The sequence below is a fragment of the Viridibacillus sp. FSL R5-0888 genome, from assembly GCF_038009105.1.
Taxonomy (GTDB): domain Bacteria; phylum Bacillota; class Bacilli; order Bacillales_A; family Planococcaceae; genus Viridibacillus; species Viridibacillus arenosi.
This window is the reverse complement of the sequence record NZ_JBBPAU010000001.1, coordinates 1672476-1730146: the sequence shown is the minus strand read 5'-3', so window position 1 is coordinate 1730146 and position 57671 is coordinate 1672476. Positions and strand designations below refer to the sequence as shown.

Here is a 57671-nt window from a genome sequence, read left to right as displayed (position 1 = left end):
TTTTTAGTTCTGCATAGTCTTCTGGTAATTCTGTTTCAAACTTTTTACTCAAGTTATGTCAAACTCCTTTAAAATTATAATTGAGATGATTCAAGCTTTCTTCGACAATTGGTCTGTGGAATATCAATTCTTCTCTATCTTACCATTATATACGAAATCGACGGCTAGCTCTTACTTATTAGAACTTTAATTTTAAAAATAGTTATTTTATCACTAAATAAGAATACAATCACGTACTAAGTGAGTCAAATTCGGTTATGAATTGATCAGATTAAATTCCTATACTATTTGAATCGGTTAAATCATTACTCGAGTAAGTTAAATGCTCCCCTCAGTAGGTTAAATCATTCTCTGAGTGCGTCAAATAAAGAGCTGAATAGATCAAATCAGAAAAATCTTAATTATAGATTCGAGATTTTCTGGAATAAAATAGTCACTATCAAGAAATTACTGCTTTTCTTGATAGTAGCTATTTAGTCATCATGTCACTATTACAAACATTCCATCACACAATTTCCAAAACCACGAACGTCTTTTAAGTAATCATATCCAACTGGTGAACCGAAGTTATTAAAAGCACGTACCGCAACTATCTCATGCTCTGGAATGACTAACAAAGTAACATTTGTATAGCCGAGAATTTGATAAGCATCATTAGATACGACTTCACCTATTTCTGTTCGACCACAAGAGGCTCCTTGGACAAACCAAAAGAAACCGTTCCTTGGATAGTCCAAAGGTAGAGTATTTGGGCTTTGAACAGAAGTACAGTACTCAAATATCTCTTGAGGTATTAATTGTTTACCGTCTACTTTTCCTTTAGATAAATGTAGTGCTCCCCATCTAACTAAATCTCTAACAGAAGCATACATATTCATTTGACTGCCATCTACATTGTCACTTGTATACCAATGTGGATCGTTTTCTTTTCGAATCACTTCAACATGTCTAGAATCCAGTTCACCATACCAACCAATCTCTGTCAGACCACAAGGAACTAACACTTCAGTTTCAACAATATTAGCAATCGTTCTACCTGAAACCTTCTTAATGATTTCAGACAATAAATCTACACCAATATTTCGATAAGCCCAACTTGTCCCTGCTTGAAACTCTTTTTCAAGTTCTCCATTTACTAGTCTTAACCCATGCGTATGAGTGATTAAATGGCGAATGCTTACACCCTTTAATATACCACTATCTATTTCAGGGAATATCGGTGCAATCTGTTGCTCAGGTGATTTAATTACCCCCTCCTGGATTAAGTAAGCTGCGGAAAAACCGATAAATGTCTTTCGAACTGAAGCTAGATGAAAGAATGTATCCTTTTGCATAGTTCTTGCTCCAAAGGTTTCACTTTGAAAACCAGTGTAAGATTCTGCAACAACTTGGCCTTCTTTCATAACTATTAAGGCAGCACCCGAAGCATCTACTTGTTGAAAAGTATTCAAAACGTTTTCCCAAACTGGTGTAAATTGATTCATTCAATTCCCCTCACTTTTTGATAGTAACACACTCTCTTTAAGTACAACTTAGAACTATTTAATCAAAGCTTCAAACAATACAATTCCTCACCATCAACAATGCGCCCCGTATTCTTAAAGCCTAATTTCTCATATATTTTCTTCCCGCGCTTATTGTTGGGTTCAGTTGATAAGTAGATTTCGTTGCATCCTTCTAGTTTCTTCATCTCTTCTATTACAAGTAAAATTGCTTTAGGACCATAGCCGCTTCCTTGAAACTTTCGATCAATCATTATTCTGCATAATTCAAAAAAGTTCTGCTCTTCAGAGAAACCATACATAGTAAAACCAATTAATTGGTCTTCCACTTCAATTGCCTTTGTAATCCATGTTTTCTCGAATAGCGCTTGCACAATTGATAATGCATTTGATGCGACGAATTCTTCGCATATTGTTGGCATACTCTCTTTATTTGTTGTTAAATAAATAACTTTCAGCCAATTTGATTTATCTATTTCTATTAGTTTCATATTTCCCCCGCCTTTATTTGTAATTTGAATTATTTATAATCTATTCTATAGGATTGTAGATGTATTAATTCTTCAAATAACACCATTAATTTCAACATACACCTATTTTTAACTCCACTTTCTAATTATTATATAAATATGTAGTCTCGCAAAGTCAATCTATATTAAATGCTGCTATTGTGACAAAAATGTAAGTTATAGGAACTATTTGTTTGAAAAATCGATGGAGTAGCCTTAGATTTCAACGTATTGTTAAAGTACAAACTAACTCTTGAAAGGAGTTTTAACATGGCAGCAATTTTAAAAGGAAATTCGATACATAAAGTTTTTGGAGCAAAAAATAATATATATACTGCTCTACAACATGTAGATGTAACGATTAATAAAGGGGAATTCGTTGGCATTATGGGACCATCTGGAGCTGGTAAAACTACATTACTGAATATCCTTTCAACAATTGATAAACCAACGTCAGGCAGTATTGTCATTGGGGGTGAATCAGTAGACTCAATGAAGGAGAAGGATTTAGCTAAATTCCGCAGAAAGCATTTGGGCTTTATCTTTCAAGACTATAATTTGCTTGATTCCTTAACAATACAAGAAAATATTCTACTACCACTCTCACTAGCCAATTGGCCAGCTCAGAAGATGGAAGTTAAAGTTCTAGAAATTGCTAACATTCTTGGAATTGAAACAATCTTAAACTCTTACCCTTACCAAGTTTCTGGAGGACAAAAGCAACGTGCTGCTGTTGCAAGAGCAATTATTACAAATCCAAGTTTAGTGTTAGCAGACGAGCCAACTGGGGCATTAGATTCTAAATCATCGACAGATCTTCTAAATACATTCAATGTATTGAACAAGGACTACGGTTCGACTATCTTAATGGTCACACATGATGCTTTCGCGGCTAGTTATTGTAACCGAGTATTATTTATGAAAGATGGACGCCTTTTCACAGAAATTGTACGGGGAGACAAAGACAGAAAAGAATTCCTTAACCTATTATTAAACACGCTTTCTACTATAGGGGGTGGAACCTATGAACATGTTTAATATTGTAAGGAAAAATATCAAACACAATTTCTATCAGTACTTTCTTTATATTGCATCAATGACACTCAGTATTACGATTTACTTTACTTTTTCATCACTACAGTACAATAAACAAATTAGCCAAGCTCTAACGGATACAGAAAAACTCGCATCAGCTTTTGGTGCTTCTTCTATTCTTTTACTACTATTTGTATCCATCTTCATCTGGTATTCGAATAACTTCTTTGTTAAAAGACGTAAAAAAGATATTGGTTTATATTCGTTACTAGGCGTCGAGAAAAAACAAATTGGCAGAATGCTATTCTATGAGAACTTTATTATGGGCATACTTGCACTCTTAATAGGGCTTGGAATCGGGGAATTATTCTCTGTTTTCTTCAGTATGATATTGGTGAAATTAATGGGCTTTTCTATTGCTATTACATTTACTTTTAATTCAAGAGCAATCATACAGACTTTACTTGTATTCAGTGTAATAATTTTTCTTACATCATTACAAGGTTACTTTATTATTTATCGTTTTAAATTAATCGAGCTATTCCAAGCCACTAAAAAAGGCGAGAAAATAAATAAACCTTCTTTGTTGTTAGCACTTCTTGCCATTGCAATGATTGGAGGTAGCTACTGGTTATTACAACTGTCTCCAGAATCGAGAAATTGGGATCAGAACTTTAACCGTACTATCATTATTATAATTATCTCCATGCTTGTTGGTTCGTTTTTGTTATTCCACTCCTTAAGTGCCTTTATCTTTGTATTATTACAGAAGAATAAGTCATTCTATTTTAAGTGGTCTAATCTTTTAACTTTTACGCAATTAACAAATCGATTAAAGAGCAACGCCTTTATGTTCACTATTATTTCTATACTGAACGCAGTAACACTTATCGCTTTTGGATTTGGTTATAGTATTTATTACAATACTCTGGATCAGGTGAAAAGTTTTGTTCCATATAGTTATCAATATGAAAGTACTTCTTCTGAAGTAGATGCAAAAATTCGTGAATTAATTGCCACGGACAATGATCATTCCCTTATCTTTGAACATGACTGGGAGTACACAATGGTAAAAGGCGATGCTTCAGAGCTTAAGAAAGTTCCTGGGGGGTACTTATACTTTGACGAATCATTTGCTGTTATATCCAATACAACTTTCAATCAGCTAGCTGATAAATTAGATTTAGATACAATTGCACCTTTAAAGAAAACAGAAGGTCTAACAATTATCAACAATTTCATTGGATCACAAGACCAGCAATCAAATATAAACAAATCGGTTTCGTTGCATTCAGCAAGTGTGGATTCGAAAATAAAGATTGTTGGTAATAAATCATTTTCATTATTGAATGACCCTGTTCAACCTTTCTTAATAGTTGTAAATGACAAAAAATACAATCAACTTAGAGGTGAGAATACTCCTACTACAGTGCATGCTTTGAAAGTAACCAACGAAGCTAAATCTTCTGCACTAACAAAGAAAATCATGAAAGAACTTCCTAGTGAAGTACATTTCTATAGTTTTTCAGATAGCTATCAAGAAGCCCAATCTGTTTATGGATTACTGATCTTTATAAGCGGATTTTTGGGATTAGTCTTCCTTGCGGCTTCAGGAAGTATTATTTATTTCAAAATGCTAACAGAAGTAACTGATGATAAAGTCAGATATACAACATTAAAGAAACTAGGCGTTCAAAAGATCGAAGTGATGCGAATTATCGCTAAACAATATTCTGTTGTCTTTCTCCTACCTTTAATCGTAGGCATAACTCATAGCTGTATGATATTAACTGCTATCTCAAATTTAATGGATATCAACTTCATCATTCCCGTAATCATTTGTATCGTATCTTATACAATGCTTTATCTTTCTTACTATGTATTAACTGTTATTTCATGTAACAAAATAGTAAATGTATAAAAAGGACACTAATAGAGTTTCAATCTCTTAGACTGTAGACAAAATGCGAAGAAATTCGTGTTTATCAACAGTCTTTTTTCTATCGGATTTATTAAATACTAATATAGATAATAAGACCGTTGATTTCCGCTACGGTGGACGCTTTCCGCGGGCGAGCGTCAAGTCGCTTCGTCGCTACGCTCCAATCAACTACACCTGTAATAAAAACGCATCTTTAGTGATCTTGGAAAATGATACAGTAAAAGATTGAGGACGTGGTGTATATCCTTAAATTTCCCTCCTTAAAAACGCACCGATACATGCGATCCTCACTTTTGCTTCCATGAATTATTGTAAACTCATCAATAAGACTCGGCAAAGTGGATAATTAGCATAGATGTTATTATTTAAAGAAAATCTTAAAAAACAAAATGAGAGGCAGGTATAAATAGGTGACTGCCTCTCATTTTGAATTATGTTAATGCATAGTAATCATGTAGTTTTGGAAAATGTATAGTAACAATTGTAAAGTGGTTCTTTTCTGAAGTGATAGTGATTGAATGTCCTAACTTATTTGCCAATCTCTTAGCTAGATAAAGACCCATGCCCGTTGAGCCACCGTGACTTCTTCCATTCATCCCCGTGAAGCCTTTATCAAATACTCGCTGGATGTCGGCCTGTTCTACCCCTATCCCATTGTCTTTTATGATTAATCTTCTTTCTATTTCATCTTCTTCTGAAGAAATGTTCACTTCCCCTTGAGGCGAAGTATACTTCAAAGCATTAGATAGAATTTGTGCCACAATATAAGCTAGCCATTTTTGGTCAGTTAGTATTTCTTTAGACTCTACTTCTAATATAAGTTTTATCTTTTTTTGAATAAATATCTTGGCATTTTGTTTAATAATTGAGCGAATAACTACGTCTAAATCAACAGGAACAATAAAATAATCTTGATTGAAATCATCTGCTCGAACGAAATAGAGTGCCTGTTCAACGTATCCCTCAATCTTATCTACTTCTTCTTCTATACTATTCAAAACCGGATTTTCCTTCTCATTCTCAATAATTAAACGACTAACCGATATAGGTGTTTTAATTTCATGGAACCATGATGTCATATAATCTATTGTTTCTTTTTTATCATTTATAATATTCGTGACTTTTTGCTGATGCTGTTGAATTACTTGCTTTAATACTTCTTGAAACATCTGCTGTTCCAATGTTTTAGGCGTCAGTAACTCTTCCTGGATTAAAAAACCATCTCTACAACTACTTTTCAATGCAATAAAGTGTTTTTTGATAAAATAGTATTCTATAAAAATGTACAAGAAAAACAAACAAGTTGAGACAAGATACAGGTAGAGTAGATTATTTATTGGGATTGAAAGTCTTGGGTTGATATAGATCACTACTGTAATAAACGACATGATCATAATATAGGTTAAGATTAGTCGCCTCTGAAAGAACAAATGCTTCCAAATACTCATATTAGCATATACCCTTGCCCTTTCTTCGTTTGGATATAATCTTCCACACCCATATCTGTTAGTTTACGACGTAATCGATTTATATTAACCGTCAATGTATTATCATCAATAAAACTCTCATCTTCCCATAATGCACGCATTAGCTCATCCCGACTAATAATTTCATTCTTATTTTCAAAAAGAACAGTCAATATTTTAAATTCATTTTTAGTGAGCTCACTTTCTTGCTCGCCAAACTTAACTGTTGAATTCTTTAAGTTTAAAGTCAAATCATTATGTTTGAGAACATCTAAACTAGGTGAAAGATATGTATACGTTCTACGCACTATCGCATTAATCTTCGTCACGAGTATATCCATTGAGAATGGCTTCTGGATAAAATCATCCCCGCCCATATTTATGGCCATCATAACATCCATCTTCTCATTACGAGACGACACAAATACAATGGGCACATTAGAGTACTTCCTAATTTTCTCGCACCAATAAAATCCATCATAATAAGGTAAATTAATATCTAACAACACTAAATGAGGTTTTACTGACAAGAATTCTTCTTCTACTTTTTGAAAATCCTTTATCGAAAATACATCATATCCCCATTTGATTAAGTTTTCTTCAATCATTTGAGCAATCTTTTGTTCATCTTCGACAATCATAATGTTAAATTTGTCATCCATCTTTCATTACTCCTACCAATTAATTGATTTTTATCCACTCTATGCAATTATTATAACCATTCCTATAGAAGATTTGAACCACGTTAAAGTTGATTAAGTATTATCTTCCAAGCTCATTGTTCTAACAACCATCCTTTTCTTGTTCTGAGATAAACGAGTCTCTACAAGAATTTCATTTAATTAATAAATTAATTGTTTCAAGTGTATTCTTGGTCATGAATAACAACTCGGAGCATATGTTAATATACTGTCCATAATGGGTTATCCACTTTAACCGTATGTAATGAAAGATATATTTTCTTTCCACTACAATTAAAAAGGATATATTGTTATAAAAGTGTATAATTAGACAATTGGAGAATATCAAAATTTCTAAGGAGGAGTTGAGGGTGAAACGCTTTTCACGTTATTTCATTTCGTTAATAATTATAGGTGTGATGATTTACCTTGGACTTAGTTATAAATTACATTTAGAAAAGGAAGCTTCCACAACATATATTATTCTTCCCTTGATAAGGTTTTCTTTCGCATTCCCTATTATTATAGGCATATTACTTCGTTTACCTAAATTAATTATTGAAATTAAAGAAAAGAAACAATGGACTTTTGATTGGATTAAGATTGTAGTAATTGCTTTACCAGCATTATTTATAGCTGTGTCCCCATTCTTGACTTACACATTTATAGGCCAGTATTTTTACTTTGCAAATGAATTAATTGTTTCACAAAGTACCTTATTGATAACAATTGGTGGAATTATTTTCGGCTACGTATTATTAGATAGTTTAATAAAAGATCGTGAAAATGAAATAGTCATTGATCCATAGATACCTAACAGACCGTTCTTTAAGATGGCCATTGAAAGTCCATAAAAATTAATAAATTAGCCCATTCTATTTTTGGGGGAATGGGCTATCTGTTCTTCAGTATAATAGATGCACTATTACTTTTTAAAAATGTGATTTTAACTAGGTTAATCTTGATTCATAAAATTCAGCCTTATGATTATATATTAGGTATAATCAATTCTATATCTTCCTGAATTGCTTTATTGGTCAAACCACCCACTGATATTTTTTTTACTGTGCCCTCGGAGTCGATGAATATCGATGTTGGTATAGCATCTATATTATAACTTTTAAAAACAACTATTGAGTGATCTATCAATATCGGAAAACTAATGTTTTTAGTGAACTTTTTAACTTCAAAAGTTGTTTGTGCATTATTAATTGCAAGGATTTCCACTCCCTTAGATTTATATTTAATATAGTTTTCTTCTAAATCAGGCATTTCTTCTTTACATGGATCACAATAAGTTGCCCAAAAATTTAGTACAACTCCTTTACCTTTATAGTCTGATAATTTATGCTTCTCCCCATTTAAATCCTCAAGAATAAAATCAGGTGCAACATCTCCTATTTTCACCATTTCATATGTTTCTTTTATGAAGTTACTATAGACGGTGTAAGTAATGGCACTAAAGATAATTACTAAAAATAAAGTTCGCACAATCATTCTTTTTTTCATCTATTGTCCTCCTTTAAATCCAATGATATCCTCAAAAGGGTATTGAAATTCTGTTTAAAATGTTCATTGAATCAAAAGATAAGACTACTCCAACAATCATCAAAACAATACTGCCCATTTCAAAATCATAGGTCTGAAAAAATGGATTGAAATGTTGCCTATGACTCAAAAAAGTCACCATTCCATAATTAATACATATGTAGTGATAAATACATATTTATATAAAAATCAAATTAATGAGATGATTGCAACTTTTTCTATACCTATAAACTCACTGTCTAAATTCTACGATAAACTCATCTCTTCACAATCATTGGTAGCGAAGAAAGATCAGTTTTTAAGAAGTTATCAAAATTAATAATAGATTCTAATCTGCTATTTACGAGATGGGCGTCCATCTTTAATAAATGTTCAAAGGTTTTAAAGTAATTCAAGCCATTGGATAAGTCTTCGGAATAAGCTAAAGCGAATTCCTTCATATTTTCCATCTGCATCATTTTCTGACCAATCATTTTTTTTGTTACACGTTCAATTTCAAATGGGTTCAAACCGCTCCTTCTTACCTCTTGAAGTTTTTCATATAGCTTTTCTTTTACCGGAAGTATATTCACCGTTGAACCACTGACAACAGTAAAGTCATAATTTGGACCATTGTAATTAGAATAACCCCATTGATTATTGATTAAGTTCTCCCTATACAAATCCATTGTTAATGTAGATCCCAACCCAAAAAGGGCCTCAGTAATTGCGAGTTTTGCTAAATGATTTTCATAATAATTCCCATCTTGTTTTTCATGCCTTAAACCAATCGAAAATAAATCATGGGAGCAATTTTTCATAATTGATATATTTTTATAGGATTGATTTTTAGCATTGGGATAAAATAGTTCAAATTCATGTCTTTTCTTTTCAGCATAATTTTCATCACGGACTACTGTATGATAGATACTTTCACACAGTTCAATTGGATGAACATCACCTACAACCACCAATTTCATATTGTTAGGTCTATAATAAATGTCATGAGCCTGCACCAATAATCCTTTGTCTATCCTGTTAATACTTTCTATCGTACCGGCCACATCTGTACAAATTGGCAGATCAGGATACATTTGCATTAATAGGTTTCTGTAAACTACCCAGTTTGGTTTATCTTGATACATTAATATTTCTTCTCTAATCACTTTTTTTTCATTTTCAATTTCAATTGTTGTAAATTCTTGACTTAAAATGGAGGCAAGCAATTTGGAAATAAGTTCTGCCATATTACCAGAACTAGAAACTAGAAAATCCGTATTATTATAGCCAGTTTTGGCAGAAATAGATGCCCCGTTTTCAGAAAAGACTTTTTTCATGTCATGCATATTTCTCTGATTGAAAATTAAATGTTCCATAAAGTGAGCTGTCCCATACGGCAATTCCTTCTTTTCCTTTGTAGTAGTACTGATAAAAGCTGTATCATTAGCACCAAAATCCACATTTAACACAGCAAATGTTTGCGACATTCCTTTGAGAGGAATCATATGTACTTCCATCCCATTACTAAAGGTTTCACAAAAAACGGAGTGGCCTAATTTTTCATTTTGAAGACATTCCATTTATATTTTCGCCACCTTTTTAACCGATTTGAATACCGTATCTAACGTTATCTTTTTTGCAATATCGACGATATCACGTTTCGAAATATTTTCCAGCACAGAAAAAACCTTCTCTTCATCATCTTGAAAACCCAATAAATCCCCTGTTAAGCTAATATCTATTAAGATAGCTGGAGTTTCTAAGCCAGTTTTCACATAATGTTTCACTGCATTTATACCGGTTTGAATTTCTTCTTCGCTCACTTGCCCATCTTGAATTTTGTTTAGTTCATTTAAGATAATCTCAGTCACTGTTTCATAATTTTCTTCTTGTAAAGCAACATGAACTAATAATATTCCCTTTAAATCATCTATTTCAGAACTTAGATAATAGGCCATTCCTCTATTATGTCTGATTTCAGTTTGTAATTTTGATTCGGGTAAATTTCCGAATATAGTATTGAAGACAAGTAAAGGAATATATTCCAATGATGAGAAGTTGATACCTGTTTTAAATCCTATCAACAATCTTCCTTGATTGGCATGTAAATCTTGCTCGATATACTTAATCTCTTGATGAACTGGAGAAAGCATGTCGCCATGTGGACAAAGATTATTTTCTTCTTCCTGTTGAAAATAACTACAAGCATCATTTTGTATCTTATCTTCATCAATGTTTGGACCAATTACATGAATGTATTTTTTAGAGGATGATATGAATTCTTGATAATGTTGTAACAATATTTCTTCGTTTAATTCCTCCAGAGTGTCCAAATCACCATAAATCGGAATACTGAATGGTTCCCCTTCCGTCATAGTAGCCAAGCAAATTTCTTGGGCGGCATATTCCACATTTTCATTCATTTCTTTAATGCGATAATAGTGACTGGTAAATTCTTTTTCTATCCGCTCATACTCAAATCCTTTTTCCAGTGGACTATTAATGATTTCTGATAATAGTTTTAAAGATTTTGAAATCATATCCGAATCAAGTTGATTATTTTGCATAATCGACATTTCAAATTCTAAGACATGATAATCCCCTTTTCTCGATACGTTGCTTTTTAAAATTGCCCCATACAAATGATCTAACTTCGTCTGTATATTGACGGGTATTAATAATTCTGAAAAGATAGCAATAGAACATGCCATTTCTTTTCTTAATGGATATAAAAAGGTTAATCTAATACTTGTATTCATGTATTTATCATTAGTATGAACAAAAAAATTGATGCCAGAATTTCGCTGAATATCAAATGATAATGCTTCAGTTTCAAGCTCATATAACCGAGCATGATTGGTATCCAGACCTAATATTTGACTACTATTTTGACTTTTTGTTTTCCAATCAATTTGAATTGGCTTCCCATCTTGAATATTTACAGATGGATGCCATTCTACAACTTGTTCATCGTGCCTATACCACAATCTCCATAATTCAGGCTTTTTCATCAGTTCTGATGTGAAAATGGAGAAAGCTTTGTTAACTGCTTCATCTATCTTGTTGGGTTCTACTGCAAAAGGCTTATGAAAGATAATTTGCTTTTTTCCATCTTCGGACAGAGTCGTAAGCAGAATACATATTTTTTTCTTTGCCCTTTCAAGAATCCTAAAGATACCGCTTCTCACTTTTATTTCTGAAGACAAAAAGTTCGTCCGTATATCTGTATTATCTTCATTAAATCCTGCTTGTCCATCCAGAAACAATAGGAAGGAGTCATTTTCTTTTAAAATATAAAATAATTTGATAGCTATTAGATTTGATTCTGCGACTAATAGCTTTACTCCCGCTTCTTCCCTAATTTTTTCCCAAGAATCCAGTTTCCCTTCTGATTCAAAGGATTCTTGGTCTACGACAACATAAAATTTCCGATTCTTATTTTGAAATTTAAATCTTAAAGCTTTGATGATTTGGTCAACATTATGCCGATAATCACCAAAATGCCAGGAGAGAAAAGCGCCTCCTTCATTGAGTGTTTCCATCATGTATTCTTCGCCGATGATTTCATCGTAGTTGTCGATTTCAAAATTTGGATTTACCCTTTCTCGATTAATCATTCTGTTATGAGCCAAATACTTCATCCATATTTTCTCGTATGATTCATTTATTTTAAGAGGAGATAGTTCCATAACCATATTCATTAACGGAAAAAACTGGTCCGTTGTTAGGCCATGCTCCTTATAGTAGCTTCTTAGCATTTCTTCTTCCGATATAAATTCCTCGTATTGTTTTGAAAAATTATTCAATCATTTTTCCTCGCTTTCATAAATAGAAATCTTAAAAAATTACTGCCATCTAAATCGACTATACATTTAGCTAAACAAATTATTAATAACAGTAAAATTAGATACCTCGGCGCTAAATACTCATTATTTAAAATTTAGTAAAACTGGGGAAATACAAGTCTGTCTCTAAATACTCGTCAAAATACGGTTCAACGATATAAAAAGATAGGTTTTTATCCATTCATTTCAACTGCCCTTTTTATTTCTTTATTCAATTGTGTTTGTTTCAATTGAAAACTATTCCTGATGACAAAATAACTATATAAAATACCGGTTATGGCGAAAACATTCAATAAGCTGATTGTCCAGTAGAATAAACTCTCTTCCTGGTAATGGTTTGTTAAAAACCATCCGATTACAACGATAAAAAAGAAATATAAAAAGTTTAAAAAGAACGCCTGAAATCCTTTGCCAATTTGTTCAAGCACCAATAATGATGACATCATGGGTCCCATGATAATATAGGATAAAGCAACAATCTTTAAATAATTTGCTGTATGTACGCTCACTTCCCCGTCAGCAATTAAAAAAGAAGCGATTAGGTCTTTACCTAAAAAAATGGCCGTGCCAATGATAATGTAGATTCCTACTATATTGATCATTCCTTTCTTATAGATTTCAAAGGAACGTTCTAAATTATTGCCACCCATATTCTGATTCATAAGAAGACCTAATGTATTACCAGAAGATATCGCGATTAGAAGGACTATTGTTTGTAATCGATATGCAGCTCCAAAACCCGCTACCACCTCATTTCCAAATGGCATTAGGATTTTATTGAAGAAAAATGTACTAATAAAGATTAAAATATACGAAATAGCCACTGGAATACCAATATTCAAGATTTTACGTTTGGCAATTTCCTCTAATTTAAATCTTTTCAATGAAAAAGGTAAAATTTGAAATTTTACAATTTTATATTTTAATAGGAAAAATAGACTGATGATTATTGAGATACTACTTACAATAAAATTAGCAAGGACAATACTATAAACGCCAAGAAGGTAATATTCTACAAAAATATAAACTAATAAGATATTGGACACTGAGGTAAACGTACTTATTCCTGAAGAAATCTTTACAAGGCCATATCCCCTTATACTGGATAACAGTATGGCATTTACTACTGAGAATATTGTAAGAAAGACCATTAACCGAGTATACTTCCTAAATAAATTGATTGATTCATTACGAACGTTAAAATAATCGGCGAACATCGGTGTTAATAAACTAATGAAAATCGCAATAATTAAACTGGTTAAGATTCCATATAGAAGGTAATTATTAATCAACTTAGGTATTTGCTCGGTATTTTCCCTTCCTTTTTCAAATGCAACGGAAGAGGCATTCGAAATTTGAAAACCTTCAATCAATGCAGTCATAAAAAAAGAAAACGGAATATATAAACCAACAATATACAGAGCTTCCTTATGCTCATGCCCCATAAAAAAAGTATTGGCCAGTTGCGTAACAATCGAAACTGAAGAAGCCAATACCATTGGAATAAAGGTTTTATAAATCAACGGAATAATTCGATCATTTAAATAATCTATATTTCTTGGCAAAATTTCTCCTCCTTACCACTTAAAACTGGAAACTAGAGGCATCCCATTAAACTGAAGAACTGCAAATGAAGTACTCAAATCCCGGTTTGCCGATATTATAAGTATCTTCTCTTCTTTTTTCAATTTTCCTGATAACAGTAATTCGGTAAACGTGTACCAGACATCACTACTTTGATAATTCTGAGCAACATTTGTCTTTCGGATAAAAAACAAATCGGATTCCAGGAAATCCATTCGACCAAATAAATTTTGGACAATAACCCACTTCGGTTGATGTTGATGTGACACCAATTCATAGATTTGCTTAATGATATTAGAAAAGTGAATTTTACTACTTTCTATATTTGATTGATATTCAGCTAAGGGATAATTTCCAATTTGAAGAATTTGAATCGATCCGTGTCCTTTAGAAAAATGCATGCCCATTGCAAAATCTGATAAGGGAAGATAGCCTGTCCTGTACCGGTTTTGCTCAATAAATAATTGTTCTCCTAATAGAAGAATTCCTTCTTCTCCTTCATTTAAACAAAGTTCCAGAATTTCTAGACAATCTATAGAAGCTAATGAGCCTAAATGAGAAACACCAAAATAATTTTTTGGTTTCTTATCGGACCATTCTAAAATTCTTGGCAGCGGCTGTATTTCCGGCTGGCGATCTGAAAACGAATTTGAAATTAATAAACACTGATAGTTGTTCACTACTGGTAATAGTTCCGTATGGCATTTGTGTAACATTTCCGACAAGGTCACTTGCTGATTGTCAATTTTGATAGAATAGGACTCGACCGTTTCTATTGGAATGTTATGATAATATGCATCTATTTCCAAATGTGGTTCTAACCTAAAAAAATCAGAAGGCTCTTTTCCATCTAAATAATAATTTTTTCGATCCATATGTAGAATTGCCAAAGATGATAATGATACATTTAAATCACATAGGTTATACATACGAAATCTTTCCATTCATGTAGCTTTGAAAAATATTTAATTTTAATATATTTGAAGTACCTTCCATGTTTTCAAACGCAAATGCATCTCTGAACCATTTGTTTAAATATGGATGTTCAAAAAAGGCTCCTTCACCAAATAAATCTAGCGCATATTGAGTGATCTGCTTCACTAATGAGGTAGCTCTCACTTTTGCAATTGATCCGACATAACCATTCCGCGGATTAATATCCACTTCCAATGCAGCTTGACGAATGAGATTCCTAGTAGTTATTAGCTCATTTTGAAAATTCTCCAGTTTCTGTTGTTGATCTAAGGATAAATTCTTCTTATTGGTAATCATGTAATCATAAGTTGCTTGTGAAACACCCAGTGCCATAGCAGCTACTGTAGGACGCATTTTATTAAAAACAGTAATGGCTCCATGCATTCCTCTTTTTAAAGGGCTTAAATGCCTTCCAATAATCTGTTCTTCATTTATGCGAACATTTTGGAACGTTAATCTACTAAGTTTCGGAGCGCGAAGACCTAATGTATCAAGTGCTTCGGCAGAAAAACCATCTGAGTCCTTTTCAATCAAGCACATTTCAATTCCTATTGGACCGGTTGTGGTACGCGCAAAGACAACTCCGATTTCCGCCCGAGTACCGTTCCCAATGAAATATTTCTCACCGTTTAATAACCTTTGCCCATCGCATGCATTTACTTTCTTCATATTTGTTTCAATATGCATGGCATCCGATCCCTTATTAGGCTCAGTTAAGGCAAAAAAAGTCCAACAAGGTTTGGATAGCAATTTGCTGTAATACTGTTCCTTTTGCTGCCCATCGGCAAAATCTTGAATAATGATTCCAGATAATGAAGGCCCTGGACACCCCACAACGACTCCCGCATCCCCATAGGAAAGCCATTCAGTCCCAATGACTCTCTCAATGCAAGTTAAACCATAAAATTTTGTATTATTAATGATAAATGGATGATCATTATATTCAGAAGGAATCATCATTCGTGATAACAATTGAACACTGGCCAAATCCGTAAATTCATGTAGCCGATCAGGCTGTTCATCTATGATTAGTCCAATATCCCGAAATTCTTGCGAGTACGATTTAATAGCTTCTTCAAAAGCATTTAATTTTTCTATATTCAAAATATTCACTCCGATTCTACAAACAGGTTTTTGATGACAAAAGACAAATAAATTTTTCTGCTCACTGTTTCCGTCAGGACACCATGACCACCAGTTAGGTTAATCAGAGTATTCATACAATCATCTATTTCATTGTGAATAAATACATTGAAAGACTTATTCTCTAATGTGGTATTTCCATTGATATAGTTGTTAATAATTGAATATATTTTAATAATGGCCTCCGAAAACTGCCCTTTCACCATTTGGTATTGAATAATCGGTAATTTTCCTGAATAACGGTTGCTCAAAAGCTTTTTATCATAAGCAAGGCATTCCAATGCAATCCACGTCCGCATGAATAAAGCAAAGTCATTTTTTGTTAAAGGAATATTTTCTATCTGGTTGGACCCCTTCTCAGGTATGTCATCCATTTTAAATAAGCTAATCATTTCATGTTCCATGAAATGATTATTAACCTTATTAAATTTTAGTTCGGTCAATTGATAGAGATTATTACCTCTAAGAATATGCGTATTCGGATTCTCTAGAACAGAGTGAGGAGCAAGAAAATAATTATTGGATGATATAATAATTGGATTTTCAAAGGCTTTGAAAATCCATTCAAAAGCTTCAAAAAGGCTCAAACCACGGGTCTCTTCTAAAAATCGATTTATATAGTTCAATAAATTCTCATTTTTTGATGATAAAAGTGTTGACATTATTTATCTCCTTTTATAATAAATTCTTAATGTTCAATGACAGCAGATCCCACAAAACAACCTAATCCTACACTTACCATTAAAATCTTATCTCCCTTTTTTAATCTATTTTGAGATTGTAAATAATCTAAATTTATAAAGCAATCTGTTGTATACGTATGGCCAATCTCGGGAAGTAAATCCAAAATGATGTTTTCTAAAGGAAAATGGGTAAGTTTTGAAAACTTTCGCCAAGTCATTTTATTCACATTGTAGGGAAGAATATATTGAATTTCATCGAGAACTACATTCGCCTTTGTCAATGTTTCATGTATCGCCTTAATAATAATGGAAACGTATTCTTCGTTAAATAAAGCTGTTTTTTGGGGATTTTCGTAAAACCCTTGATTAAAACGAGTATCCCTATAAACACCGATGGACAGTACTTTATTTGTTTCGTTTTTTTTCTGTAACAGAACTGCCACTGCCGAATCTCCAATAACGGTAGAATTTTCTATATATCTTAATCTAGTAGTCATATTGGATTGGTCTCCCAAGATTAATAGAATCGTATTTACATTTTTTTTCTTTGCAAAATACAAGTCTGCGAGCTCCATTGCATAAAAGGAAGAAGCACATGCCTCTTGAGCAATCCCGAATTTTTTTGTGCTTAATAAATCAAATGGCATTAAGACTTTATTTAACAACCCATAATCATGTGGAACTTGCGCCAGTAACGAATGAGCATACAAGACTAAATCAACTTTTATATCTAAATGAAGGTCTAGTAATGCATAACGAAGGGTCTCTTCCAATCTTTGTCCATTTTCAACAATGGGAACTTGATGGATATTGTGTAATCTTTTCATTAATTTTATTTCTCTTTCATTGCAGCCAGAGTACTCTAATACTTCATCAATCTTTTGCCTTAGGCTTGGGATATATGTGCCAATTTTTGCAATTCCAAAACTCACATTCAACCTCCAAGTATGCTAAATTTCATATAATACAGTTCATTTTCCTTTAAGCTTCCATCTAACAAATAAATAGATGAATCTCCCTGAATCTTGCCCTTTTGTATTAATTTTAATAACTTTGCAAACAAGGACGTGCATAATTGCTTAGAGGAAGCAATAAAGGTGATTTCGGATGGCATTTCTGTATATTTCTCTTCTAGATTGGACGAAATAATATACTGATCATCACTTTGATTTAGATTCATTTTTTTCATCCATTCATGCAGATTAGTATTGGATTCATAACCCCACTCATTCAGTTCAAGACAAGGACCAGTTCCATTTTTTTCAAATAGACAAGCAATTGCTGTATCTTCAATATCTTTAACACCTGGAGCATAATATGATAATGTAGATTGATCGAGCATTAACAAAAGTGCCTTTTTACACTTCTTTGTAAAAAATAACTCTTTGATGATTTTTACTGCTGCAAAAGGAGCATAAGTATCTACTGCTGAAACAGCAAAACCTTTTGCATTTAGATTATATTTTTCAATTAAGTAATTGACAGTTGAAATGGACGGATTGATATCAGGGATACAATAAACTAAAACGACTAAATCTACATCATCGATTTTATTCCCGGTTTTTAATAATTGATCTATTAAGCTAGTTCCCATAAAACTAAATGAATTATTCAACCCCGAATTCAATAGAGATTCATCCACCTTAAGTCCATACATATCTGCTAAATCTGTTTGAAATTGAATTTCCCCAATACTATGAGTATATGACCTCTTTTCCAAGAACCGTTTACATACATACGAATTAATTTTTATCATACTCATTCATTCATGCATTTACTAAAGATTTATCAATATAATCAACAATTGTCTCTACGGATTCAAAATATTCCGGTTCAATGTCTTCGGGATCTATAGATAATCCCTCAATATTGTCTTCCAAAACCATTAAAAGTTCAAAAATCGATGTAGAATCAAGACTTAATGATTCTAATGTTGTTTCAGGTAGTATTTCCTCCATCTCATCAATATCCAACACTTCTCTTAATGCTGCTATAGCCACCTCAAAAGTATTCTTACTCATTATTTATCAATTCCTTTCTATTATTGTATTAAACTAAATGAAATATCTTTTCATTAACTAGTATTTGTTTGCCTATAATATCCTCTGAATTATCACGTCTTCTAACCAGATAGTGTTTCCCACTATGAATCAACACTTCAGCAGGAAAACCATGACTTAAAAACAGACCAGGTGATGCACTTGGACCGTATGCACCTGATTGTAAAATCCCAATAAGATCCCCTCTTTGGACCTTTGAAAGTTCAACATTTTTTCCAACCACATCATTTGGAGTACATAGTGGACCCGTTACATTATAAGTATCAATGTCCGCCTCATCTAAATTCGTTAAATTCTTCATAGGAAAATTTCTTTTAACAAAACTACCTACTCCGACTGCAGCCATATGACAATTTGTTCCACCATCTGTTATAATGAAATTTTCTTCTCTAGATTTTTTTATATAATTGACTTTGGATACAAACATGCCAGATTTAGCAACGAGATATCTTCCTACTTCCATCGCCAGCTTTGTATTCGGAAAAGAGTCTTTAAAATCATTAATAATAGGAGATAGTTGTTCACCTAATTTTTGTATATTAAGATCCTCTTCATTACTAAAATAAGGTACGCCTAATCCTCCACCAATATCGACAAATTGTAATGCTAGACCCGTTTGTTCACTAAACCGTACTGCCAACTTTAAAATGTTAATTGTGTTTTGGCAGATCACATTCTCATCTAAAATTCTTGTCCCCATGTATACTTGAATTCCAATAATATCCACATTTTCATATGACTTTAGCAAGGCTAAATTTTGAAATACTATTTCTTCATCTATTCCGAATTGCCGAGGCTTTCCTCCCATTGCAAGCCTAGAACCTTTAATTGAAAATGTTGGATTCACTCTAATTGCCACACGTGCTCTCTTTTTGCGAATAGAAGCAATTTTATTGATTAATTCTAATTCTTGAAAAGATTCGCATACGATTGCATAAATAGAATGATCGATACAACTTGTAATTTCTTCTTCACTTTTTCCCGGCCCTAAAAAAATAATATTTTCTGGATCTGTATTTGCCATTAGGACCGTTTTTAATTCTGTCAATGAAGAAACTTCAGCTTTTGCTCCCAATGATTTTAGCAAGTTATAGACAGAAATATTAGGGTTCGATTTTAAAGAAAAAAATACTTCAAGATGCTTTGTAATATTGCTTTTCAACTCTAAAAATATATTAGAAATTTCTTGCCCGTCATATATATAAAGAGGTGTACCATATTTTTCTGCTAAATCACTTATAGGTATTCCTTGTATTTCATATACCATTTATCTTGTTTCCTCCCCTCATTCTTGAATTTTATTTAATTGAATCTGTATTCTACGATCCAAATCAAACAGTGAACCCATATTACTTGCCATTAAAACTCCGTACAATCTCCCCTTGAAAAACTTACCTTCTTTACTGAAACCGGAGTTAACAGTCGCAAAATTGTTAATTAAGAAACCTTCTTGTCCATTGGTAGTAATCATAAAGTTTTCAAGTAAAGTAAATATTTCATTAAATGATATTTGACGACTCAACTTTAATTCATAATATTTTGCTAATGCGTGCCCTTGATTTTGTAAAAAATTTTCTTGTATTCTCATTTGGTAGGAGGCCATATTAAATCGTGCATTGATTTCAAGGTTTGGCCAAAGCATATCCTCCTGATCATATATCGCATCGATTCCAACTATTCCGTAATAACCGTCTTGATATAATTGTCTACCTATTTTTTCTCCAGCTTTACGCAGTTCTTCATCCAGCTTTCTTGTGATGTAAGTTGGATAAAGATGTCCACGATGAACTCCATCTTCTACAATGCATTCCTTTGCACCGTAATAAATAACTTTGCCGTTTCTTTCAATTAGTATTTGATAATTAATATCAGCTGTTTTCCTAATCCATTTTTCTAAAACAAAGCTCACTTTTCCATTGTTTTTTTTATTAAGCCCTTTTTCTATCATCTTAATTGCTTTATTAAATTTTTCTTCCGAATCAATAATAATTAATCCTTTTCCTGACACACCCAGAGATTCCTTTAAGACTAATCTTTCTCCACTTATTAGATAATGCTTCAAGTTTTGATATGTCTCTAACAAACTATCTACGGAATCACACTCCCCTCCAGGAATCTGCCTGATATTTACTTTTTGATTCAGAACACGACTATATACTTTAGTGTTTACTTTGCTAAAAACATGACTACTTGGCACTGCAAGAGGAATACCTGTTAATTCTGAGAGCTGTTCTTCGTACTCAGAACATCCATAAGGCATAAAGTAAATGTTATTATTCGTATTTTTCAGTTCTTTTAGATGTTGAATTGTTTTTTGGCAATTTAGAATGTCCTTCGTAATATTTAAGTTTGGATTACTGTTCTCAACATAGATAATACCCGGACACTCTAGTAAACTTTGTAAATACTGCAAGAAGTGAGTACTGACAGGTCGTTTTAGAATTACAATATCTGTTGGGCTGGCAAGTAATACACCTTGTTCTTCCAATCTATTGACCATCAACCTTGCATTACCAATGGAAACCGAAGGAATACCTACCGTTTCTGGCGGTTTCCAATACTGTTCAACTTCAAAGTTATTAATATATATAAATTTTGCTTTTTCGTCGTCTACTAGTGCTTTTTTTAGATGAGCACTTAAATTACAACCTATATTTTCCATCTCACACCTCCATTAAAATTGAAATAGGCTCACAGCAAACGTTGCACCTAAGCCAACTGAAACCATCAAGAAATAATCACCTTTTTTTAACAGGCCATCACTGATTGCACAATCTAAATTTAAAAATGGATCAGAGCAAAAGCAATGTCCATATTTCTCCACATTTTTTAAATATATTTTTTGGATAGGAAACTCTAAGGATTTAGATATCTGTTTCCAAGAAGATACATTCACATTATGCGGTAAGATTAGAGATATTTTTGACAATTCTAAATCAAGATCATTAACCGTTTCTATTATTAATGCTGACAAGGTTGGTACATAATTTTTTTCGAATTGTTTTTGTTCTTCCTGACTAATGCCGATTCCTTCAGCATATTTCCCTAATATTTTAGTTTTTGTTTTAATAAACTTAATATTTTTATTACTATTTCTAGATAAGATGACTGCTGTTGATGCCTCTCCTAAAATAGTGGTATTATTAATTAATTGCATAATTGGATTGAAAACCTTTTCCCCCATTAACAAGAGCACCTTATCATTTTTATCTGTACTATTTAATAAGCTGTCTGCAATTTCTAATGCGACTAGACTTGAAGCGCAATTTTGTTGATTTATTGAAAAATTTATCGTATTATGTATATTGCAAATTTCACTTATTTCTTTAAACATATCCAACGGAAATGGGTGAACATTCTGAATAGTATGACAATAAATAATGTATTTAATTTCCTGTCTAAAACTACTGTTTCGCTCAAATATATTTAATATTGGCGTACTTAATAATTTTGTTAATGAACCTTCTTCTTTCCTGATTTCTTTTAATCCGTGGATTTTTTTAAAAACTTTAATTTGATAATTTTTTAAATTTAAGTAATCCTGTAATTCTGATATGTCTATTACTTTTTCAGGAATATAGTTTTCAATATAATCAATGTATATCAATGTATTGGTCACCCTTTTATTTTAAGTTATAAAAGAAACCCCATCTAGGGAAGGGGAATTTCTTTTATATCCACTTTTAGCATTTACCGCATGCACCGCCGTAACGTACTATATTTTTAAGATTCTTAATTTGCATTGGTTTCGCTTTAATTTTCATTTGTTTTCACCTCCTTTTAACATGTCGAAAACTATTCATTAGTTTTCGACATGTTAACTACCAATCGATTTAGCATTTACATGAACCGCCGTAACGTGCTACATTTTTAAGATTCTTAATTTGCATTGGTTTCGCTTTAATTTTCATTTGTTTTCACCTCCTTTTAATTTGGAGTAAACCGTCATAAGGTTTTCCTTATTTTTTCACCTGTCAATTTAGCATTTACCGCATGCACCGCCGTAACGTGCTACATTTTTAAGGTTCTTGATTTGCATTGGTTTCGCTTTAATTTTCATTTCTTTTCACCTCCTTTTAATTTGGAGTAAACCGTCATAAAGTTTTCCTTATTTTTCTACCAGACAATTTAGCATTTACCGCATGCACCGCCGTAACGTGCTACATTTTTAAGATTCTTAATTTGCATTGGTTTAGCTTTAATTTTCATTTGTTTTCACCTCCTTTTAATGGAGTAAACCGTCATAAAGTTTTCCTTATTTTTTACCAGTCAATTTAGCATTTACCGCATGCACCGCCGTAACGTGCTACATTTTTAAGATTCTTAATTTGCATTGGTTTCGCTTTAATTTTCATTTGTTTTCACCTCCTTTTAATGGAGTAAACCGTCATAAAGTTTTCCTTATTTTTTTACCAGTCAATTTAGCATTTACCGCATGCACCGCCGTAACGTGCTACATTTTTAAGATTCTTAATTTGCATTGGTTTCGCTTTAATTTTCATTTGTTTTCACCTCCTTTTAATTTGGAGTAAACAATCATAAGGTTTTCCTTATTTTTTTACCTGTCAATTTAGCATTTACCGCATGCACCGCCGTAACGTGCTACATTTTTAAGATTCTTAATTTGCATTGGTTTCGCTTTAATTTTCACTAGTTTTCACCTCCTTTAATTTCTCTGCAGTAACAAATGCAATGACATTTTTTGATGTATAACTAATCGAGTGATGTAAAATAATTCCTTCTTCTTTTAAATTGATTTTTGAAGTATAAATATTTGTCTCTCCATTATCATCGATGAAAAATTCAATATTTAAAAAATTAAATTTTTCATAAACAAGATGATTAATGGCTTTATATGCTGCTTCTTTAATAACGAAACATTTAGCTATCCATACTAATCTAAGCTCACTATCTTTTAATCCCATACAATAGTCTCTCTCTTTTTTGGAGAGAACCTTTTCAATGATCCAAATTTCATTTCTTTTAAGCATTTTATCTAAACTGGCTAGTTCAATCATATCTACTCCGATTCCAACTAACACTACAATGTATCACTCTTTCATATAATTAATTTTAAATCTTATTTATTTTAATAATTGACTAATATTGAGTATTTTTTTATCAAATACTTAGCTACATTAGGATTCATTATTTACTTTTTTTTCAAGTTAAACAAACTGTATAGTATTGGTACAATAAACAGCGTTAATAAAGTAGATGTTGATAGCCCTCCAATGACGACTACAGAGAGTGATTTTGACACCATTCCTGATTCATTTGAGATAGCCATCGGAATTAAAGCACCGATTGTTGCAATAGCAGTCATCAAAATTGGTCGAATACGTATGACGCCGGCTTCAATTATAGCTTCTTGTTTGATCATTCCACTTCTTTCATTTTGCTTCACCTTATCTACTAGAACGATAGCATTCGTTACTACAATCCCATTCAACATGAGTAAACCAATCATTACAGGCATACCAATTGGTTCATTTACTATATAAAGTCCAATTAGCGCTCCAATGATAGAAAATGGTATTGCAAACAGAATAACAAATGGAGCCTTTCCTTCTCTAAATGCAATTACCATGACTAAATATACTAAGAAAATACTGATTACGATGGCAATGGATAGATCTTTGAAGCCATCTGACATCGATGCAGATGCGCCTTCCTTGTAGTAGCTAATATTTTCTGGTAACTCTAAATCATTGATAATTTCATCTGCTTTCGCTATCACATCCCCTACTTTTTCATCTGTGATTGTACCATTTACCATGATATATTCATTTCCATTCAAATGAGAAACAGCGGTAATATTATCGACTCTTTTCAATTCACCTATCTCTTTAAGAGAAACCGGCATACCCATTACATTGTTAATTTTTTGATTCCCTAGTTTTTCGATGGATGTTATTTCGTCCATCTTCAATCCAAGTTTCACTTCTCGTATTTCGCCTTCCATTCTCATCGTTGTTACTATATCACCGCTAATTAGTGTTCGAAGACTTTGTGCTACCACGGCTGGCATTAGTCCTTTTTCAGCAAGCTTAACTTCGTCCAAATCAATGACTATTTCAGGCTCTTCACCTTCTAAAGATGTTGTAACATCTGTCATTCCTTCTACTTCTTTTAAACTAGTTTTGATTTGCTCGCTTGCCTTTTTTAAATCCTCAGAATTAGACCCATTTACAACAAGAGTGTACCTACCTTCTGCACCACCAATAATTCCACCTACCCCAGATACTGTAATTTTCTCTGGCTCTGTAATGGTTGTAAATTGGGATCTCAAATCTTTTACAAATCCATTAATATTTACTACAGAATCTTTTACAACAAATGAAATTGTTGCACTTTCAGATGCTCCGTCAATATTTGTATTTACCAGAGTTATATCCTCTTGATCAATTAAAATTTTCTCCACTTTACTAGCTGCTTCAATTGTTTTCTTTGGAGCAGTTCCTTTTTTCATTTTAATTTCGACATCAAAATCATTCACTTTCTCTTGCGGAAGGAAGGTTGTGCCGAGTCTAGGTGTTATTAGGGCAACAGAACCAACCAGAATCAATAATGCTGTAGTTAAAGTTACGAATCGATGTTTTAACACCCAAGTCAATTTTTTTCGATACCAAATTTGAATTGCATTTTCTTGTGGTTCCTTCAGTGTAGTTTTTAAAAGAAAAATTCTCGATAAGAGTGGAACAAGAGTTATTGCAACAATTAATGAAATCAATAATGAAATAACAATTGTCCATGCAAGTGGTTTGAAAAATCCCCCTACAATCCCTGGTACAAAAGCCAATGGCAAGAAAACCGCTACAGTTGTGATTGTGGAAGTGGTGATAGCAGATGCGACTTCTCTTGTAGCTTGTTCTATGAGCTTATCATTTCTTTCTTTTGAAGCCCTTACCCTTCTAAAAACATTTTCAATTACTACAATTGAGTCATCCACTACCCGTCCGCAAGCTACTGCAATTCCTGCAAGTGTCATAATATTTAATGTATATCCTATCGTTTTCATCAGAAGAAAAGATGCAAATATGGATACTGGAATGGATATAACAGCAATAATGGTCGAACGAATATTTCTTAAAAATAACAAGGTTACGACAACGGCCATTAATGCACCTAAAAATGCCTCCTTGAGCATAGAATAGACTGATTTCTTAATTTCAATAGATTGATCACGCAGTGTTTCTACTTTATATCCTTCAGGAAGATCCAAATTTTTCATTTCTTCCTTAACTTGTTCAACAATAGCTACTACATTAGCTCCACCTTCAGCCATAATACCCAAACTTACTCCTTGTTCTCCGTTTATTCGTGTAATATTATTTGTGTATTCACTTTCATATGTAACTTCAGCAATTTCACCTAAAGTAATCGTTCCAGGTAAAGTCTTAGTGGTTTGTGAATTTGTCCCTTGTGTGAAAATCTTTATTTTTTTAACATCTTCAACTGATTTTAATTCTTTATTTATTCGCACCGGTAATACTTCGTTAGATACAGAAATATCACCGGTCGGCATCGAAAGATTATTTGCTGAAATAGCTGTTTTTACATCATTAATAGTAATTCCACTTGCCTCTAATTGTTTAGGTATTAGTCGAACAAGCACTAACCGATCTGCAACCCCGCCAACCTCGATTTCACTTACACCATCGATTACTTCAATAAGTGGAATAATACGTTTCTTCATAAAATTTTGAACTTCTTCATAATTTTCATCGGCATAAATCCCCATTGAAAAAACAATTGGATTATCATCAGGACTAGATAATTCAAACTTCGGTTCTTCTGCCAATTCTGGAAGTTGAATCTTGTCAACACTTGCCCTTACTAACTGTTCAGCTTGCTTCATATCAATTGACATATCAAATTCTATCGTTGAATATGCTGCATTAGCAACGCCACCTGTATATACATTCTTTCCGCCTTCAAGCTTTATAAATTCTCTTTCCATTTGCTCCCCAATATCATTCATTGATTGTTCCGGTGAAGCACCTGGATAAGGAATAAAAACTGTCAAATATGGAATGTCTACGTTTGGATACTTCTCAATATGTAACTCTTTTAAAGAATAAATTCCTCCTGCAACAATAAGAAGTACCACTAAACACAGAGCTAAAGCACTTTTCATACTAAACTGAATTATTGATTTCATCTTATACCTGCCTCTATAAATATTTATTTAACATTATTTCTGAACCATTAGATTAATTGTGTGCCATTCTATTGGAATTGATATGATATTCGGCGCAATTGGAAACTAGGTAAATACCAAATCAAATCTATTTGGTATAAACAACTAATATATATTGTTAATTCTGCTTAATTTACAATAAATCGTATTTATAGCAATAGATCGTAAGTATTAATAAAAAAGTTATCCAAATTTGATTTCATAATTTGTCTGAGTAGTGTATTACTAACTTCTTAATTTATCTATATTTTCTATATTCAGATTAATATAATATAATCCGTCATTTCAAGGTAAGGAATACGACATTACTATTTCGGTTTCCCGACACATTTTGTAATTATTTGTTAAAAGCGCTCTAAAAATATAGAGGTAACTCTATATAGATAGAGTTTACATTCTATATAAAACAGTAATATAACACACATTTTTTACGTTATTTACCATTTTACTATTCCATTTAGTCGATATATGATTCATAATGAATGTATACTGAATGTAATTGTTACAACAAAAGGTGGTTTGTATAATGCGACATAATGAGGTCTTAATTATTAAAATGAAAGAACTAATTACAACGAATCAACATTTACATCTCGCTTTTCAGGACCAACTTATTCAATATATCAATGTCAAAACAAACGCTTCTTTCATGTTTGCTCATCTTTGCCTTTTCCATTATGAGGCATTTGGCTGTGAACTAGATGATGATGCGGTGTCGATTGCAGCAGCACTTGAGTTACTTATTTTAAGCTTTGATATAATTGATGATTTACAAGATGGTGATGTCGATACAATCTGGTCTCAGGATACCGCAATCGGGTTAAATGGAGCTATTGCGCTTCTGTTTATTGCGAAACAAATTGTATTAAAAACTTCAAGTCGATACAAATGGGAAGTTGCTTGTTTGCTAGAAGAATATGGCCTTGATTGTATTAATGGTCAACAACAAGATTTACTTAATACAGCACGGACTGAAGAAGCATATCTCAATATGATTCGCCAAAAATCTGGTTCATTAACTGCTCTAAGTTGTCAGCTTGGTGTTGTCTTAGCTACTGGCCAAATAAATTCAACGGTTGCACGTTATGCTGAACATATTGGCATGATTCAGCAAATCAAAAACGATATTACAGACTTAAAATATTGGAATGGAAAAAATGATATTATCTATAAAAAATATTCGTTGTCAATTCTTTTTTTATTTTCACAGCCATCATCAGTTGCGGTACATCTAAATGATTACTACGCAGGTAATACGCATTCAGTAAATGTTCCCTTACTTCAAAAAGCATTAATTGATAGTGGTGCGATTCAATATGCACTGGCGATTAAAAACTTATTAAAGCTAGAAGCTTTAGTATTTTTAAAGCAGATTAAAATGCACGAAGTAGACCTTTTATATGTAGAAAAATTAATGAAATGAGGTAATGTCAAATGATGAAATTCATTCAATACTTACAAGAAAACCCAGCGTTCATACAACTTTTAAAGGATAATAAGCTTTCTTTAGTAGGTGTAACTTCACTACAACAAAAAGCAATTGTGGAAGCATATGATAATGATGTATGCTTAGGCAGCCTAGGTTGGCGACCACTTTAATCCCTCTCCGTTCGTTCATCACCTTGTTAACACTTTATATCGCTGTTGGGAGTTATGTACTTTATATCAGCTATAGTTCTCCTATTATTGGGATAGAGGTTGTAAAACAAGACGATCGATTGGTAATTGAGCATTTCGAATATCCTGATTGGGCAGAACTCCATGAAATAAGTAAAGGTGATATATTGATTGCAATCGATGACTTCTCTCCTTATAAAATGGAGCACGTTGCACCAGACGGGATTGTTCGATCTGCTAAAACACTAACTGTAATGGACGCTACAGGAAACATTAAAGAAATTGATGTTTTGTATCATGAATTGCCTAAGGCATTTTCACATTTTTTCATTTTACCAGTAATTTACTTTTTACTTATGTTGTCATTAGCAATTTATTTATATAAGCAAAAAAGTGGCAATGTCGCTTCACTGAATATTTTAATTTATTTTTTGCTAACGGTATCGCTTGCCTATTGTAGTGTTGGTGCATCCACCCAACTACATCCCGTAGGTAGTATTGTTAATAGTACATGTTTAATCCTATGCCTTGTACTACTCATTCACTTTTTACAAAAGTATTTTGCTTTTTTGCGTATACCATGGAGATTTAATAAAAAGATTTGGATCTTATATCTCATTACTGTGTGTGTTTTCCTAGTGTCTATGATAGAAATTTTCAATTCAGCATTTTTCACTTTGAATACGATCATTATATTGCTGCTATTTGTGGCTCTGATTTTTTATATTTTAATCATTCTTGCAACTTCGTATACTCGTGATCGAAGCATTCAGCTCCAAATACTTTTTTGGTTTATCGTTCTACCATTTTTACCTTTTGTCATTTTTTATGTACTCCCTGAATTATTATTTCAACAAGCAATTTTAAGTCCATCGACTTGCGCTATATCGTTACTATGCATTCCCTTTACATTCACCTTTATGCAAGTAACGGAACGATTATTTGATGTTGACTATTATGTTTCTCGTATACGTTACTATGTGCTGTTTGCTGGTGGTATGACAGTTTGGCTAATGATAGGAATTGACTCGTTTTTATCGATTTCAATACGTACTAATATAGGTATAGCACTTTTTATTTTCATTTCTATTTTTGTGCTGTTATGTGTTAAAGAAAAAATTGATTATGTGTATAGAAAAGTATTATTTTCTACGAACGGCAATAATATTCATTTTTTGTATTCGATTATTGATAAAGTCGGAAAAGAAATAAAAATGGAGGATTTATTTAACACACTTTCCGATCAACTTATGAAGCAATTAGAAATGAATACGGTTTATGTCATACAATATGATATGGAAACTGAACAGATTTCTCTTGCTAATGCTCAGTCTGAAGAGAATAGGCACCAACTCCAATTAACGCCAAAGGATTTAGATCAACTACAAGTTGGATCAATAAAGAAATTTCAAACGTTTTACGTCGCTTGCTTACATCGAAATATAAAAACAAAATACTTTTTGATTTTAAGAACCAACTCCAAAATTCATTTAAAGAAGGAAGAACTTCTTTGGTTAGAATTACTGCTTCATTACATTGATAATTTTGTTGAAAACACACAGCTTGTAGAGGATTTAATGTTTGAGTTAAAGCAAGCAAAGGAAGGACAAAACTATCCTGCTTGGCTACATAAGCTCTGCTGGTTACAGCTTGAAGAAGTAAAAAGTCAACTTGGACAAGAGCTCCATGATACTATTTTACAAGAGCAAATTTTTTTAATTCGCGAATTGGACAACTTACTTTATGTACGTGATCGCGATCTCGTACAACAAAAAATTTTACAAATTCATCAGCAACTAATAACAATAAATGTCCAGTTGCGACTATACTGCGAGCAACTTAAGCCTCCGCTTCTTCAAACACTTGGTTTGGAGGCCGCACTGACGAAATTATTTAATCAGACCGAACAACGAGCTCACTTTACTTTAATGCATTCTATTGAACCGTTACTAATAGATGACAATGAGATGTCGTTACTCATTTATCGTTTAATCCAAGAAATGTTAAACAATGCATTAACGCATTCTAAAGCAACATATGTAAAAATTGAACTTCGTGCTTTATCACAAGGTTTTCATTTATTTTATATGGATAACGGGATTGGCTGTCACTTAGAAGATTTGTATTTATCTGGGACGATGGGGATAATTGGCATGAAGGAACGTGTTGCCGCATACAAAGGGACTATGGTTATTGACTCTTACCCTAATGAAGGTATGCAGTTTGATATTACGGTCAATAAAGGAGACTAAACTATCCATGATAAATATTTTAATCATCGACGACCATCCAATTGTATTAGAAGGTAGTAAAAATCTATTTAATAATATCGATGATATGCGAGCGGATACAGAAAAAAATCCGACAAATATTCCAGAAATCGTACAAAAAACACCATATGATGTTTATTTAATTGACATTAATATGCCAGGTACAAGTGGTATTGACGTCGGAGCTACCATTTGCTCTCTCCAACCTGACGCAAAGATTATTTTGTATACAGGCGATCAGATCGAAGATTACTACTCACTTATCGTGGAAAAAAAAATACATGGGCTTCTTTCGAAAACCGTCACTAAAGAGCGCATACTTCGGACAATTCGTTTAACAATGGATGGCGAGATTATCTTACCTTGGAGCTTCATCGATTTCGTTCAGAAATTAGATCAACCTCAAATTTCGAAGCAACCACTACTTTTAAATGAACGTGAGAAGAAAATTTTACAATTCGTCGTACAGGGCTATACTAATAGTGCTATTGCTCTAGAAATTGATCTTACTCCACGAACTGTTGAACGAAATTTATCACAAATTTATCACTTACTGAATGTTACAACACGAACAGAAGCTGCTCTAATGGCAAAAGAATTAAAATTAATTGATTAAATAAATCCACTTGCACCAAAAAAATTGCACCCTATAAAGTTAAGTGACACTTATAAAAGTCTACTTTACTTTATAGGGTATTTGCATATATTTTGAAAAAAATGAGTTTTTATATACAAATGTCGCACTATTTTAGACATTAATCGAATTAATTTCAAGTTGGCTTTGCTTTTTGAAATCCTTACTTTAACCCTAAAAATAAACATATAAACTCAAATAATCCATTTTGTAGTATAATTTTTATATAGAACAATAGGAATAAATTAGTAAGCCACAATTGTTTTAAATCCTTATTTATCGAGAAAGGAGCTATAAAAGATGTTAAATACTATATTCACTATTATTTTTATATTTGGTATTTACTATTTAATTCGATATCGAATTAAATTGAGAAAAGCTGTTCAGCTCTCTAAGGATGCTTTCTACCCTAGTAAGGAAGAAGAATTTAATAGCATCCTCATTCCACACGAGTGGCGGGAAATGGAGTATCTTAGTAAAAATACGAAGTCATACCAATATGTTAAATGGGGAACCGTAGTTGCAATTTTACTATTAGTCATTTTGTTAGTAATTGTTCTTTTAACTGACGTATTAGGAACTTCTTCATTTAGTATTGTTTCTTTATTTTTCGTGATTATTTCCGTCATTAAACATCGTGGTAATTTGTTCATATTAGCAAATGGCATAATCTTTGATAGCAAGTTCTATTCTTTCAGTAATATAAAAGGTTATGAAGTAGAAAAAATAAGTCGTTGGCATGAGCTCTATGGTCTTGACCCTAAAGTAAATAATGGTTATAAATTTATTTTAAACATAAAAAACAAGCCTTTTTCACCTAATTTCATTGTAGTAAAAGATCATGCAAGCATTGAAAAAATTGTCGATTTACTTGAAAAAGAGGGTATTTCGGGGATAATAAATGAAGAGAAACCTTATTCTACTGTCAACACATCTACTAATAAATTTTGAGATATTAGATATGCATGTATATGAGTGCTTAACAATTGATAGATCATGATCCAAATTATAATAAACAGATTTCTTATCAATAAAAAAAGAGCATTAGAGCATGTTTTGATCAATCATTCAAAACATGCTTTATATTATTTCCAGCATTAATTTGACGTATTTAATGCTCAGCATCCCTATATACCATTGTGATAGATGTGCCTGATATTCCGTATTCTTGAAACCCAAGTTTATTATATATATGTACTGCGTCACTATTATCTGGATCTACACTTAGGGAAATTGACTTATACCCTTCTGCCATAGCAAGCTGCAAGATTTTCTTCATAAGTAAAGTTCCAATTCCCTTTCCTCTACCATTCTCTACAATAGCAATTCCTAATTCTGGCGTGTTGTGATCGACATATCCATAGCCTTGATTATTTTCTTCAAATAATCTGTACCAGACCGCTCCTACTTTTTGATTTTCTTCATCGATAGCAATTAGTGATCTATCCCCCGCTCTTCCCCAACCTTCATGATATTTTCTAATGTGTGGGAAGTTTAGTAACTCTTCTCTAGTCGGTTTATACTCTGGAATATGGATTGACTCATATAACATATCCAATAAAAACTCATACTCATTTTCTTCAAGATTTCTTATAAGTAACAATATATTCAGCTCCTTTTCCTTTGGTGAATCTGTTTATCAATTACTATTTTATATAATATACGTTGTAGTTATTCTCAAATTGTATGTCCAGTAACTATAGATCGCTTTGCTATCTTAAACTCACTTTTCGTCATACAATTGAAGATCTTTCACTGTTTTTGTAAATGGCAAATATTCAACTCGGCACTCATACACATCATTGTAGTAACGGGTTTTATTATAAGTTAGATTCATTCCGTTCACTGTACTTCTTGTATCTCCGCCACCTCGACGACTATATTTTCTCGTCAGTTCGCAAGTTCCCTGAAACTTTCTCATTATTCATGGCGATGGCCACGATATCAAGCCACGTAAATACCTGGCCATGGTCTATAAAAACCATAGCCTGTTTTTCAACTATCAAATTTGTTTTTCAGTAATATAAGATTTTACAGTTGGTGCTTCATATACATTAAATTGGTCGAGTAGTCCACTTGGTTCTATATCTACTAGCGCCATAGTACGGTACTTTTCATGTAAGAACTGTTCATCAGACATATGATTAAATAAAGCAATAAGCGGATCATAATAATGATTAATATTTAAGAGTCCACAAGGTTTTTGATGTAATCCAAGCTGAGCCCAAGTGAATATCTCAAAGAATTCTTCTAATGTTCCTGGTCCACCTGGCAACGCCATAAATCCATCTGCAAGTTCTGCCATTTTTTCTTTTCTATCATGCATAGAGTCTACTACAATTAGTTCAGTTAGATTCTTATGAGAGATTTCTCTTTTCTCTAGAAAACTAGGCATTACTCCAATAACTTTTCCGCCCGCTTCTAATACAGCATCTGCAACTGCACCCATGACGCCTACACTTGCCCCTCCGTATACAAGGGTAATATCACGTTTTGCCAACTCTTTACCCAATTTTTTTGCAACTTCTACATAAATATTCGAAGCTCCATCACTTGATCCACAAAATACAGCTAGAGTTTTCAATATATACCACGTCCCATTATGTAATCTTTCTTACATATCATACATTACTTTGAAATTACATTTACATCAATACCAAGTAACGCAAACTATTATTTTGCTTTTCTGTATTTTTATTTTAAATTCAAGTTTTATAAGCAATTTTATTAAATGTGATTTTCTGATAGAAGTGTATGGAATAAAAAAATGACTTCGCTACTTTAGCGAAGTCATTTTTTACTCAATTATATTGTTTTCTATAATTTGTTCTAACTACTACTTTTATTCATTTCATAACAAAAGCTGTAGATTATTCTATTTCACAGCTTGAATAATAGCCGATACGATATATTCTTCCACTTGATGTTCTGGTGCCCATTCCTTGATAAATTCTTTCGATTCATCTTTTGGAGTGATTTGAATATTTTTAAACCCTGCTTCTTGCAAGTAAGCCGTCAATTCTTCGATTGTTGAGGCGCCTGTGATGCAACCTGAATAGAGCGCCATATTTTGTTTCATATCAGTTGGTAAAGTTGTTGTTAAAATTACATCTGAAATGGCTAAACGACCGCCATCTTTTAGAACACGGTATGCTTCTTCAAAAACGCGTAATTTATTTGGTGATAAATTGATTACACAGTTTGACATGATGACATCGACAGATTGATTTGCGACTGGTAAATTTTCAATCTCACCAAGACGAAATTCTACATGTTTAAATTGGAGTTTTTCTGCGTTTTTCCGAGCTTTTGAAATCATTTCTGGTGTCATATCTACACCAATGACTTTCCCATTTAAGCCCACTTTAGGCGCAGCTAAAAAGCAGTCGAATCCACCACCAGAGCCTAAATCTAATACAGTTTCACCTTCTTTTAAAGCCGCAATTGCTTGTGGATTCCCACATCCTAATCCCATATTGGCACCGTTCGGAATGCTTGTAAGTTCTTCAGTTGTGTAACCCATTTTTTGCGAAATCTCTTTTACAGAGATATTTTGATTTTCATCTGGTGTGCAACAGCTAGGAGCACAGCAGCTATTTGTATCAATATTTTTTAATGCTACTTGTTTATAATTATCACGCACACCTTGGCGTATTTGATCGTTTTTCATTTCTGTCATTTTTATACCCTCCGTCTACATTAATACATAAGCGATCACTTATATAATGACTTAAAATAAGACCTAGACAATGCTAGGCGTAAATCGTGTGATTCAATACTTACAATTTAACTTCGAAATATTTCCTTTTCCATCTAAGTGCTACTCCCACTAGAGCTATTAACACCGGTACTTCAACAAGCGGGCCAATAACAGCGGTAAACGCAGCACCACTATGGATACCAAACACACCAACAGCTACTGCTATCGCTAATTCAAAGTTATTGCTGGCAGCAGTAAACGAAAGTGCTGCTGTAACTGGATAATTTGCTCCTGCCTTTCTTGAAGCAAAGAACGACACGACAAACATAATCAAGAAATAGATTAATAGAGGAATGGCTATACGAATTACATCTACTGGTAATTCAATAATTTTATCCCCTTTTAAAGAAAACATCATGACAATAGTGAACAATAAAGCAATCAATGTTAATGGAGAAATCTTAGGAATGAATTGATTTTCATACCACTCGATCCCCTTCACTTTAATACCAATAATGCGCGTTAAAATACCTGCAACAAATGGGATACCTAAGTAAATCAGCACACTCTTTGTAATTTCCCACATTGAAATAGATATATTTAGATTTTCTAATCCAAACCATCCCGGCATGATATTTAAAAAGAAATAGGCAAATACAGAATAGAATAAGATTTGGAATACAGAGTTAAAGGCAACTAGCCCTGCCACATACTCGTTGTCACCTCGCGCCAAATCATTCCAAACAATGACCATTGCAATACATCGTGCTAGGCCAATCATAATCAGCCCCGCCATATACTCCGGATAATCATGTAGGAAGATGATGGCTAGGAAAAACATTAAAAATGGACCTAATAGCCAGTTTTGTACGAGTGAGAGCAATAGAACTTTCCAATCTTTAAATACACGCCACATCTCTTCATATTTCACTTTAGCAAGCGGTGCATAGAGCATAACAATTAATCCGATAGCAATTGGAATAGACGTAGTACCTACCGCTAAAGTATCTAATGTATCTTTAAAATTTGGTGCAATGACGCTTATAAGAACACCTAACCCCATTGCAATGAAAATCCACAGCGTTAAATACCGATCTAAAAAAGATAGCTGTTTTGTTAACGGTTTCTCCACCTTCAATCATCCCCTTCTTGGGAAGAACAAGTTGGTCCACAATGCTTATATGAGATAGGTTCTAATTCTTCAATAATTGCTTGGATGTATGGAGATTGTTCTTCATGTAATCGATAATGCTTCCAAGTCCCTTTTTTTCTTTCTAAGATAATGTCAGCCTCTTTTAATTTACGTAATTGTTGGCTAACTGCTGGCTGTGAAACCTTCAGGACATCAACTAAATCACATACACAGACCTCGCCTTGCTTTAAACAGGCTAACAACTTTAAACGGTTAGCATCACTTACGGCCTTTAACTGTTTTTCCATTATTGTTAAAGAATCCACTATCCCACCTCTTTTATATAATCGTTCACTTATATAAGAGTACTCTTATATTGTAAAGTATGCAAGTATAGAAATTCCGCTTAATCTTTCATTAAAAAAATCTAAAAAACAAGATGTATGCTCTTTTCTTGTCTTTCACTTGAAATAGCTTGATCAAAATCGCTTTATTTTTTCTGAAACTTGTACTTAAAACTATATCCCCTTCATATAATTCATTACAATTGTTACAAATTTTTAACTTTTTTTCATATTTCTATTGAATAGTAAAATATTTAATGCTATTATCTGAATATTAGTTTAATAACGAATCACATGTTACTGATACGATCAGGCATGGTGGTAAACAAAGAAGTTGTAAAAAACTGCTTTGTTGCCTCCATGCCTTTTTTACGCTTTTCTATTACGGCAGCATTATTACATTATTCAACAAAGGAGTTTTTTCATGCTATCAAATTTATTTAAAAAACGTAGTTTAGAAGTTTTGGCACCTATAAATGGAGAGATTATTCCATTAGGTGAAGTTCCAGATCCCGTCTTCAGCCAAAAAATGATGGGAGAAGGTGTCGCTATTATTCCTACTAATGGGAGTGTTCATGCCCCTGTAGAAGGAGAAATAGTTCTCATTTCAGATACGAAGCATGCTATTGGAATACGCACTACTGATGGTTCAGAGATTCTCATTCACATTGGTTTGGAAACGGTCTCTTTAGGTGGGAAAGGATTTACAGTACTTGTAAGTGCAGGTGATAAAGTTTCTACAGGGCAAGTTCTTATCGAAGTGGACTGGGAATATATTCGAGAAAACGCAAAAAACATAGTTACACCAATCATTGTTACTAATAGTGCTGACAAAGACATTCAATGCCATTATTCAAAATCATGCATCCAAGATAAAACCATCTTAATGACCATATCTGCTAAGTAGTGAATCCTTAAATTATCGTAAGTAAAGGAGAGTTCGCTTTCGATGAAAATCACGAAGATACTTAATAATAATGCCGTAGTTGTTCTAGATAACGAGCGTGAGAAGATTGCTGTGGGATCCGGAGTTGCTTTTAATAAGAAACGAAACGACATCGTTAATTTAGACAGAATAGAAAAGATATTTGTTATGAGGGAAAATGACAAACTTCAACAATTGTTAAGTCGAATTCCTGAAGAACATTTTACAATCTCTGAAGAAATTATTTCGTACGCTGAGGAATATATTGGTGGAAAGTTAGACGAACGTATTCATATTGTACTGACTGACCATGTATCATTCGCTATTGAAAGATTAAAAGATGGTATTCAACTCAATAACAAGCTTTTACCTGAGATAAAAATCTTATATAGGAGAGAATTTGAGATTGGTCTTTGGGCAATACAACATATAAAAGAAAGATGCCAAGTTGAAATGCCGGAAGATGAAGCTGCTTACCTCGCTCTTCATATCCATACGATGAAATTACAAGGAGGCGATTTACATCAAACGTTAAAGCAAACGACGATTATTCGTGATATGGTTCAAATTATTCAAAAAAAATTAAACATACATCTCGAGGAAAACGACATTTCCTATCATCGTCTTATCACTCATTTACGCTTTGCTTTAACAAGGATGAATCATTATGAGCTCCATACAATGGATGAAGAAATGCTTGTCATGATTAAAAAGAAATTTCCTTATTCGTACAATTGCGCCGTCGAAGTGACCAAAGAGTTAAAGAAATTGCATGGTATTGACCTACCAGATCATGAGTTAGGTTACATCGCAGTCCATATTGAAAGATTGCAAAAGCAATAAAAAATTCGAAATTATTTTATTTTTTTAAGAAAATTATCTAAATATTCTGTATTGGAGTGAATTATTATATGAAGAAATATTTACAACGGCTAGGTCGTTCTTTAATGTTACCAGTAGCTGTTTTACCTGCTGCGGCTATTTTGATGGGTATCGGCTATTGGATTGACCCTGATGGCTGGGGTTCTGGAAATGTATTAGCTGCTTTCTTAATCAAAGCTGGATCTTCAATTATAGATAACATGTCGTTTCTATTTGCAGTTGGGGTAGCGTTGGGGATGTCCAAAAATAAAGATGGCTCTGCTGCTTTAAGTGGGCTAGTTGCTTTCTTAGTAGTAACGACATTACTTTCTACAGGAACTGTCTCTATGCTACTAAGTACAGATGTCGCCAATGTAAATCCCGCATTTGGCAAAATTGAAAACCAATTTATCGGTATTATATCAGGCATAATTGCTTCTATCATGTACAATCGCTTTAGCCATGTACAATTACCAGATTTCTTAGCGTTCTTTAGTGGAAAACGATTAGTTCCCATAATGACAGCTGCTTCTATGCTAGTCGTTTCCGCAGCATTGTTCTTTATCTGGCCAGTTGTATATTCTGCATTAGTTAGTTTTGGTGAAGCTATTAGTGAATTAGGTGCTACTGGTGCAGGGTTATACGGATTCTTTAACCGCCTATTGATCCCAACTGGATTACACCATGCATTGAACTCAGTATTTTGGTTTGACGTTGCTGGCATAAATGATATAGGTAACTTCTTGAAAGGAACTGGCACAAAAGGTGTTACCGGAATGTATCAAGCAGGTTTCTTCCCAATCATGATGTTTGGATTACCAGCTGCTGCTCTAGCAATGTATCATACTGCTAAAACAAAAAGAAAAAAACAAGCTGCATCTTTAATGTTAGCTGCAGGTTTCGCTGCATTCTTCACAGGGGTTACTGAACCACTTGAATTTGCATTTATGTTCTTAGCTCCAGCTCTTTATGTAGTTCACGCTGCTTTAACAGGTATTTCTTTATTTATCGCTGCAACATTCCACTGGACAGCAGGTTTTGGTTTTAGTGCCGGTTTTGTCGATTTCTTCTTAAGTTCAAGATTGCCACTTGCTAACCAACCTTTAATGTTAATCGTCCAGGGTTTAGTATTTGCAGTCATTTACTATTTCTTATTCCGTTTCTTTATCGTGAAATTCAACTTAAAAACACCAGGTAGAGAAGACGATGAAGATGTAGAAATAGATGATGCTGGAGAAACTACATCAGGTAATAAATTCTCAGATATGGCCGCTAAAATCTATAATGGATTAGGCGGAGACCTAAATGTAACTTCTGTAGACCACTGTGCAACTCGCCTACGTGTAGAAGTGAAAAACATGGATGCTGTTGATCAAAAGAAAATTAAGGCTACTGGTGTTCCTGGTATTAATGTAGTAGGACCGCAAAGTATTCAAGTAATCGTAGGAACAAACGTCCAGTTTGTTGCTGATGAAATTGAAAAAATACGAAAATAATAGTAATTTACTAGACTGAGTTGTAAGATGCTCAGTCTTTTTTTCTATAAGATATCAAAAGTCTATTTGCTTTCACAGCTAATACAACAATTTGAAGAGAATTTGTTGCTCTGTAATAAAGTTTGATACAAATCATCTCTTTAGTTATTCTTCAAGGTGATTTCCCCATTGGGTATTTATGTTAAAATCAATGTTGCACTTGTGAAGAATTGTACTTAATCTAAAGGTGCATGATAGTTGAATAAAGGTATAAAAAATGACATCAATTTAGGTTTTTTTTCATACTATATTATAGGGGTGGAAAAATGCCAAGAATTAAATACCGAGATGCAGACGTTGCTTTAATGGCAAGGATGATGCGCGCAGAAGCTGAGGCTGAAGGAAACCAAGGGATGTTATATGTTGGCAATGTAATTGTTAATCGAGCTGTATCAAATTGTTTAGACTTTAATGATGTAAGAACCATTGAAGATGTCATTTATCAGGTTCAAGGTGGAAATTTTTCTTTTGAAGCTGTTCAAAAAGGAAATTTATTTTATCAAAGAGCGAGATCTTCTGAAAAAAGATTAGCAAAACAGAATTTGGATTATTGGAGACAACATCCAGCGAAATTCGCCCTTTGGTATTTTAATCCATATGCTCCTTGTCCTCCAACATGGTACGGTCAACCTTTTACAGGGCAATTTAAAAATCATTGTTTTTATGAACCAGCAGCTGGAACATGTGAAAGTGTTTATATCGGTTAGATTATCTAGGAGTTATTATTAATACTGGAGTTTAATTGAAAACTCTCCTTTTTAATAATACGTATACAACATTTTTAGTAGTTGGTAATGCTTGGTGGCCAATAATATTCATTCAATGCAACTCATGTAGGTAATGTAAAAGTTATCCGTTTAAAAATGCTTCAAACCCTAACCGTAGTCTACTTTTCTCAAACGTTGTTATGGTGTACTCTTATCTCACGAAATAAAAAGGGAACTTCCTGGTTAACAGGTGTTCCCTTTTTATATATCAAACATTTAGCAATAGTAATTATCCAAGGAAGTAAGATTATGAAATATTGTACTAAACTAAAGGGATGCTTTAGTTCAGGCGTTTGATATTTGCGTTGAATTTTTTCTTACTTTCGATATTCCCCCTTTTACTCTAAGGGGAGCAATAATATCAAAGTCGCGCACAGTCTCATCCAATAAAGTTTCTTAGTAATTATTTAAGCATACGAATGAAGTCCCGCAATAACGAGATTAACAAACACTTGGTTGAAAATGATTGTTCCGAAACCGATAATGGATAACCAAGCTGTTTTTTCTCCTTCCCATCCTTTACTTAAACGTAAATGAAGGAAAGCTGCATAAAATAAGAAAGTAATTAAAGCCCATACTTCTTTCGGGTCCCAGCCCCAGAATCGGCTCCATGCATATTGCGCCCAAATCATAGCAAAAATAAGTCCGCCTAGTGTAAACAATGGGAAACCGATAACAATTGATCGGTAAGAGATTTCATCCATTGTTGTAGCATTAACACGATTTGTTAGTGGTTTTAACAATGTAATAATTTTACGCCTTGTAATCAACCGGATGAGTAGATAAAGTACAGTACCTACTAAAAACGACCAAATAAGTGTATTTAATTTCATCGCGTTTAAAAAGCTTGAAACTTCTAAATAACCGTTTTTTTGATTCGTTTCTGTATATTGATTATCTGAATTAACTTCAACTACTACAGATTTTACTGGTGCCGTAATGGCTGGTAACTTGTATTTATATATTTCTAGTTTTTTATCTTGGTTTAGAAATTGAAGTTCCTTTTCATAGCCTGTGATAGTAAAAGTTGTCGATGCTCCTATAAATCCACAGACTACTACAAGTAAATACAAGACTAACTCTAAAAAGAACGTTCTTTTATTCTTTTCTTCTGTATTAATCACTTTTAATAAATAGATTACACTTGTTACAAAGGAAATTGATAAGACAGCGCTTGAGAAAGCAACGGTAATAACGTGAATTGTTAGCCACTCACTTTGAAGTGCTGGAATTAGTGGCTTTACCTCCTTTGAAAATGCATTAGCATAACCTAGGATTAATAAGGAAATCGGTAATGCAAAAAGACCAATAACCGATTGGTGATAAATATAATACATGATTAAAAAACCAGCCACGAGCATAATGCCGAAGAATGTCATAAATTCATACATATTACTAACAGGCGCATGGCCAATTGCATTCCATCTAGTCACAATGTAAATAATTTGAAGGATAAATCCTATCCAAGTGATCGTTATGCCGATAGTAGAAAATAGCTTTTTTTCTGAAGAAACAGCTAAACCTAAAGGCACAATTGCGATTAAATATAATAGAAAAGAAATATACATAGCTGTACTGCTTAAATCAATTAAAGATTCCGTTGTCATTGAATACCTCCTGCTGATATTGAATAGTGAGCACCTAAAACATGGTGATTTATATCACTAATTACAATATTACCCTATTAACTAGAGGTACTAATGCTATAAACGGAAAAAACAATGACAACTTCATGACAGAATATAACAATTCATTGCGCATTAATTAAATACGATAATTCAATTTATACTAGATGAAGTATTTGAAATAAGATCAAATTTGACTTCACATTATGAAAAAAATCACCAATTTCCCACAAGTATTTTCAATTATTTCTGCATCATTTCCGCAGAAAAAGGGGAATTTATCATATCTTCGTATTCTTCTACATTAAATGCTATCTTCATGTCATTAAAGCTCCTATCATTTTTTAACTTTTACTGATGTTCCTGAAGTTGGATAAGCAGTTACAATTACACCATCTTTATTAACAACAACCTTCATATTTTTATTTCCATGTTTATTTAACTTATATGTATAGGTTTTATATCCATTTTTAGCAGTACCCTTAAGAGTACCTTTAGACAAAGAGGTCATAATAATTGATTTAATTGTAGATTCTTTAAGTCTTTTAGGATAAAAGTTGCAGCTTAGAAATAAAGTTTGATTAAAAACACAATAAACCTGTATTTTTCGGTAAATAAGAATAGTCCATTTTGAAAAAAGATTAATCAAAATGGATTATTCTCTAGTAGTTTTAAGTTATGGTTTTATTAAAAAGTTTAATCATTTTCTACCTTTGATCTTCCAAAATCGTGCCCGTTGATTGAACAAATATATATGTTCTCTCAAAGAGATCAGTTATATAGAAAAATTCTAGGTCATGGTTAAGTTTTTTACACATTTAAGTTGTTTACTCCACAATCAGTGAGATAGACTAAACAACATAAATCTTAAAATACAAATTAGTTAAGGAGTTGTGCTCCACTACTCCCTTTTTGTTAAATCATTTGTGACGGACCTATGAACCTTCACCAAAATCTAGAGTACTTCCTGTTTCTACTAAAGTCTTTGTATTATTTAAAATCATCCACCAGGCATTGTCGCTGTTCTCAAAATAGGGATCATCTTCTTCCCACTGGTCATGAATGAGTGTCAATTTCGTGCATGAGCCAATAGGCTCTAGAAGATAAGAAATTCTCGATTCAAATGCATGATCATCTTTCATATAAGACTTTCCAGTATAGTGAGTAAATCGAATTAACTGATTCGGTTCATACTCCAATACGTTACCGTATACATGCACCGTTTCATCTCCATCTACTCCAGGACCTACATACTCCAAGAGATCGCCCACTTGAAATGTAGATCTTATGACGGACCCATAATAAATTTGTTTTGTACCCTCAGGAGAGATTAATGCCTTCCAAACTTCCTCTGGTGTACCTGCAATATAAAATTGATACTTCAAATCCTTCATGATTTATATGCCTCCTAAAAATTTTGTTCTGTACATGTACATTATAAAAAAACTTCACTGCCAAGTACGGTCAGTGAAGTGAAGTTTTTTTATAATGATTGAATAACTCAAAGCTGATAGTTGCCAATTTTTCTTGTAATAAAGTTGGTTCCAAAATGGTAATAGATTTACCATAGGGAAGAAGAAAGTAAGGTACAAAGGTATGAATAGACTCTTTATCAACCTTAAAAAGAGCTTGGTCGTTTTTTCGTTCTATTAAAGCATGACTAAATAACCAATGCTGACATAAATCATCAAGCGCATGTGTCTTGCCTTTGATACGGACAGAAATGAGTTTTTCAAGTTGGTTTGAATCAGGTAAAAGGTCTTTTAGGAAGAAAGAACGTGCTGAAAATCCCGAGGGTCTGTCAAATTTTTTATCTGTTTTGGATAATGATTGAATACGATCGATTCTAAAACTCCGAATTTCTTTACGCAGATGGCAATATGCAACTGTGTACCACTTACCTTTCCAATAAACAAGACCATAAGGATCAATATGGCGTGATTGCGGTTCGATTTCCCTATCTTTATGATAAATAATAAATAACTTATAATTTTCGGCAACAGCAATTTCTAAATCTTGTAGAATAGATTTCAAAGACGGTTCGACTGTAGGATGGATGACTTCAAACCCTCTTAAATGACGATTGATATGATTCAATTGCTCCGCGTTTGTATACATTTTCAATTTAGAAATTGCTTCATCTAACGCTTCACTAAAGGGATACCCTGCATCTATTGCAAATTTTGCAGCATGAACAAGCGCTTTCTGCTCATCCAGGTTAAAAAACAAAGGTGCCTTTGTAAACTCATTCAGTAAACTGTACCCACCATTATGTCCTGCATCTGAAATGATTGGTACTCCACTTGCACAAAGAGCATCAATATAGCGGTACACCGTACGGATACTGATTTCTAATTCCTCTGCTAGCTCCTTAGCAGTCAATTGTTTCCTCGTTTTGAGGAGCCATAATATAGAAAGCATATTAACCATTTTAGACATACATAGGAATTCCTTTCTCCAAGTAACTATATTCAAAAGGGGTAAAACATTGCGACTTTCTTCAAAACATCGCATCTTTTTTATAAACATCGTGACTTTATTTTAAATCCACAGGATCAAAGGTTATGTTGAAGAATCGGAGTTAAAGGGACTGCACTCCTTACTTACGGTTCCTTTTTCATTTTTCGTCTAACGAAACTGGAGAGAAAACATAATTTCCTTTTTCTATAGGAGCAGAAATGGAGATTGGAACGCGCTCAGAGAAAATAGGTCCATCAACTACAATAGTGTGAAATTCACCGTTCTCGCCACACGCATCGATGCCTGCTGCTTCTAGTTCCTCCACTAATTCTTTTGTCAATCTTTTCCCAACATAAGAAGCAGGCATCATAGTTGTATTCACTACAATAATCCACGACTCAAAATCAGCTTCTAACAGTTCCTCTACCACTGATCGCCGCGACATTTTCCATAGTGGATGGACTGCTATAATATCCGATTTCGTACATGTTGTTTGGACCCAATCTAAATGACCTTCCAGATCAATATCTCCGAACACGCCGTGTGTAATCCCTTCAGCTCGACATGCATCCATCGCATCTATAAATTGTTCCTCATATGAGCTCCAACTTGCAGGTTTAGTTAACAGGGGTATCCCTAATTTATCTACTTGTGCTTGTACAACTTCTAAAGGAACTGCATGTGACTTAGAAATCTCCCCATCATCCTCAAACATCGTTAAAATTTTCTTCGGAACCATCCCTAATTGCAGTGCTCGATAATATGCCAGCGCTGAATCTTTCCCACCACTCCAGGAAGCAACGAAATGTACGTTTTTCATAGTAGAATCACTCCTTTTATTGCCTGTGTTAGAATCAATTATTAATAGATTCTAACACAGGTACATAATTAATCCTTTTGCTGAAATTAAAACTTAGAACTCCATCACAAATAGCTATCTTAAACGGTACTCATTATACGAATTTACAAGTTTTATATCTCCATATTTTACTACATTGACAGCAAATATGTATTATTAGATCCTTCGAATAATATCTCTAGTACCATCAGTTAGGATATTCACCCAATCTAAGTTCTTTATTACCCTTTTATTAACTCTTTTCTTTTGGCTCTCATATTTTTAATAAACAATATAGTTGAACATACAAAACCACCAACTAGACACTGAACTATACTGCTCATATATAAAAGTGCACCTATCCCCTCTAGTATAAAGTCTTTTGGATAGTATGGACCCCAATCTCGAAATGTAAATCCAAGGTCCAAAAAGTAAATAGCCAGTCCAACCCCACAGCTTATAATAATGAAAAGAAAGTTATTTAAAAATGATCCCCCTCTTTTTTCAGATTCTATTTTATAGTTGATTGCCAATAAAACTATCGGCGTAAATAATATAATTTCTGCCTGTAATGTCGACAACTCTCTTGTATTTCCTATATTTTTAAGCAACACCACTAATGAATGAATGCATAATACAGGTACTACATTAAGTAATACTAAGTTTTTAAATCTCATCATATTCTCCTAACTAAATTAATAAATAAGATTCAAAAAGAGAAATAACGCTATGAATAGTGTATTATTACACTTTATATTTTATATTATTTTTTATTAATATGCTATATAAATTAATACAAGATTTTGTGATTTATATTACCAATAATGAATTAGTTGTCTAAAAACTGGTGAAGCTGAATTATTGTATTCAAAAATCGTAAATTTTGAATACATATGACTCTACTCTCGTTTTTTCATAATGGCTATATCTTAATCTAATAAAAACGCTAGTGTTTATTACTTATTAATTCAGGTTCCTTAATAAATAAAAAAAACACCCCTTATGATAGACTGTAAATCGTCAACCCTAAGGGGTACAGTTTATAATATCGTAATTAATTCCTTTAAATCATTAATGACTTTATCTGCTTTTTCTAGTTCTGTAGCCTGTGCGAAATCGAAATTGACACCTATAGAAGTTAACTCATTATCTTTTGCAGCAAGAATATCTGATAAACGATCCCCTACAACTACCCCATTTTCAATTCTATTTTCCAGTAAAATCTTCTTTACCAAATCCGATTTATGTCCAGAAGGTATGGTCTGAATGCTGTATACTTTCTTGAAAAATCTATGTAGCTCGTAAGTATCAACAATCGCTTGTAAATAAGAAGCTTGGCCATTACTCGCTATGTATAAATCATACCTCAAACTAAGTGTTTCAAGGACAAGTTCTGCATGAGGATATAAGGCACCTTGTTTATCTTTAATCAGATTAATCGTCTTTTCATGAAAAATCTCATTATTCCTTTCACGCATCTCTGGTGAATGTTGTGGGCATAACGTTTCCCAGACAACCGGTAAAGGCACTCCCATTATCTCCCGGTACTTATTGATTGGCGTATCCTCATTCCATGATCCATTGGCTCTTAAGATATCAAATGTTGCTGCCAAAGCAGGTTCTAAGATCAAATTTGTTTGAAACAATGTACCATCCATATCAAAAATAATTGCTTGTTTCATTAATAAGCCACCTCTCATTCTTAATTACAAATTCACAATTCTACTGTCATCTTCAATAGTACAAGAATTCATCACGTTGTTGTTCATATATTTTAGCATTCTTTCTCTTTTGTACCTTTAAGTAGCTCTTCAATCATTTGAATCCTTACATGTTTAACTTTGCTCATCGAAAGAAATCTCCTTCTATTAAAGTATTATATTATTATTAAATACAGAATTTACTCATCCTAATATTTTAAAAATAATACAATTAATGAATATAAAAACCTACACCATTAGTATGTATTAATTAATCTATTCCCTAGACAATATCCCTAATTCCACAATTCTACGATAATACTCACATACTATCAGTTATCTAATTTGTAATATATTGGTTTAAAAGGTTATTATATATGTATGGAGGTGGTTTAAGAATGAAGTTTGAGTTAAATCAACGAGTAATACATGAAGGACAAAAAGCTATTATTTGGGACTACAGTGTTAGAAAGAATACTTACTCCATTAAGCCTTTTGAAGATGGGGATATGTTGCTTTTCGACATTCCTGAAGACGCTATTAAACCTATTGATCAATCTGGTATGGCGGAATCTGCGAAAAGACTAGCAAGGTCACTTAGTAGTGCAGTACACTCTCAAAATGGAGACGTTGAATCTCGAGATTTGGAAAACTGTATGGTAGACCTTTATAATAAGGGGCTACTAATGGAAAATGCTTTTTATGATTATTTCATTAAAGAAATTAAAAACCAGGAAGAAACTTTGAAAATATAATAAAAAAGCCTAATTTCTCGCATAATACACCGGGAGATTAGGCTTTGGTTACTTAATAAAAGAAGTACAATTAAAAAAGACCCCAGTAAAACACTGGAGTCAGCTATTAAGTTGCGAAAATACGTCTATTCTACTGTCCTTGAGTAAATATATAAATCTAAACTTTCTCTCTAGGCTTATGATTAATAGTAATCACTATTTAACGTAATACTTTGTAACATCTCCGCCAGCAACGATTAGATATTTGCTGTCCTTAGTGAAGTTCATACTAGTTTTATCAATCATTTTAAGTTCATATAATAATTTATAAGAACTGTCATACATTTTAACTCCTCGCATGTCTAGAAGAGCAATTCTTTTTCCATCTGGACTGATTTTAACCTCACCAATAACGCCATATGGTCCTCCGAATTTTTTTAGAACTACATTTGAATCTGTATCATACACGTAAACCATAAAATCTTCTTCGTCAACGTTTGTAACGCTTAATAATAATTTATTATTGTCTTTTGTAAACGTAATACCTCTTACTTCTTTATTATCGATTTTAAATTCTTTTATAACATTTCCTGTTTTTGTATCATTTAATACAACACGCGTGTCATCATAGGCTGTAGCTAAAATTGAACCATCTACAGAAAGTGCTGCTGCGTTTCTTCCTGTTTCAACATCATCTATTTCCACCACATCTAAGTCTGAATTTACAACTTTCCCTTTACTCTTATTCTGACTAGCATACGATACCCCATTTTTTACATCGAAGAAGTAATCATTGTTAGGGTTAAACAATTTGAATTTATTATATGAAGTAAATTTGCAATTGAAGTAATCAAAAATACTACCGTCATAATGAACTAAACCGTCTTTCCAAAAGAAAATAGAATTCTTCTTACTATTATTCTTAGCAAAAGATTTTACTAGATTACCGTTTTTTAAATCATATAAAGATGAGCCAGCTGAAACGTATTTATTGTCAAAGGATGTATCTACTTTTCTTCCTTTATATTTCCCCTCAACGCTCCATACTTTCCTAGAAACAGTGACAGGCAATTTAACTTTTTTACCATATGCTTTTACGTACACATATGCTTTTCCGACGTTTTTAGATTTCACTACACCTTTACTAGAAACAGTCACAATTTTCTTATTAGAGGAACTAAAAGACACTTTCGGTTTCTTTACGATCTTCCCATTTTTCTTAACACTATAGTTAACTTTTGCAGAACCGTTGTACTTAAGCGTACTTTTACTAAGTTTTGCAGAAAGCGTAATCTTACTTGCTGCATCAGCAACTGGAGTTACCAAAGAGAATAACAATACAACCAAAACCAAGTAACGGATAATTTTTTTCATTTACACCTCTCCTTTATTTTTTTAGTGTAAAAATTTTCGTTAATAATTATAACATATTGAGGGTTTTAATAATCAGAAACTTTAGACTTATATATAACTAATGCACAGAAATTTTCAGAAAAGAAAAAACACTCCCAGCCTATCATGCAGCTGAAGGTGTTTTTCTTTTTACTATAATAAAAAGCAGCTACAATTCTAGGAGCTACATTGAATAAATATAAAATACAGGATTGAACTTCAAGTCCACCCATCATGGAGTGGTCTTTTTACGCCTTCTTAAGATAAGGGACTCATGGTTTTTTAAAATTTTAGATATTTTTTTATTTTCTTCTTTCTCGGTAGATATGGAAAAAATTATTGATATACTCTCTATATCAAAAATGTATATAAGTATAATAAATAAGGAGTGGAAAAAAGAAAGAGTAATAGAAGGAAAACAGCATCAGTAATTTTAAAATGTTTATATTTTAACCAATGATTCTTGTTTAACTACTTCAAATTCTTAAGAAATCTTCATAAAATTTCTCATTAATTATTAATAATTTCCAGTTACAATAAAAGTGAAATGAATATAAAAACATTGGTTGGTCTCTCATTAAGTGTAGTGTTTGAGAATCATCAGAATAATTTAGTTAGGAGCGTCTTATCTTGGGAGTTACAGAAATTATTAATAATATTCGGTATTTAATGTTGCCAGTAATCATTATTATTGTAGTTGAGTTCTTACTTATCGCACTATATTACTTCTTTTATTATAGAAAACAACAAACAGACAGAAAAAAAATTCAAATAAAGAAACTTATTCTTGGCGCACTTTTCATCGGATATATTGTTTTTGTGTGTGAGTTAACTATTATTGGCCGTGGCACTTCACACTACTTGCAGATGAACCTTAATCCGTTCAGTGGTTACATTGATGCGTGGAAGAAATACTCTTTACGTGATCTACAAAATTGTATTTTTAATATATTAATGTTTGTTCCATTAGGAATTTTTTTGCCTTTAATTATCGCTAAAACTAAAGAGTTTAAGTGGCTTCTTTTTGTAGTTGTAAGTGCCACACTGTCTATTGAAACGTATCAAACACTTTCAGGAGCAGGGATTTTTGAGCTTGATGATTTAATTAACAATTCACTTGGTGGGATTATTGGATACCAGTTATACAGGCTAGGGGCTTCCATTGCTCATCACAAAAAAGTAAAAATAAAAAGTCTGGTCAGAAATCTTGCTATACCTCTCTTGATGGGTTTGATTTTTCTTGGGATGAATATTATCTACGCCCAAAAGGAGTTTGGTCATCTAGCAATAAACGCGTATACAAAATCGAATATGTCAGGGGTTGATTTATCAACTTCATTAGAATTAAGCTCATTACCCGCAGTTGCCCCAGTATATAAGAAAATTATTAATAATGTTGGGTCATTTTCAGAGGATCTTTATACACCAGAGCAAACTTCATTAGCAGAGCAAGAGCCAATGGTTGACAAGGCATTTGCAATGATGGACGAACTTTCTATACTACCCCAAGATGCAGAATTTACTGTATTAGAGAATGGAGATTTTGAATGGGAACTTCCAGATCGTACTGATTTAAACAAAGATTATTGGTATGGTGATTTAAGTCTTGGGCTTAAACCCGATGGCAGTGTTTATTCATTATCGTATAATCTTCATAAAAACCAATTTATACGGGAAGTGAACATCTTGTCATTTGCAGAAGTGTATGAGCGAATTAAGAATGGAGAATTCCCCCAAATAAAATATAATGCACTGGTACAGGAAGAAGAACTTATTATAAAAAAAGGTGACCAACTTGATTTAGAATTAATTGAGCTTACGTATATGTATGACACGAAAGATTTCTATCAGCCAGTATACAGAGTTTCCGGAACATTTAATGGAAAAAGTTGGTTCACCTTGATTCAAGCAAGAAAGTAGTCGTACCATTCGGTAGCTCACGTTCCAAATATGATGAAAGCCCAGACTCAAAATTAATAGAGAACCTGGGCTTTGATGTTAGAAAGGGTATTGGCATTATTCTATGTAAAGTAGCTGTTTGCATATCGTAATTGCTTGCTTTTGATCTTCTAACATATCACTATCCTTTACACAATTCCCTACTCAAATTATTGCTATCTAGGACAGTAATGATTTATTATCTCCAAAAGACGTTCAGTTTTTTCCGATGATACATTTTCAGATAACCTTGCTCCTGCAATGATTGGAGCCCATTGAAAAATACTTTCTTTTGATAATCCACTTTTCTCACAATAAAGTCGCAAATACATATCAGCTAATTCCGCTGAAAATTGTGAATACAAAAGAAAAGTCCGATATATGTCGGCACGTATATCACCTGAACTGGCATCAACCCAATCTATAATTGTAACTTTATTATCGGACATGATTAAATTATATAGATGATAATCTCCATGACATAACCTATTCTCAAATGTCATCGAATCCAATTTTCGTATTAAATCTGCCTTATGACTTTTATCCAACTTGTGTGCTGCTTCAATTTGGCGCCTTAGTTTTTCAGACATTGGTTCTAGTGAATTCGTAATAATCGTATGGATTTTTTGTTGTATATCAATGGAAATATTCATGTAATATTCTGCTTGATCCATATTTTCAGATAAAAGCTCTCCTAATGTCCTTCCCTTAATATACTCCATTATTATAGCTTGTTTCCCATCTATTTTCGTGACATCCAAAACTTTAGGAACAGAAAGTCCATGCAAAAAGGCATGTTTTTGCTTATTTGCTTCATATGATGATTCCGTATCCGGCAAATATTCATTAAATACTTTAACGATTTTGTTTTTGTAAAGATAGATTTTTGCTGTGTTTCCTGATGCTGTCGGATGTCCTAAATCCATTTTTTTCACTCCTTAAATATTATCTAAAAAAAAAGCGTAAGTAAAAGATGCCGCATATGATAAAACCGAAAAATCCCACTATGCGCTTTATTTTTCATATCTAAACTGAAATGAATTTTTTATAGGCTAATTTATTTCCCTTGTTTTAGATCTCTTCAGCCCATACCTAACACCAAGGATAATAATAAGTATAGCGAAGATTGATGCATTTACTATTCCTTTTTGCAACACACTCATTGGTTGCTCTGTTGCTTTTTGTACATAATCAGCTTGTATGAATTGCCCTCTTTCATTTTCTACTGCAATAGCATCTGCCATTGAAACTCCGCTTATCTCATAATATTTTGTGCCAATTGCAAACGTATTTGATGCATTACCATAATAGTCTCCTGATGAGTCATTTGGTTTTGTATTTACTTTCCCTATGACATTGCCGATTTTTTCATCTAGCAAAACTACTTCGGACACTTCATATACTTTTCCATCCCATACTACAAATGGGTAAGTCAAGATTTGTGCATGAACAGTTGAAGTACTAAGTAGGGCAAAGAATAAGAATATAGTAAATATTAAACATCTATTACCTTTCATTTTGTATCTCCTTCTTCCTTTTTAGAGGATTGAGATACATTTTATGCAATAGATTCATGTAACAATCAGTAATTATTATGGCTCTGTTTTTTCAACACTTCATCTTGTAGTAATAAGCGCTCACTCATAAAAACGCCTCTAATAGGAACGCCTGCTTCTGCCTCTATTTTTGTTGGAGTCATAAGAAATATAAAGCGGATACTCTTTTTTAATGTTTCTCTATGAAACTTTACAGGAACTATAACTTTCGTCTTTTCACGCACTATTAATTTCTGTGTGCTCTCTAAACGGTAGTCTGACATTAAACACAATTGACCTTTTATCTCATAATCTTTATCGTTGTTAATTGTCAGATAATAACTGCCATCTTTAATTTGTTCAGCCACTATAGAAAGTTTCTTATCTTCAAATAGTTTTAAAGATATTCTGTTTTTGAAATCTGATTCTCTCTGTTCATGCATGATTTCATATTTTTTATGCTCTAATGGCATCTTTCCATTTGTTACTTCAAGTGAAAAATAAATTCGAGTGTAAATATACTTAATACTTGGGTTACATTCTTGCACTTGCTCAACATATTCGAAACATGGCTCATTAATTAAGTGAATAATATGCTTACCTATTGGTAAATTGGAAAGTTCAAAATCGAATGTAACTTCTCCTAATTTCAGAACATGTATTATGTGATATTCACTCTCTTCCCCGTTTACAATGAAGCTGACTGGGGAGTCTATATTTTCCACTAATATATAGAAAACGATTTTATCACCTGTTTGAGTTTGATGATTTAAGATATACGACCCTTTAAAACAACCATCTGCATCTGTCTTAAAATCTAATTTATCCTTATTATTTGTAAACTCAGGTTTAGTTTCCATTCTAGTCGTTCTGCTATCACTATTGTGCGATACTTTTTCTAGTTTAGCGCTTTCCTTATCCATAAGTGGCAGACTCCTTTATTTTCATAATAAGTATCGGAGTAATGATTTTAATGAGTGCCGAGCCCTCTACCGATAAAGTTTGCTGATATGGGCTTCTTCCCAATTTCCCTAGCCCAAACGGACAATTGGCCGATGTGATGAATTTCATGAGCAATGATATGTCGCATCACTTCACCCCAAGTGTCTGTTAAATGACTGCCATCTGATTGTAAATCGTAAAATTTATTAATTTCCATGTTTTCATCCCAGTTGTTTACAAACTCCTCTACTTCCTTATGAAATCTAGCGTCTAATTCTCGAACCTTGCTTATACTCTTATAATCATCAAAATTCTCTTGAAAATCCTCTTTACCTTGTATTAGACGTATCCAGCTCCACTCCACATCAACTATATGAAAGAGTGTTTGTAATATACTGCCTACCCCTCCAGTTCGATTCTTTAAAAGTTCTTCTTCTGTTAAGTCTTCACACCAGCTGTACCATTCATCTCTTATTAACCAGTTATAATGAAATAATAATTGCATTGAAATCTCTCCCATCTATAAACTAAATGATTTTATTTTTGATACCCAACTAAATATTCGGTACTTTTCTATGTTTAGTAGCTTGTTCAAAAGCATAGGCCAGTTTGATTAATGTTCCTTCGTTAAATGATGTGCTTGCAAAAGTGATGCCGAATGGTCTTCCCGATTCCATATAACCCGCTGGTACTGCGATTGTTGGATAACCTGCTTTTGCTGAAACAGTAGAGCCTAAATATGATGGAAATAGAATAGCATCTAAATTGTATTTTTTTAATGCAAAGCCAATTCCTTGTTGTTCAGAAAAATAGATATCCTCTAAGCGCGCAGTTAAATATTCTGGATTACTTAACGTATTTGGTAGATGTTCACGCAGTTCTAATCTGTCTTGCCCATTTTTTAACGCTCGATCTGCATGGTCTTTATTGAACTGAATTAGTTCACTAAAGGAATGTACAGGTTGTTGTGGTGGAAGTTTCGATAAATAGTTGTCGAGGCTGTGCTTTAGTTCATATAAAAGAACGGCACCATTACGTTCTCTATGAAACGCTGGAATTTCAATATCTTTCACTACTGTTGCACCTTGATCATGTAATGTTTGAACTGCATTTTCAAATAACTCACCGTCATATTCATCTGAGTTATAAAACTCGTCAGAACCATGTGTAAAGACTCCTATTCTAGCATCTTTTAGTCCATCGATATGTAAATAACTCGTATAATCCTCGATTTCTCTTTCTTTCAATTTATGTGTAGCTGGATCTTGCTCGTCGACACCGACCATTGCTCCAAGCAAAATCGCTGCATCTCCTACAGTTCTTGCAAAGGGGCCTGCTGTATCCTGCGAATAGGTAAAGGGAATAATTCCTTTTCGACTGATTAGACCAACAGTTGGTTTAATACCTACGACTGAATTCAGGGTTGCTGGACTAAGAATAGATGCATCTGTTTCTGTACCTACTGCTAAAACCGAAAAGTTTGCTGCTACAGCTACTGCCGATCCTGAGCTTGAACCACCTACAAATAGATTGGGGTCACCGTAAGGATTCAATACTTGCCCTCCTCTAGCACTATAGCCAGCCCACATTGTCGTCGACATTGCATTTGCTAGTTCTGTCATATTCGCCTTGCCTAAAATAACAGCTCCAGCTTGTCGCAATTTATCTACTAGAAAAGCATCTGATGAACTACAGTAATTTTCGAGTGCTAGTGTCCCTGCACTCGTATGCATATAATCATTCGTTTCAATATTGTCTTTTAAGACAACTGGAATTCCGTGCAAAGGTCCTCTCGCCCCATTAATCGTTCTTTCATGATCTAATGCTTCTGCTATGAAAATCGCTTCAGGATTTATTTCCAGCATCGAATTAATCTTGGGTCCACCTTGATCATATTTTGCTATTCGATCAAGATAGTACATCGTTAACTCTTTTGAAGTTACTTCCCCATTTACCATTGCATCTTGTATATCGACTATTGTTAATTCATCTCGGTAGAAATCTTTGAACCTAATACTCACCTATACATTCCTCCATTTTTTTCAAACTTAATTTAATTTTACTATATTTGTTAATAACGACCTAATAATAAAACCCCAATCTTAAAAAGAAGAAAATAAGATTAACTTATTCTTTCTTTGAAAGATTGAGGTTTAATATTTTTACTGTAAATTTAATTAAAAACGTTCCGTAGTAAAATCTATATTTACAGAAAATGCGGCTTTACTGCCATCTGCAGCAGCAAACATTAAAGAAGAGGGTCCTGATTTTTCGGTTTCACCAGCAATATACACATTTTTTTGAGATGTGCGACCTGAACCATCTGTCTCTACTACTCCATTTTCTTGTACTTTACATCCTAATTGCTCAACAAATTGATTTGGTCGATAAAAAGACGGTACAACAAACCCACCTGATCTTAATATCGTTTCTCCTGATACAAATTCAATTTCTTGAAGAATACCATCATCGCCTATTAATTTTTTAATTCGCTCCGTTTTCACCTTAATATTGCGCTTTTGTAATTCACTAGCCCCATCTTTAGATAGTTCTACTCCATTAGTTAAGACAACTAAATCCTTCGTCCAGTTATAGACTAGTTTAGCCAAATGCATTATATGTGCCTCACTATCTGCCATGACAACTAATGGCTTATCGCGTAGCTCCCATCCATCGCAGTATGGACAACTAAAGAGGCTCTTCCCATAATACTCGCGTATACTCTGGAATGAAAATACTTCTTGAATCCCAGCTGCTAAAATCACTTTTTCTGCAACAAATTCCAGGCCATCTTCTGTTTTTGCGATAAATCGGTCATTACTAGAATCTTTGATAATTTGAGTAACTGTTTTTTGGAAATAAGATATGGATGGATAATTTTTCAATTCATTTAACCCTATTTCTTTAAACTCTTGTGGCTTGATCCCATCTCGAGTGATGAATCCATGTGACTCCTGTGTCACTCTGTTTCTATTTGTACCGTTATCAAATATTGCTATGTTCCTTCTAGCTCTTCCTAATGTTAAACTGGCACTTAATCCTGCAGGACCTGCTCCAATAATAATACAATCAAAAATAGTCATTTTCTTCACCCTGTTCTTTTTGGTATTTTTAATTACAGATATTAATACTCTTTAATAGCTATGATTAGTGTAAAAAAACAGGGCTTAATGAGCCTCTGTCATTTGTTTAGCTATGTCTACAATTTTTTGATTTCTTAATTCATCTAGCATCTTTTCTTCTGCTGAAACAATAACTTTTTGAATCAAGCAATTTGGATCATGATGTAAACAATAGTCAAATAAGGATGTAGGACCTTCAATAGCTTGAATAATATCTAAAAAAGATATGTCTTCCCAATTAGGTTTTAATTTATATCCACCATTGGCACCAGAAACTGATTCAACCATCCCCGCCTTAGCAAGTTTAGTCAGTATTTTTGACAAATACGTAGTTGAAACATCTTGATGTGTTGCAAGTTGCTGAACACCTACATGCTTTTCAGGAGTAACATTGACTAAATATAACATGGTATGAAGAGCGTAATTCGTTGCTTTTGAATATTTCA

General features: G+C 33.1%; 54 protein-coding genes (2 of these 54 cut by a window edge). 14 read left to right on the top strand and 40 right to left on the bottom strand.

Annotation, left to right across the window (positions count from 1 at the left end; all coding sequences use genetic code 11):
• From MKY02_RS08565 to MKY02_RS08555, 3 genes are all read right to left on the bottom strand, one after another.
• Positions 1-52, bottom strand: the 5' end (the start) of a protein-coding gene (locus MKY02_RS08565) for a HEAT repeat domain-containing protein (RefSeq protein ID WP_038182887.1). The gene continues 386 nt to the left of window position 1, outside the view; 52 of the gene's 438 nt are visible here — the first part of the coding sequence; the start codon lies at positions 50-52; the stop codon falls past the left edge of the window.
• Between the two features lie 439 nt (positions 53-491).
• A complete protein-coding gene (locus MKY02_RS08560) occupies positions 492-1484 on the bottom strand; it encodes a serine hydrolase domain-containing protein (RefSeq protein WP_340710979.1) in 993 nt (330 codons plus the stop codon).
• A 62-nt stretch (positions 1485-1546) separates the two neighbouring features.
• Positions 1547-1993, bottom strand: a complete 447-nt coding sequence (locus MKY02_RS08555) for a GNAT family N-acetyltransferase (RefSeq protein WP_038182890.1) — start codon at positions 1991-1993, stop codon at positions 1547-1549.
• Between the two features lie 288 nt (positions 1994-2281).
• On the opposite strand from MKY02_RS08555, the gene MKY02_RS08550 reads away from it, so the two are divergent.
• Together MKY02_RS08550 and MKY02_RS08545 are read left to right on the top strand one after the other, a co-directional pair.
• The gene (locus MKY02_RS08550) at positions 2282-3049 is read left to right on the top strand and encodes an ABC transporter ATP-binding protein (protein WP_340710978.1); all 768 of its coding nucleotides are present in this window, start codon (positions 2282-2284) and stop codon (positions 3047-3049) included.
• The gene (locus tag MKY02_RS08545) at positions 3036-4967 is read left to right on the top strand and encodes an ABC transporter permease (protein WP_340710977.1); all 1932 of its coding nucleotides are present in this window, start codon (positions 3036-3038) and stop codon (positions 4965-4967) included. The genes MKY02_RS08550 and MKY02_RS08545 overlap by 14 nt, the downstream gene beginning before the upstream one ends.
• Before the next feature lie 452 nt (positions 4968-5419).
• On the opposite strand, the gene MKY02_RS08540 is transcribed toward MKY02_RS08545, so the two are convergent.
• Both MKY02_RS08540 and MKY02_RS08535 read right to left on the bottom strand, forming a co-directional pair.
• Positions 5420-6277, bottom strand: a complete 858-nt coding sequence (locus MKY02_RS08540; protein WP_340710976.1) for a sensor histidine kinase — start codon at positions 6275-6277, stop codon at positions 5420-5422.
• 155 nt (positions 6278-6432) lie between these two features.
• A complete protein-coding gene (locus tag MKY02_RS08535) occupies positions 6433-7116 on the bottom strand; it encodes a response regulator transcription factor (protein WP_038182894.1) in 684 nt (227 codons plus the stop codon).
• A 389-nt stretch (positions 7117-7505) separates the two neighbouring features.
• Here MKY02_RS08535 and MKY02_RS08530 point away from each other — a divergent pair, with 389 nt between their 5' ends.
• On the top strand, positions 7506-7943 hold the full coding sequence (locus MKY02_RS08530; RefSeq protein WP_038182898.1) for a hypothetical protein: 438 nt from the start codon (positions 7506-7508) through the stop codon (positions 7941-7943).
• Between the two features lie 178 nt (positions 7944-8121).
• On the opposite strand, the gene resA is transcribed toward MKY02_RS08530, so the two are convergent.
• The 15 genes from resA to MKY02_RS08455 form a co-directional block, all read right to left on the bottom strand.
• Entirely contained in the window at positions 8122-8643 is a 522-nt protein-coding gene (gene resA / locus MKY02_RS08525; RefSeq protein ID WP_038182901.1) for a thiol-disulfide oxidoreductase ResA, read from the bottom strand.
• Between the two features lie 296 nt (positions 8644-8939).
• On the bottom strand, positions 8940-10241 hold the full coding sequence (gene yfmH, locus MKY02_RS08520) for an EF-P 5-aminopentanol modification-associated protein YfmH (protein WP_445329606.1): 1302 nt from the start codon (positions 10239-10241) through the stop codon (positions 8940-8942).
• Positions 10242-12467, bottom strand: coding sequence for a M16 family metallopeptidase (locus tag MKY02_RS08515; RefSeq protein WP_038182907.1), 2226 nt, complete (start codon positions 12465-12467; stop codon positions 10242-10244).
• Positions 12468-12679: 212 nt separating this feature from the next.
• The gene (locus MKY02_RS08510) at positions 12680-14071 is read right to left on the bottom strand and encodes an MATE family efflux transporter (protein WP_038182910.1); all 1392 of its coding nucleotides are present in this window, start codon (positions 14069-14071) and stop codon (positions 12680-12682) included.
• Positions 14072-14083: 12 nt separating this feature from the next.
• A complete protein-coding gene (locus tag MKY02_RS08505; protein WP_143691257.1) occupies positions 14084-14965 on the bottom strand; it encodes a hypothetical protein in 882 nt (293 codons plus the stop codon).
• 46 nt (positions 14966-15011) lie between these two features.
• The gene (locus MKY02_RS08500) at positions 15012-16169 is read right to left on the bottom strand and encodes an acyl-CoA dehydrogenase family protein (protein ID WP_051448669.1); all 1158 of its coding nucleotides are present in this window, start codon (positions 16167-16169) and stop codon (positions 15012-15014) included.
• 5 nt (positions 16170-16174) lie between these two features.
• Positions 16175-16870 (bottom strand): hypothetical protein, encoded by a 696-nt coding sequence (locus MKY02_RS08495; protein ID WP_076035219.1) that lies wholly within the window; start codon positions 16868-16870, stop codon positions 16175-16177.
• Between the two features lie 26 nt (positions 16871-16896).
• Positions 16897-17823, bottom strand: a complete 927-nt coding sequence (locus MKY02_RS08490) for a 3-oxoacyl-[acyl-carrier-protein] synthase III C-terminal domain-containing protein (protein ID WP_038182922.1) — start codon at positions 17821-17823, stop codon at positions 16897-16899.
• 2 nt (positions 17824-17825) lie between these two features.
• The gene (locus MKY02_RS08485; protein ID WP_076035218.1) at positions 17826-18647 is read right to left on the bottom strand and encodes a hypothetical protein; all 822 of its coding nucleotides are present in this window, start codon (positions 18645-18647) and stop codon (positions 17826-17828) included.
• A gap of 10 nt (positions 18648-18657) precedes the next feature.
• Complete coding sequence (locus tag MKY02_RS08480) at positions 18658-18912, bottom strand: phosphopantetheine-binding protein (RefSeq protein WP_038182926.1); 255 nt, start codon at positions 18910-18912, stop codon at positions 18658-18660.
• A 28-nt stretch (positions 18913-18940) separates the two neighbouring features.
• On the bottom strand, positions 18941-20218 hold the full coding sequence (gene lysA, locus MKY02_RS08475) for a diaminopimelate decarboxylase (protein ID WP_340708910.1): 1278 nt from the start codon (positions 20216-20218) through the stop codon (positions 18941-18943).
• 18 nt (positions 20219-20236) lie between these two features.
• Entirely contained in the window at positions 20237-21613 is a 1377-nt protein-coding gene (locus tag MKY02_RS08470) for an ATP-binding protein (RefSeq protein ID WP_038182930.1), read from the bottom strand.
• 12 nt (positions 21614-21625) lie between these two features.
• Positions 21626-22558: a 3-oxoacyl-[acyl-carrier-protein] synthase III C-terminal domain-containing protein gene (locus MKY02_RS08465; RefSeq protein ID WP_038182932.1), complete on the bottom strand. Its 933-nt coding sequence runs from the start codon at positions 22556-22558 to the stop codon at positions 21626-21628.
• 1033 nt (positions 22559-23591) lie between these two features.
• Positions 23592-23993 (bottom strand): holo-ACP synthase, encoded by a 402-nt coding sequence (locus MKY02_RS08460; RefSeq protein ID WP_038185170.1) that lies wholly within the window; start codon positions 23991-23993, stop codon positions 23592-23594.
• Positions 23994-24103: 110 nt separating this feature from the next.
• Positions 24104-27115: an efflux RND transporter permease subunit gene (locus MKY02_RS08455; protein WP_340710974.1), complete on the bottom strand. Its 3012-nt coding sequence runs from the start codon at positions 27113-27115 to the stop codon at positions 24104-24106.
• Between the two features lie 565 nt (positions 27116-27680).
• Here MKY02_RS08455 and MKY02_RS08450 point away from each other — a divergent pair.
• The 5 genes from MKY02_RS08450 to MKY02_RS08430 all read left to right on the top strand — a co-directional run bounded on the left by MKY02_RS08450 (position 27681) and on the right by MKY02_RS08430 (position 32626).
• Positions 27681-28577: a polyprenyl synthetase family protein gene (locus MKY02_RS08450; protein WP_038185174.1), complete on the top strand. Its 897-nt coding sequence runs from the start codon at positions 27681-27683 to the stop codon at positions 28575-28577.
• A gap of 11 nt (positions 28578-28588) precedes the next feature.
• A complete protein-coding gene (gene comX, locus MKY02_RS08445; RefSeq protein WP_038185187.1) occupies positions 28589-28753 on the top strand; it encodes a competence pheromone ComX in 165 nt (54 codons plus the stop codon).
• A complete protein-coding gene (locus MKY02_RS08440) occupies positions 28738-31023 on the top strand; it encodes a sensor histidine kinase (protein ID WP_083669730.1) in 2286 nt (761 codons plus the stop codon). The genes comX and MKY02_RS08440 overlap by 16 nt, the downstream gene beginning before the upstream one ends.
• A gap of 7 nt (positions 31024-31030) precedes the next feature.
• Complete coding sequence (locus tag MKY02_RS08435) at positions 31031-31657, top strand: response regulator transcription factor (RefSeq protein WP_038185188.1); 627 nt, start codon at positions 31031-31033, stop codon at positions 31655-31657.
• A gap of 318 nt (positions 31658-31975) precedes the next feature.
• Positions 31976-32626 (top strand): hypothetical protein, encoded by a 651-nt coding sequence (locus MKY02_RS08430; protein WP_340710972.1) that lies wholly within the window; start codon positions 31976-31978, stop codon positions 32624-32626.
• Positions 32627-32786: 160 nt separating this feature from the next.
• Here MKY02_RS08430 and MKY02_RS08425 read toward each other — a convergent pair whose 3' ends face one another.
• From MKY02_RS08425 to MKY02_RS08405, 5 genes are all read right to left on the bottom strand, one after another.
• A complete protein-coding gene (locus MKY02_RS08425; protein ID WP_340710970.1) occupies positions 32787-33278 on the bottom strand; it encodes a GNAT family N-acetyltransferase in 492 nt (163 codons plus the stop codon).
• Positions 33279-33677: 399 nt separating this feature from the next.
• The gene (locus tag MKY02_RS08420; RefSeq protein WP_340710969.1) at positions 33678-34259 is read right to left on the bottom strand and encodes an LOG family protein; all 582 of its coding nucleotides are present in this window, start codon (positions 34257-34259) and stop codon (positions 33678-33680) included.
• Positions 34260-34550: 291 nt separating this feature from the next.
• The gene (locus tag MKY02_RS08415) at positions 34551-35354 is read right to left on the bottom strand and encodes an arsenite methyltransferase (RefSeq protein ID WP_038185195.1); all 804 of its coding nucleotides are present in this window, start codon (positions 35352-35354) and stop codon (positions 34551-34553) included.
• 100 nt (positions 35355-35454) lie between these two features.
• Positions 35455-36507 (bottom strand): ACR3 family arsenite efflux transporter, encoded by a 1053-nt coding sequence (arsB, locus tag MKY02_RS08410; protein WP_340710967.1) that lies wholly within the window; start codon positions 36505-36507, stop codon positions 35455-35457.
• A 2-nt stretch (positions 36508-36509) separates the two neighbouring features.
• Positions 36510-36815 carry an ArsR/SmtB family transcription factor gene (locus MKY02_RS08405; RefSeq protein ID WP_038185741.1) on the bottom strand — a complete coding sequence of 102 codons (306 nt, stop codon included), beginning with the start codon at positions 36813-36815 and terminating at the stop codon, positions 36510-36512.
• 460 nt (positions 36816-37275) lie between these two features.
• On the opposite strand from MKY02_RS08405, the gene MKY02_RS08400 reads away from it, so the two are divergent.
• The 4 genes from MKY02_RS08400 (at position 37276) to MKY02_RS08385 (ending at position 40879) form a co-directional block, all read left to right on the top strand.
• Complete coding sequence (locus MKY02_RS08400) at positions 37276-37758, top strand: PTS sugar transporter subunit IIA (RefSeq protein WP_038185219.1); 483 nt, start codon at positions 37276-37278, stop codon at positions 37756-37758.
• A gap of 42 nt (positions 37759-37800) precedes the next feature.
• Complete coding sequence (locus MKY02_RS08395) at positions 37801-38619, top strand: PRD domain-containing protein (RefSeq protein WP_076034597.1); 819 nt, start codon at positions 37801-37803, stop codon at positions 38617-38619.
• Positions 38620-38687: 68 nt separating this feature from the next.
• Positions 38688-40133 carry an N-acetylglucosamine-specific PTS transporter subunit IIBC gene (nagE, locus tag MKY02_RS08390; protein WP_038185227.1) on the top strand — a complete coding sequence of 482 codons (1446 nt, stop codon included), beginning with the start codon at positions 38688-38690 and terminating at the stop codon, positions 40131-40133.
• Between the two features lie 305 nt (positions 40134-40438).
• Positions 40439-40879: a cell wall hydrolase gene (locus tag MKY02_RS08385; RefSeq protein WP_038185229.1), complete on the top strand. Its 441-nt coding sequence runs from the start codon at positions 40439-40441 to the stop codon at positions 40877-40879.
• 467 nt (positions 40880-41346) lie between these two features.
• Here the strand turns inward: MKY02_RS08385 and ccsB are convergent, their stop codons facing one another.
• The 7 genes from ccsB to MKY02_RS08350 all read right to left on the bottom strand — a co-directional run bounded on the left by ccsB (position 41347) and on the right by MKY02_RS08350 (position 47544).
• Positions 41347-42546: a c-type cytochrome biogenesis protein CcsB gene (gene ccsB / locus MKY02_RS08380; RefSeq protein WP_340710964.1), complete on the bottom strand. Its 1200-nt coding sequence runs from the start codon at positions 42544-42546 to the stop codon at positions 41347-41349.
• 355 nt (positions 42547-42901) lie between these two features.
• Positions 42902-43213 (bottom strand): hypothetical protein, encoded by a 312-nt coding sequence (locus tag MKY02_RS08375; RefSeq protein WP_038185233.1) that lies wholly within the window; start codon positions 43211-43213, stop codon positions 42902-42904.
• 286 nt (positions 43214-43499) lie between these two features.
• A complete protein-coding gene (locus tag MKY02_RS08370) occupies positions 43500-43958 on the bottom strand; it encodes an SRPBCC domain-containing protein (protein WP_038185235.1) in 459 nt (152 codons plus the stop codon).
• 70 nt (positions 43959-44028) lie between these two features.
• Positions 44029-45003, bottom strand: coding sequence for a helix-turn-helix transcriptional regulator (locus tag MKY02_RS08365; protein WP_076065910.1), 975 nt, complete (start codon positions 45001-45003; stop codon positions 44029-44031).
• Between the two features lie 178 nt (positions 45004-45181).
• The gene (locus MKY02_RS08360) at positions 45182-45844 is read right to left on the bottom strand and encodes a Dph6-related ATP pyrophosphatase (RefSeq protein ID WP_038185241.1); all 663 of its coding nucleotides are present in this window, start codon (positions 45842-45844) and stop codon (positions 45182-45184) included.
• 260 nt (positions 45845-46104) lie between these two features.
• The gene (locus MKY02_RS08355; protein WP_038185244.1) at positions 46105-46539 is read right to left on the bottom strand and encodes a hypothetical protein; all 435 of its coding nucleotides are present in this window, start codon (positions 46537-46539) and stop codon (positions 46105-46107) included.
• A 363-nt stretch (positions 46540-46902) separates the two neighbouring features.
• Positions 46903-47544, bottom strand: a complete 642-nt coding sequence (locus MKY02_RS08350) for an NIF family HAD-type phosphatase (protein ID WP_076034600.1) — start codon at positions 47542-47544, stop codon at positions 46903-46905.
• Between the two features lie 416 nt (positions 47545-47960).
• On the opposite strand from MKY02_RS08350, the gene MKY02_RS08345 reads away from it, so the two are divergent.
• Positions 47961-48317, top strand: a complete 357-nt coding sequence (locus MKY02_RS08345) for a hypothetical protein (protein WP_038185250.1) — start codon at positions 47961-47963, stop codon at positions 48315-48317.
• Between the two features lie 195 nt (positions 48318-48512).
• Here the strand turns inward: MKY02_RS08345 and MKY02_RS08340 are convergent, their stop codons facing one another.
• Entirely contained in the window at positions 48513-49670 is a 1158-nt protein-coding gene (locus MKY02_RS08340) for a WD40 repeat domain-containing protein (protein ID WP_038185253.1), read from the bottom strand.
• 648 nt (positions 49671-50318) lie between these two features.
• On the opposite strand from MKY02_RS08340, the gene MKY02_RS08335 reads away from it, so the two are divergent.
• Positions 50319-51608: a VanZ family protein gene (locus MKY02_RS08335; RefSeq protein WP_340710961.1), complete on the top strand. Its 1290-nt coding sequence runs from the start codon at positions 50319-50321 to the stop codon at positions 51606-51608.
• A gap of 194 nt (positions 51609-51802) precedes the next feature.
• On the opposite strand, the gene MKY02_RS08330 is transcribed toward MKY02_RS08335, so the two are convergent.
• From MKY02_RS08330 to MKY02_RS08300, 7 genes are all read right to left on the bottom strand, one after another.
• Complete coding sequence (locus tag MKY02_RS08330) at positions 51803-52552, bottom strand: phosphotransferase family protein (RefSeq protein WP_340710960.1); 750 nt, start codon at positions 52550-52552, stop codon at positions 51803-51805.
• 126 nt (positions 52553-52678) lie between these two features.
• Positions 52679-53143 (bottom strand): hypothetical protein, encoded by a 465-nt coding sequence (locus tag MKY02_RS08325; RefSeq protein ID WP_038185270.1) that lies wholly within the window; start codon positions 53141-53143, stop codon positions 52679-52681.
• 65 nt (positions 53144-53208) lie between these two features.
• Positions 53209-54084 carry a hypothetical protein gene (locus MKY02_RS08320; protein ID WP_076065906.1) on the bottom strand — a complete coding sequence of 292 codons (876 nt, stop codon included), beginning with the start codon at positions 54082-54084 and terminating at the stop codon, positions 53209-53211.
• Positions 54085-54131: 47 nt separating this feature from the next.
• Complete coding sequence (locus MKY02_RS08315) at positions 54132-54608, bottom strand: DinB family protein (RefSeq protein WP_340710958.1); 477 nt, start codon at positions 54606-54608, stop codon at positions 54132-54134.
• 49 nt (positions 54609-54657) lie between these two features.
• Positions 54658-56124: an amidase family protein gene (locus MKY02_RS08310; protein WP_038185277.1), complete on the bottom strand. Its 1467-nt coding sequence runs from the start codon at positions 56122-56124 to the stop codon at positions 54658-54660.
• A gap of 156 nt (positions 56125-56280) precedes the next feature.
• Positions 56281-57186 (bottom strand): NAD(P)/FAD-dependent oxidoreductase, encoded by a 906-nt coding sequence (locus tag MKY02_RS08305; protein WP_340710957.1) that lies wholly within the window; start codon positions 57184-57186, stop codon positions 56281-56283.
• Between the two features lie 84 nt (positions 57187-57270).
• Positions 57271-57671 carry the 3' portion of an Rrf2 family transcriptional regulator gene (locus MKY02_RS08300; protein WP_038185282.1) on the bottom strand. It continues 1 nt past the right edge of the window, so 401 of the gene's 402 nt are visible here — the last part of the coding sequence; its start codon straddles the right edge of the window (only 2 of its three bases are visible, at positions 57670-57671); its stop codon occupies positions 57271-57273.

Coding starts and splice junctions, on each gene's coding strand:
- MKY02_RS08345 (WP_038185250.1), top strand. CDS start 47,961: ATGAAGTTTGAGTTAAATCAACGAGTAATACATGAAGGACAAAAAGCT.
- MKY02_RS08385 (WP_038185229.1), top strand. CDS start 40,439: ATGCCAAGAATTAAATACCGAGATGCAGACGTTGCTTTAATGGCAAGG.
- MKY02_RS08535 (WP_038182894.1), bottom strand. CDS start 7,116: ATGGATGACAAATTTAACATTATGATTGTCGAAGATGAACAAAAGATT.
- resA (WP_038182901.1), bottom strand. CDS start 8,643: ATGAAAAAAAGAATGATTGTGCGAACTTTATTTTTAGTAATTATCTTT.
- nagE (WP_038185227.1), top strand. CDS start 38,688: ATGAAGAAATATTTACAACGGCTAGGTCGTTCTTTAATGTTACCAGTA.
- MKY02_RS08495 (WP_076035219.1), bottom strand. CDS start 16,870: ATGTCAACACTTTTATCATCAAAAAATGAGAATTTATTGAACTATATA.
- MKY02_RS08395 (WP_076034597.1), top strand. CDS start 37,801: ATGAAAATCACGAAGATACTTAATAATAATGCCGTAGTTGTTCTAGAT.
- MKY02_RS08550 (WP_340710978.1), top strand. CDS start 2,282: ATGGCAGCAATTTTAAAAGGAAATTCGATACATAAAGTTTTTGGAGCA.
- MKY02_RS08470 (WP_038182930.1), bottom strand. CDS start 21,613: ATGGAAAATATAGGTTGTAATTTAAGTGCTCATCTAAAAAAAGCACTA.
- MKY02_RS08560 (WP_340710979.1), bottom strand. CDS start 1,484: ATGAATCAATTTACACCAGTTTGGGAAAACGTTTTGAATACTTTTCAA.
- MKY02_RS08305 (WP_340710957.1), bottom strand. CDS start 57,186: ATGACTATTTTTGATTGTATTATTATTGGAGCAGGTCCTGCAGGATTA.
- MKY02_RS08485 (WP_076035218.1), bottom strand. CDS start 18,647: ATGATAAAAATTAATTCGTATGTATGTAAACGGTTCTTGGAAAAGAGG.
- MKY02_RS08415 (WP_038185195.1), bottom strand. CDS start 35,354: ATGACAGAAATGAAAAACGATCAAATACGCCAAGGTGTGCGTGATAAT.
- MKY02_RS08330 (WP_340710960.1), bottom strand. CDS start 52,552: ATGGATTTAGGACATCCGACAGCATCAGGAAACACAGCAAAAATCTAT.
- MKY02_RS08505 (WP_143691257.1), bottom strand. CDS start 14,965: ATGGATCGAAAAAATTATTATTTAGATGGAAAAGAGCCTTCTGATTTT.
- MKY02_RS08315 (WP_340710958.1), bottom strand. CDS start 54,608: ATGCAATTATTATTTCATTATAACTGGTTAATAAGAGATGAATGGTAC.
- yfmH (WP_445329606.1), bottom strand. CDS start 10,241: ATGGAATGTCTTCAAAATGAAAAATTAGGCCACTCCGTTTTTTGTGAA.
- MKY02_RS08430 (WP_340710972.1), top strand. CDS start 31,976: ATGTTAAATACTATATTCACTATTATTTTTATATTTGGTATTTACTAT.
- MKY02_RS08325 (WP_038185270.1), bottom strand. CDS start 53,143: ATGAAAGGTAATAGATGTTTAATATTTACTATATTCTTATTCTTTGCC.
- MKY02_RS08555 (WP_038182890.1), bottom strand. CDS start 1,993: ATGAAACTAATAGAAATAGATAAATCAAATTGGCTGAAAGTTATTTAT.
- MKY02_RS08480 (WP_038182926.1), bottom strand. CDS start 18,912: ATGAGTAAGAATACTTTTGAGGTGGCTATAGCAGCATTAAGAGAAGTG.
- comX (WP_038185187.1), top strand. CDS start 28,589: ATGATGAAATTCATTCAATACTTACAAGAAAACCCAGCGTTCATACAA.
- MKY02_RS08355 (WP_038185244.1), bottom strand. CDS start 46,539: ATGAGATTTAAAAACTTAGTATTACTTAATGTAGTACCTGTATTATGC.
- MKY02_RS08340 (WP_038185253.1), bottom strand. CDS start 49,670: ATGAAAAAAATTATCCGTTACTTGGTTTTGGTTGTATTGTTATTCTCT.
- MKY02_RS08360 (WP_038185241.1), bottom strand. CDS start 45,844: ATGAAAAACGTACATTTCGTTGCTTCCTGGAGTGGTGGGAAAGATTCA.
- MKY02_RS08365 (WP_076065910.1), bottom strand. CDS start 45,003: ATGTCTAAAATGGTTAATATGCTTTCTATATTATGGCTCCTCAAAACG.
- MKY02_RS08350 (WP_076034600.1), bottom strand. CDS start 47,544: ATGAAACAAGCAATTATTTTTGATATGGATGGTACATTGTTTCAAACA.
- MKY02_RS08405 (WP_038185741.1), bottom strand. CDS start 36,815: ATGGAAAAACAGTTAAAGGCCGTAAGTGATGCTAACCGTTTAAAGTTG.
- lysA (WP_340708910.1), bottom strand. CDS start 20,218: ATGGTATATGAAATACAAGGAATACCTATAAGTGATTTAGCAGAAAAA.
- MKY02_RS08320 (WP_076065906.1), bottom strand. CDS start 54,084: ATGGATAAGGAAAGCGCTAAACTAGAAAAAGTATCGCACAATAGTGAT.
- MKY02_RS08450 (WP_038185174.1), top strand. CDS start 27,681: ATGCGACATAATGAGGTCTTAATTATTAAAATGAAAGAACTAATTACA.
- MKY02_RS08545 (WP_340710977.1), top strand. CDS start 3,036: ATGAACATGTTTAATATTGTAAGGAAAAATATCAAACACAATTTCTAT.
- MKY02_RS08455 (WP_340710974.1), bottom strand. CDS start 27,115: ATGAAATCAATAATTCAGTTTAGTATGAAAAGTGCTTTAGCTCTGTGT.
- MKY02_RS08400 (WP_038185219.1), top strand. CDS start 37,276: ATGCTATCAAATTTATTTAAAAAACGTAGTTTAGAAGTTTTGGCACCT.
- ccsB (WP_340710964.1), bottom strand. CDS start 42,546: ATGACAACGGAATCTTTAATTGATTTAAGCAGTACAGCTATGTATATT.
- MKY02_RS08435 (WP_038185188.1), top strand. CDS start 31,031: ATGATAAATATTTTAATCATCGACGACCATCCAATTGTATTAGAAGGT.
- MKY02_RS08370 (WP_038185235.1), bottom strand. CDS start 43,958: ATGAAGGATTTGAAGTATCAATTTTATATTGCAGGTACACCAGAGGAA.